We start from the raw sequence: 57,671 nt of genomic DNA on the forward strand, positions 1-57,671 counted from the left end.
ACGTGATATGTTGTCTGAATATGGGGGGACCATCCTCCAAGGCTAAATACTCCTGACTGACCGATAGTGAACCAGTACCGTGAGGGAAAGGCGAAAAGAACCCCTGTGAGGGGAGTGAAATAGAACCTGAAACCGTATACGTACAAGCAGTGGGAGCGGTTCTTGAGACCGTGACTGCGTACCTTTTGTATAATGGGTCAGCGACTTACGTTTTGTAGCGAGGTTAAGCGAATAGCGGAGCCGTAGGGAAACCGAGTGTTAACTGCGCGTTTAGTTGCAAGGCGTAGACCCGAAACCCGGTGATCTAGCCATGGGCAGGTTGAAGGTTGAGTAACATCAACTGGAGGACCGAACCGACTAATGTTGAAAAATTAGCGGATGACTTGTGGCTGGGGGTGAAAGGCCAATCAAACCGGGAGATATCTGGTTCTCCTCGAAAGCTATTTAGGTAGCGCCTCGGACGAACACCTTTGGGGGTAGAGCACTGTTAAGGCTAGGGGGTCATCCCGACTTACCAACCCTTTGCAAACTCCGAATACCAAAGAGTGCTATCCGGGAGACAGACGGCGGGTGCTAACGTCCGTCGTCAAAAGGGAAACAACCCAGACCGTCAGCTAAGGTCCCAAAGTAATTGCTAAGTGGGAAACGATGTGGGAAGGCTTAGACAGCTAGGATGTTGGCTTAGAAGCAGCCATCATTTAAAGAAAGCGTAATAGCTCACTAGTCGAGTCGGCCTGCGCGGAAGATGTAACGGGGCTAAGCAATTCACCGAAGCTACGGGTGTGCACGATAACGTGTACGCGGTAGAGGAGCGTTCTGTAAGCCGTTGAAGGTGAAGGGGTAACCCACACTGGAGGTATCAGAAGTGCGAATGCTGACATGAGTAACGATAAAGGGGGTGAAAAACCCCCTCGCCGAAAGACCAAGGGTTCCTGTCCAACGTTAATCGGGGCAGGGTGAGTCGACCCCTAAGGCGAGGCCGAAAGGCGTAGTCGATGGGAAACGGGTTAATATTCCCGTACTTCTGCTAACTGCGATGGAGAGACGGAGAAGGCTAGGCCAGCACGGCGTTGGTTGTCCGTGTTTAAGGTGGTAGGTAGTGTGCTTAGGCAAATCCGGGCACACATATACCGAGAGCTGATGACGAGTCACTACGGTGACGAAGTGGTTGATGCCATGCTTCCAGGAAAATCTTCTAAGCTTCAGGTTAGCAGGAATCGTACCCCAAACCGACACAGGTGGTCGGGTAGAGAATACCAAGGCGCTTGAGAGAACTCGGCTGAAGGAACTAGGCAAAATGGTACCGTAACTTCGGGAGAAGGTACGCTGCTGTTGGTGACGGGACTTGCTCCCTGAGCTGACGGCAGTCGCAGATACCAGGTGGCTGCAACTGTTTATCAAAAACACAGCACTGTGCAAACTCGCAAGAGGAAGTATACGGTGTGACGCCTGCCCGGTGCCGGAAGGTTAATTGATTGGGTTATCGCAAGAGAAGCTCATGATCGAAGCCCCGGTAAACGGCGGCCGTAACTATAACGGTCCTAAGGTAGCGAAATTCCTTGTCGGGTAAGTTCCGACCTGCACGAATGGCGTAATGATGGCCACGCTGTCTCCAGCCGAGACTCAGTGAAGTTGAAATTGCGGTGAAGATGCCGTATACCCGCGGCTAGACGGAAAGACCCCGTGAACCTTTACTATAGCTTGGCACTGAACATTGACCCTACATGTGTAGGATAGGTGGGAGACTTTGAAGCGGGAACGCCAGTTCTCGTGGAGTCAACCTTGAAATACCACCCTTGTAGTGTTGATGTTCTAACCTCGGTCCATGAATCTGGACTAGGGACAGTGCCTGGTGGGTAGTTTGACTGGGGCGGTCTCCTCCCAAAGAGTAACGGAGGAGCACGAAGGTTGGCTAAACACGGTCGGACATCGTGTGGTTAGTGTAATGGCACAAGCCAGCTTAACTGCGAGACAGACACGTCGAGCAGGTACGAAAGTAGGTCATAGTGATCCGGTGGTTCTGCATGGAAGGGCCATCGCTCAACGGATAAAAGGTACTCCGGGGATAACAGGCTGATACCGCCCAAGAGTTCATATCGACGGCGGTGTTTGGCACCTCGATGTCGGCTCATCACATCCTGGGGCTGAAGTCGGTCCCAAGGGTATGGCTGTTCGCCATTTAAAGTGGTACGCGAGCTGGGTTCAGAACGTCGTGAGACAGTTCGGTCCCTATCTGCCGTGGGCGTTGGAAGATTGAGGGGGGTTGCTCCTAGTACGAGAGGACCGGAGTGAACGAACCGCTGGTGTTCGGGTTGTCATGCCAATGGCATTGCCCGGTAGCTACGTTCGGAATCGATAACCGCTGAAAGCATCTAAGCGGGAAGCGAGCCCCAAGATGAGTCTTCCCTTGGACCTTGAGTCCACTGAAGAGCCGTCCGAGACCAGGACGTTGATAGGCAGGGTGTGTAAGCGTTGTGAGGCGTTGAGCTAACCTGTACTAATGACTCGTGCGGCTTAACCATACAACCCAGATGGGTTTCAGATGGTAGTAGATAGTCTTGAAGAGACCAGACTTGATTGAAGTGATAACTCAAGCTCGATAGAGCATCAGCTTTCTAAATTACCTGGTTCAGAATTGTATCAAGTACATCCATGTACTTGACCCTAACGGGCGCACTGAAGTGCGTGAAATTTTGTTCCGGACAAAATTTTGCTTGGTGACAATAGCGCTCTGGTCCCACCTGATCCCATTCCGAACTCAGTAGTGAAACGGAGCAGCGCCGATGGTAGTGTGGGGTCTCCCCATGTGAGAGTAGGTCATTGCCAAGCGCCTAATAAGACGAAGAGGCCACCCTAACGGGTGGCCTCTTTGCATTTCTATAGTATCGAATTTCCTTCCGGCCTTTCCTGTTTCCACTCTGCTTTACAGTGCCCGCGCATTAAAAACCCGATATACACCCGAGGACTATTGCCATGGCCTTGGCCCTTCCCTACCTTATAGCCAACGTATATCGAAGGAGCAGGCATGAAGCTTGAGATGATTTGCACCGGTGAAGAGGTGCTGGCAGGACAGATAGTGGATACGAACGCTGCCTGGTTTGCCAATCTGATGATGGAAAACGGTATTGAGGTACAGCGCCGGGTCACTGTGGGTGACAGGCTCGAGGACCTTGTGGCAGTGTTTCAGGAGCGCAGTCTCCATGCAGATGTGATCCTGGTCAATGGCGGTCTGGGCCCGACTTCTGATGATATGTCGGCTGAAGCCATGGCCAAAGCCAAGGGAGAATCCCTGGTAGAGAATGCTGAGTGGGCTGAACGTCTACACGATTGGTTTACCCGCCATGGCCGTGAGATGCCAAAGAGCAATATCAAGCAGGCTTGGCTGCCAGAGTCCGCCGTGATGGTGGATAACCCTGTCGGTACCGCTTGTGGCTTCAGGGTTAAGCTTAACCGCGCCTGGCTGTTCTTCACTCCAGGAGTGCCGTTTGAATTCAAGCAAATGGTCGAAGAGCAGTTTCTGCCATTCGTTAAAGCGACCTTCGATGCTGGTAGTCAGGTAGCGCTGCGTAAGTTGCTGACCCTGGGGCGAGGTGAATCCTCATTGGCTGATGAGCTGGAAGCGATGGCGCTGCCTGCAGGCATTACTCTGGGTTACCGCTCCTTTATGCCTTATATCGAAATCAAGGTATTTGCCCGTGGCGTTGAGGCCATTAAGGCACTTGGGGCTGTGACTGATGAAATAGCAGCACGGCTGGGTAATGTGGTTGTTGCACACAACCGTACTTCTTTGGAAGAAGAGATCCACGCCAGATTGAACAACTCAGGTATAAGCCTCAGTGTGGCTGAGTCCTGTACCGGTGGCCTTATTACCAGTCAGTTGGTTGGCTTTCCCGGCAGTTCTTCATACTTGCATCAGGGATTGGTGACTTATAGCAACGAGTCCAAGGTGAGGGTGCTTGGTGTATCACCCCAGACACTGGATGACTACGGCGCTGTGTCTATTCAAACTGTTGAGGAGATGGCTAAGGGGGCTCGTGCTATTTTGGATAGCGACTTTGCGCTGGCTACCAGTGGAATCGCTGGCCCTGATGGTGGTACAGAGGAAAAGCCGGTTGGCACAGTGGCGATAGCGCTTGCCACCAAGGGTGGTGTTTATAGCCAGATGGTGAAATTGCCGCGTCGCTCCCGTGATATGGTGCGTAAGGTGAGTGCTGCGGTAGCCTATGACATGCTGCGCCGTGAGCTTAATGGCGAAGCCGTGATTGTGGACTACAGTTCCATCAGCCGTTATCCCAAGTAATTATTTAGGTGCTCCCATCAGCGGGTGAACTCCAACACCAACTTGCCGGGTTTTACCGTGATCCGCTCGGTCATCTCGGCCAGTTTGGCTTGGGCGCTGTCCTGGGTATCCAGCACGTAAACAGGCTGACTCTCGAGGAAGCTTCTCACAACCCGCATCAGCTCGGGGGCTAAGTCTTGCAGCAGGCGTTTGAGCTCTGCCGGGTTGGCGCTCACATCCACCATTTGTAAGTCCCTCAGGTACACGCCATGGGCTTGTTTATCGTACCATGGCTTGGCTTCAAAGGTGGTGGTAAGGGTTGCACGCAGCGGAATGAGCGGCGTTTTTACCTCGGCGAGACTGGTTGCTGTAACCGCCATGGTATCCGCCTTATGTCCAAGCCTAACCTCAATCTGATTGACCGACACCCGGGCGCCCAGGGGGCCGGAGTTGTCTTTTACCTCAAGGCCAATCTCCTTATTGAGGTAGGACGCCATTTCCCCCTCACTGATGCTGTACTGGCTAACGCAGCCAGACAGCAGCAGTAGTGCAGAAACTGCCAGTAGACGGATCACCCTGTGTTCCTCATGCCAGCGGCAACACCGGCGATGGTGAGCATCAGTGCCAGTTGTACAGACTCCGACGGCGTTTCTTCACGACGGGTACGGCCAAGCAGTTCCGCCTGCAGGAAGTTAAGCGGGTCGATATAGGGGTTTCTCAGTCTCACAGATTCGCGATTCCATGGCGTATGGGCCATCAGGCTGTCTTCTCCCGTGAGAGCCAGCACCGCCTCTACACCAAGCGCCAGGCGTTCACGCAGGGTTACCCCCAGATGATGCAGGGCTTCGGGCACCAGGCACTGCTCGTAGTAGCGGGCCAGATTCGGTTCTGCTTTGCTGTACACCATCTCCAGCATGGAGATGCGGGTGTTGAAGAAGGGCCAGTCCTGTTCCATTTCCCGCAGCAGGCCAAGTTCACCACGATCGGCGGCGGCTTTCAGTGCCTCGCCTGCACCAAGCCAGGCGGGCAGCATTAAGCGGTTCTGAGACCAGGCGAAAATCCAGGGGATGGCACGCAGACTCTCGATGCCTCCATCGACGCGACGCTTGGCAGGACGACTTCCCAGTGGCAGCTTACCCAGTTCTACCTCGGGAGTCGCAGCGCGGAAGTAAGGTACGAAGTCGGGTTCTTGTCGCACTATGCCGCGATACGCCTCTACTGACTCGTCCGCAATGCGTTGCATGGCATTGCGCCATTCCTGTTTGGGCTCCGGTGGGGGCAGCAAGGTCGCCTCCAGCACGGCAGAGGTATAGAGTGCCAGCGATTGTACCGCGAGCTTGGGCAGACCGAACTTAAAGCGGATCATCTCACCCTGTTCGGTTACCCGAATACGGCCATCGACGCTGCCGGGCGGCTGCGACAGAATCGCCTTATGGGCGGGGCCACCGCCGCGACCTATGGTGCCACCACGGCCGTGGAACAGGGTTAGCTTAACGCCAGCCTTGTTGCATACCTTCACCAATTGCTCCTGAGCGCGATATTGCGCCCAGGCGGCCGCCATAACCCCGGCATCTTTGGCGGAGTCGGAGTACCCAATCATCACTTCCTGCATGCCCTTGGTGTAACCCCGGTACCAGTCGATGTCCAACAGCGCGGTAATGCAAGCAGCGGCATTATTCAGGTCATCGAGAGTCTCGAACAGGGGGACCACCCGGATGGGGTAGTTGCAGCCGGACTCTTTGAGCAGCAGCAATACTGCCAGCACATCCGATGGCAGGCTCGCCATAGAGATTACATAGGAGCCTAGCGCCTGCTGGGGCTGAGTGCCCACCAGGCGGCAGGTCGCCAGTACTTCGGCAACTTCGTCAGATGGTTTCCAGTTGCCGGGGATAAGCGGTCTGCGACCACTGAGTTCTTTCAGCAGGAAGGCTTGCTTTTCCGCTTCGCTCCAATGGGCGTAATCGCCAAGACCAAGGTAGCGCGTCAGCTCGGCAATGGCGGCTTCGTGGCGGCCGGCGTCCTGACGAATATCCAGCCTCAGCATATGGATGCCGAAACAGGCCAGACGGCGCAGCATATCCAGCAGACGGCCGTTGGCAATCAGGCGCATGCCCGAGTCACACAGACTTTTGTACAGTAACTTGAGTGGCGTCTCGAGATCCTGCTGTTCCCAGATTATCTCATCACGGGCCACTTCGGGGTTGTGGCCTTCGAGGCGGGCGTTGAGGAAGTCGATGGTGTTGCGCAGTTTACTGCGCAAGCTTCGCAGTACGTCCCGGTATGGCTCGCAAGAGTTATTGCTGTAGGCCATGAGTTCGGCGTTGGCTTCTTCCATCGACAATTCGCCGACCAGCTCAACCACATCTTTCAGATACAGGCGCGCGGCGGTGTGTCGATTGCGATCCAATACTTCGGCGGTGACCCTGGCGGTCACAAAGGGGTTGCCATCACGGTCCCCCCCCATCCAACTTGAGAAGCGCACCGGCGCCATGTCGGTAGGAATTTGGGTGCCGGTGGCTTCTTCTACCTGATCGTTTAACTGCCGCAGAAAGTCAGGCACCGCATGCCACAGGGACGTCTCTATGGTAGACAGGCCCCAGCGGGCTTCGTCGACCGGAGTAGGGCGCTCACGGCGAATTTCATTGGTGTGCCAGATTTGTGCAATCAGTTGGCGCAACCTGAGGGTTTGGCTCTTATGCTCGCGCTCGGTGAGCTGCGGGTTTTCCAAATCATGCAAACAATCGACGATGGCCGAGTATTTTTGAATGAGCGTGCGGCGGCTGATCTCGGTAGGGTGCGCCGTTAATACTAAATCTATGTCCAGCGTCTTGAGGGTGGCCAGCATTTCCTTTTTATCGACCTGGCTGCCAAGCATTCTGCCAAGGAGCTGTTCCACCGGATCCGGCACACACACCAGCTCATCACAATTACGGCTGATGGTGTGGAACTGCTCGGCAATGTTGGCCAGGTTCAGAAACTGGTTAAAGGCTTTGGCGAATGGGACCAGCTCTTCATCTGGCAGTTGTCCGAGCAGGGCCAGCATTTTTGCCCTTGCCTCGTCATCACCGCTGCGGCTGCCCTTGGCGAGCAGGCGGATTTGCTCAACCTTATCCAGAAAGGCTTCACCCAAATGCTCTTTCATGGTGTCGCCCAGGATTTGTCCCATCATACCCACGTTCGCCCTGAGCTGGGCGTACATGTCTGTTACTTTCTCAGTACCCTTTACGTCTGTCATGGTATCTCCACTTGCGGGATTACTATTCTCGGGTTGTCAGCCAAAGCCGTTCAAGCACAATAAACAGCCCTGCGTTCGGGGTCAACCGACCAGGGTCAATTGGTCAGTCCAATTGTGGTATTTTCGATGTCGGTTTATGGTTTATTGAATACAGGCCTTATGGATCAACTGTTTCAATAATTCTACCGTGGGTTTTAACTGGTCCATTGCCATATATTCATCTGGCTGATGGGCCTGGTTGATGCTTCCCGGCCCCAAAACCAGGGTTTGGCAGCCCAGTTTATTGATGTAAGGGGCTTCGGTGGCGTAGTTCACCACTTCAGCCTGTTGACCTGAGAGACTTTCCACCAGTTGGGTCCAGGCACTGTCTTTTACCCCGGCAAAGGCTTCGCTGCCCGGATAGAGGGTGCGGATGTCAACTGAACCGGGATAGTCGCGAGTAATGTCCTGCAGATAGTTGACAAGCATCAGCTCTAAATCCTCCAGCGCCAATCCCGGCAGCGGGCGAATGTCCAAATGCAAATCACAACAGCCGCAAATTCGGTTGGCGGCATCGCCGCCGTGAATATGGCCAAAGTTCATGGTGGGGTACGGCACGCTGAAGGCGTCTTCACGGTAATTGTCGGCCAGGTGTTGTTTGAGCTTCAGCAACTGCCCAATGACCTTGTGCATGATTTCGATGGCATTGAGACCACGGGCGGGATCGGATGAATGGCCGCTGCGGCCCGTAATGCGTATCCCCTGAGCCAGATGGCCTTTGTGCATATACACGGGTTTAAGGCCTGTGGGTTCGCCAATGATGGCGTACTCGGGGCGAATGCCGGTATTGGCCGCAAACGCTTTGGCGCCTTCCATAGTCGTTTCTTCATCGGCGCTGGCAAAGATATAAAGCGGCTTTTGCAGGTTATGCAGGGGTAAATCTTTCGCCGCTTCAAGGATCAGCGCAAAAAAACCTTTCATGTCGCAACTGCCAAGGCCGTACCAACGGTCGTCCTTTTCGGTCAGTACAAAGGGATCCTGGCTCCAGCGGCCTTCGTCAAAAGGCACGGTGTCAGTGTGTCCTGCCAATAGCAGGCCACCTTCACCGCTACCGATTTTAGCCAGCAAATTCCGTTTGTCGCGGGTGCCTGCTACCTTTGTTACTTGACAGTCAAATCCCAGATCCGAAAACCAGTCGTTCAGCAGGGCGATAACTGAATGATTACTCATATCCAGTTGTGGTTCGGTTGCACTGATTGATGGTGCATAAATGAGCGAGGAGAAACGACTCTTGAGATCTGGAATGACTTTCACTGTAAATTTTCCTGAAATAGATATTCATGCATATTGCATAATTAAAGAGTTGTGTTAGTCTAGCAAACAGCCGGGACCAGCACCATAGCCAGGGCCTCGAGATGAATGAGTATATGGTTGAATTAAACATTAACTTCAAGACAGTGTTTGCACATCCTCACTTCCTGCGACGATAGCTGATTGCACAGGGCGTCATGCCGGGCTGCTAACCCTATTTCAGGTAATTCAATCCAACTATCTGTTTGAAAAAATTTTAATGAGTCAGGAAATCATGAAAAAGATCGCCATTATTGGTGCCAGCGGCTACACAGGCGCGCAGCTCACAGCCCTTATTGATGCTGAGCCGCACCTGCAAGTCCAGGGCCTCTATGTGTCTGAAGGCAGTGCCGACAAAGGCAAGCCTCTGTCCTCCTTGTATCCGGTGTACAGCCATCTGAAATATTGCCTGTCGCCCCTGACCGATGAAGCCAAAGACGCCATAGTTGCCGAGGCAGATGCGGTTGCTCTTGCTACTGAACACTCAGTGTCTTTGGAGCTTGCGGCCTATTTCTATGAAAAAGGCCTGGCGGTGTTCGATTTGAGCGGTGCCTATCGCTTTGCTGATACGGCTCAATATCCGAAGTGGTACGGATTTGAGCACAGTCACCCCGAGGTGCTGGCCAAAGCGGTTTATGGCCTCGCCGAGTGGAACGCCGATGCCGTGGCCGCGACCCGTATGATTGCTGTGCCGGGCTGTTATCCCACTGCGTCTCTCACGGCGCTGAAACCCTTGAAAGCTATGCTGACCGAAGCACGCCCCGTGATTAACGCCGTCAGCGGTGTGACAGGTGCTGGCCGCAAGGCGCAGCTGCACACCAGCTTTTGTGAAGTGAGCCTGACGCCCTATGGCGTGCTGGGCCACAGACATCAACCGGAAATTGCCACCCAGCTGGGTCAGGAAGTGATTTTCACACCGCATCTGGGCAATTTTAAGCGCGGCATTCTGGCCACCATCACGGTGCAGTTAAAGCCGGGGACCAGCCGTGAAGACGTTGCCAAGGCCTACAGCGTGTATGACCAGAGTCCCATAGTGACAGTGAAAGAAGGCCAGTTCCCCAAGGTGGACGACGTGGTTTTCACCCCCAATTGTCATCTGGGCTGGAAGTTTGACGAAGACAGCGGCTACCTGGTGGTTGCCAGTGCCATCGACAATTTGATGAAGGGCGCTGCCAGTCAGGCACTTCAATGCATAAAAATTCATTTTGGCGTTTAAGGCGGGAGCATCGGAATGTCAGTAACTAACAAAGTATTGGTTCTCAAAGTGGGCGGCGCCCTGCTGCAGTGCGAAATGGGCATGGCCAGACTGATGGACACAGCCAGACAGCTGCTGGAAAAAGGCGAGCAGGTTGTGCTGGTGCACGGCGGCGGTTGTCTGGTTGACGAGCAGCTCAAAGCCAATGGTATGGAGACGGTTAAGCTCGACGGTCTGCGGGTCACTCCGGCCGAGCAGATGCCCATTATCGCCGGTGCGCTGGCGGGTACGTCCAACAAGTTGCTCCAGGGTGCGGCGGCCAAGGCCGGTGTGGTGAGCATGGGCATGAGCCTGTGTGATGCCAACATGGTGACTGCGGTCATCAAAGACGAGCGCCTGGGCATGGTTGGTGAAGTGAGCCCCAAAGATGCCAAAGCACTGGAATTTATTCTCGCTCAGGGCTGGCTGCCGATTATCAGTTCCATCGCCATGGGCGAAGACGGTGAGCTTTTGAACGTGAATGCCGACCAGGCAGCCTCAGTACTCGCCAAGCTCCTTGGCGGAAAACTGGTGTTGCTGTCTGACGTATCGGGCGTGCTCGACGGTAAAGGCAAGTTAATCCCCAGTTTGAACAGCCAGGAGATAGATGAGCTGGTCAAACTGGGCGTGATAGAAAAAGGCATGAAAGTCAAAGTAGAAGCAGCACTGGAAGTTGCCCAGTGGCTGGGACAACCGGTACAGGTTGCCTCGTGGCGTGACAGCGGCCAAATGGCTGCGTTAATCAAGGGTGAGGCCGTGGGCACACAGATACAACCTCAGGAGTAATATATGAAGCATTTGATATCGATAAAAGAACTGACGCAAAAGCAGATGTTGGATCTGCTGACTCTGGCAAAGGAGATCAAGGCCGACCCGGCCAAATACTCCCGCGCACTGGCGGGCAAGAGTGTGGTAATGCTGTTTGAAAAGCCTTCTCTGCGTACCCGCGTCAGCTTCGATATCGGTATCAACAAGCTCGGTGGTCACTGCCTGTATCTGGACCAGCAAAACGGGGCATTGGGCAAGCGCGAGTCGGTAAAAGACTTTGCCTCTAACCTGTCTTGCTGGGCCGATGCCATTGTGGCCCGTACCTTCGCCCACGAAACTGTGGAAGGTCTTGCCAAGTATGGCCGGGTGCCGGTGATCAATGCGCTGTCGGACCTTTACCATCCCTGTCAGGGATTGGCTGATTTTCTGAGTCTGGCCGAAAAGTTCGACGACCTGTCGAAAGTGCGTTTGGCCTATGTGGGTGATGGCAACAACGTCAGCCATTCGCTGATGTACGGCGCCGCCTTGCTCGGGGCCACCATGACGGTGATCTGTCCTCCAGGACACTTCCCTGATGGCTTTGAGGTGCAGCAGGCGCAGCAAATTGCTGCGGCCCACGGTGGAAAACTGGTGTTAACCTCTGATATCAATGCCATAGAAGGCCACGATGCCGTCTACACTGATACCTGGATCTCCATGGGCGACAACACGGCGCTGACTGACATCAAGGCCAAATTTGCGCCTTACCAGGTGAATAAGGCACTGATGAACAAGGCCGGAGCCAGCTATTTTATGCACTGTCTGCCTGCGCATCGGGGGCTGGAAGTGACCGATGAGGTGATGGACGGTGAAGGTTCCCTCATCCTGGATCAGGCCGAGAACCGCATGCACGCACAAAACGCAGTGTTGGTCACACTGCTGGGATAAATTCAATCTATTGAGTCAACGGCGCCCCACGCGCCTCTTGGGAAACAGTTATGGCAATCGAAAACAGCAAAACCGGCGTCAAGAAAGTAGTACTGGCCTATTCAGGCGGTCTGGACACCTCGGCCATCATTCCGTGGTTGAAGGAAAACTATGATAACTGCGAAATCGTCGCCTTCTGTGCCGACGTGGGCCAGGGTGAAGAAGAGCTGGTGGGCCTGACCGAAAAGGCCCTTGCCTCAGGTGCGAGTGAGTGTCACATCGTTGACCTGAAAGAAGAATTTGTTAAAGACTACATCTACCCCACCATAGCCACTGGTGCCATTTACGAAGGTACTTATCTGCTGGGTACCTCCATGGCCCGTCCTATCATCGCCAAGGCGCAGGTAGAAGTGGCCCGTAAAGTGGGCGCCGATGCCCTGTGCCACGGTTGCACCGGTAAGGGTAATGACCAGGTGCGTTTCGAAGGCTGCTTCGCTGCGCTTGCGCCCGATTTGAAAGTGATTGCCCCATGGCGTGAGTGGGACATGGAAAGCCGTGAAGATCTGCTGGCGTATCTCGCCGAGCGCAACATCAAGACCTCGGCCTCTGCCACCAAGATTTACAGCCGCGATGCCAACGCCTGGCACATCTCCCACGAAGGTGGCGAGCTGGAAGACCCTTGGAACGAGCCATCCAAGCAGGTATGGACCATGACTGTGGACCCGCTGGATGCGCCTGACGAGCCTGAGTACGTGACCCTCAAGATTGAAAATGCCCGGGTGACCGAGGTGAATGGCGAGGCCCTGAGCCCATATCAGGCGCTGATGAAGCTTAACGCCATTGCCGCGCCCCATGGCGTTGGCCGTATCGACATTACCGAAAACCGCCTGGTGGGCATGAAGTCCCGCGGCTGCTACGAAACCCCCGGCGGTACCGTGATGTTTGCTGCCCTGCGTGCGGTGGAAGAGCTGGTGCTGGACAAGAGCAGCCGTGAATGGCGTGAGCAGGTTGCCGCCCGTATGGCGCACCTGGTTTATGACGGCCGTTGGTTCACGCCTCTGTGTGACTCTCTGCTGGCCGCCTCCGAGTCGCTGGCGACCATGGTCAACGGTGAGGTAGTGGTTAAGCTCTATAAGGGGCAGGCCGTTCCTGTGAAGAAGCGTTCACCCAACAGCCTCTACTCAGAAGCCTTTGCCACCTTTGGTCAGGACAGCGTGTACGATCAGAAACACGCCGAAGGCTTTATCCGCCTTTACTCGCTGGCAAGCCGCATCCGCGCTTACAACACCAAGTAAGCCGCCTTGTCAGTCAGGGGGCCAATTTGGCCCCCATTCATTTTTAGTTCCGGGCACGCCCGGGCAGAAGGAGAATTGCTATGGCCTTGTGGGGCGGCAGATTTCAGGGGCAAGCCAGTGCCCTGTTCCAACTCTTTAACGATTCACTGCCGGTAGATTACCGACTGTTCGTCCAGGACGTGGAAGGCTCCATCGCCTGGGCCGATGCCATCGCCAGCGTGGGCATTTTGAATGCCGATGAATGCAGCCGCCTCAAGGCAGCCCTGACGGAGCTGCTTGAGGAAGTGGGCGAGGATGAGTCGGCCATCATCGGCAGCGGCGCCGAAGACATTCACAGCTTTGTGGAAACCAAACTGATTGAAAAAGTGGGCGATCTCGGTAAAAAGCTGCACACCGGCCGTTCCCGTAACGACCAGGTGGCCACCGACCTCAAGCTATGGTGCAAGGCATCGGGCGGCCTGCTGGAAACCAAGCTTACTGCCGTGATTCAGGCACTGCTGGCACTGGCAAGCCGTGAGCTGGATGCCGTGATGCCCGGCTACACCCACCTGCAGCGGGCACAGCCTGTGACCTTTGGTCACTGGTGCCTGGCCTATGTGGAAATGCTGGAGCGTGACCTGTCCCGTCTTGCCGATGCTTTGAAGCGCCTTAACACCTGTCCACTGGGCTCGGGTGCGCTGGCGGGCACTGCCTATGCTATCGACCGCCATGAGTTGGCCGCCGCGCTGGGTTTTGGCGGACCGACCCTCAACAGTCTGGATTCCGTCTCCGACCGTGACCATGTGGTGGAGCTCTGCGCCGCTGCCTCTGTGTCTATGATGCATCTGTCGCGGATGGCGGAAGACCTGATTTTCTTCAACACGGGTGAAGCGGCTTTTGTGGAGCTGGCCGATAACGTGACTTCGGGTTCTTCGCTGATGCCCCAGAAGAAAAACCCCGATGCGCTGGAACTGATCCGCGGTAAAACTGGCCGTGTTTACGGCAATCTCGTGGGCATTCTCACCACCATGAAGGCACTGCCGCTGGCCTACAACAAGGACATGCAGGAAGACAAAGAAGGTCTGTTCGACACCCTCGACAGCTGGGGCATTTGCCTGGATATGGCAGCACTGGTGCTGGAGGGGGTGAAGGTAAACCGTGACAACACCAAGCAGGCGGCCCAGGCGGGTTATGCCAACGCCACCGAGCTTGCCGACTATCTGGTTGCCAAGGGCATGCCGTTCCGGGAAGCACACCATGTGGTGGGTGAAGTGGTGCTGCATGCCATCAGCAAGGGACAGGCGCTGGAAGCCTTGCCGCTGGCCTCGCTGCAATCCTTTGCCGCCGTGATTGGCGACGATGTCTACCCGCACCTCAGCCTGGATGAATGTCTGGCGAAGCGGGATGTGCTGGGCGGCACTGCCATCAAGCAGGTGACAGCTGCACTGGCGGCCAAACAGCAGCAATACTGAGCCTGCTCAGCAGGCAATAAAAAAGCTCGCCATCCGGCGAGCTTTTTCGTTTAAAGAGTGGATTAAATCTCGTCTTCCCACACCACCTTGGCACCACGAACGCCATCTACCTTGGCACTGTATCTGGCTTCCAGCACATGGCGTTTGATTTTCAGCGTTGGGGTGAGCACATCGTTTTCAATGGTCCAGGGGGCGTTGACTACCACCACGGCATCCACGGTTTCGTGGGATTCCAGATGAGGATTCACCGCATCCAGGGTGGCCTTGATGGAAGCGCGAACCTCTTCCCGGGCTTGCAGGGTGGCACCGTCTGACAGTTGCACCAGTGCGATGGGGTGGGGCAGACCCGAGCCAATCACGCAAATCAGCTCCACATGGGGATCCTGAGCCAGCTTGCGCTCGATAGGCACTGGGGCCACGTACTTGCCCTTGGCGGTTTTAAAGTTGTCTTTCACCCGGCCGGTGATGCTGACGCAACCATCTTCATCGATGGCGCAGAGATCGCCGGTGTGGAAAAAGCCATCTTCATCGAAGGCGGCAGCGGAGGCTTCGGGCTGCTGGTAGTAGCCACTCATCAGCCCGGGACTCTTGACCATGAGTTCACCGCTTTCGCTGCGGCGCACCAGGCAGCCTTCCACCGGCTTTCCCACGGTACCGATTTTGCTGGCATCAAAGGGATAATTGATGATGGAGTAGGCACAGTTTTCGGTCATGCCCCAGGCTTCGCAGATATTCAGCCCTATGCTGTGGTACCACTGAATGAGTGATGGCGGGATAGGCGCAGAACCTGAGCCCAGCAAGCGGCACTTATCCAGGCCAAGTCCCTTGTGAATTTTGCGTTTTACCAGATAGCTGATGAGGGGCAGCTTGAGCAGGAAGTTGAGCTTGTCGAAACCCACCTTGTCGATAATGTTTTTCTGGAACAGGGTCCAAAGACGTGGCACCGAGAAGAATACGGTTGGTCGCATGCGCTGCACGTCGGCGACGAAGGTATCCAGACTCTCGACAAAGGCCACCGCGCTGCCGGAATAGAAGGATGACCCTTCAATGGCGACCCGCTCGGTGATATGGGCCAGTGGCAGGTACGACAGCAATCTATCGTCACCGTCGGTTTTGAGATCGCGCACCACGGCAGTACAGGTCCAGCAATAGCTGCCAAAGGTTTGAATTGCACCCTTCGGGCTGCCAGTGGAGCCCGAGGTGTAAATCAGCGTCATGGTATCTTCCATGGCAGGCAGCGGTGCGTCTGTCAGCGGTTGTCCCATGGTCATCAACTGGTCCCAGCCGTATTGGGTCGGCATGGTGTCGTAGGGGAAGGACATGCGCAAAATACTGCCGCCAACACCGGCTTCCTGCTCGGCCCAGTGGTCCAGCTTGCCGATAAAAATGGCCTTGGCACCACTGTGCTCCAGCACGTAGCGGATGGTATCGGCATTGGCGGTAGGATAAATGGGTACGCTGATATAACCGCCGTGCATTAACGCCAGGTCGGTAATAAACCACTCGGCGCAGTTCTTGGACAGCACGGCGACCTTGTCTCCGGGCACAAGACCAAGATGCCTGAGCGAGCCGGCAATTTGCTCCATCTGGCGTTTCACATCCCGCCAGCTGAAATCACGGTATTGGCCGTTTACCGGCTGGCGCAAGTAAACCTTGTCACCCTGGTTTTGTACCCAATGGTCGAGCATCTCTACAGGAGTCTTGATAGTGGCTTGCATCGCTACTTCCATCTTGTTTGTTATCTTTATCGGCGTTAAATCGGTGTTAAACGCGCGTTTAACTTCCAGTATGTCTATTTTTCTCCAGCCTCGCAAATGGTTTCACGCTGCCCGGATGTGGGGACAGAGAGTGCTGCCGCCTTCGCGAATCACTAAATGAGCATGCCTTTAAAATCATTCTGTTAGCATGATGAAAGTGTTGCGTTAACTCAAGAGACAGCGGTTGCCTCTTTCGCCTTACGTCAACCTTTGTCTGGCGTAAGGCGAGTTAATGAAGACTGACCGGCCGGTGAATCATCAAGCCCAGAGGCCGCTGGCCAGAAGCCCACAGGCTGCGGCCATCACCACACAAAAACGCGGACAACAGCCTGATTCTCCCGGATTATAGGCGCTTCAGCCTGATGCAAAGCTGAATTACATGCGGCGCTGGCGGCCGCGTTCGGGACGCGGGGAGTCGGGGTCGGCTTCGCGCATCTTTTGCCACCAATCGGGCGGCGCGATGATTTGGCCGGTTTCATCAATAGCGGGGTAGACCAGTCCCTTGCGACGACAGGCCTTGGCATAGATGGGATGGCCTTGCTCGAACAGCAGCTTCTGACAATAGTCTTCGGGAAGTTTTCGGTTGCCATACATGCCTGTAGCCCGGCGCTGGCGCTCGGCCTCAAACAGTACCAGGGCACCGGCCACTGACACATTCAACGATTGCACCATGCCCACCATGGGAATAATCACTTCGGCATCGGCAAGGCGCACGGCTTCATCACTGACACCGTTTTTCTCGTGCCCGAGTACGATGGCGGTGGGTTTAGTGTAATCAATCTCGCGAAAGTCTTTGGCATTGGGGGAGAAATTGGTCACCACCACCTGCATACCATCTGCTTTGAGGGCGGTGATGGCATCGGTCACCGTTTGATGGCGCAGGGTTTTAACCCATTGCTGGCTGCCCGAGGCGGTATTGCCGGATACCCGCATGGCGCTTTCTGGCCACACCGCATGCAGCTGGTGGACACCCACGGCATCGGCACTGCGCAGCACTGCTGCAATGTTGTTGGTCTTGTGGACCTGGTCGAGTAAGACGGTCAGATCCGGTTGACGGTTGTCCAGCATCTCATTGATGCGGGCAAAGCGTTCCGGGCTCATGGAATCATTCCTGTGTAAATCGTGAAAAAACAAAAGGGCGCCGAGGCGCCCTGAAGATGTGGAAGCAATTACAGCTCCATCACCCCATCCATTTCTACCTGTGAGCCACGTGGCAGCTCTTTTACGCCGATGGCGGCGCGGGCAGGGTAGGGCTCGTTGAAATAACGGCCCATGATCTCATTCACCTTGGCGAAGTTCGACAGGTCAGTGAGGAAGATATTCAGCTTGGCGATGTCGGCAAAGCTGCCGCCGGCGGCTTCACATACGGCCTTGAGGTTTTCAAATACCTGCACTGTTTGGGCTTCAAAGTCGTCGCCGACCAGGGTCATGGTGGCGGGATCCAGAGGGATCTGACCAGACAGATACACGGTAGAGCCGACCTTTACGGCCTGGGAATAGGTACCGATAGCCGCAGGAGCCTTGTCGGTGGCGATAATGGTTTTTTCAGCCATAGGGTTCTCTCTTATAGGAAAATGACTAACGATTGCGGGAGGTTCTCAGCACCTCGGGCAGAACCCGGATACGGCGCATCACGTTGGCAAGGTGAATACGATCCCGCACAGAAATCCGCAGGTTAATCAAATACACCCTACCATCACGCTCTTCGGTGCTGAGGTTATGAATGTTGGACCCTTCGCTGGCGATAATGGAAGTGATCTTGGCCAGCGCACCCTGATGGTTAACGATTTCTACCCTCAGGTTGGCCTGGTATTCCACGCCGTCAACCTTATCCCAATGCACAGGGATGTACTTGTCAGGCTCGCCCTGATAGCCGCGAATGTTGGCACAGTTTTCCATGTGTACCACCAGACCCTTGCCGGGGCTCACGTGGGCAATTACCGCATCGCCCGGGATGGGGTGGCAGCACTTGGCGAAGGACACCAGCATGCCTTCGGCGCCGCGGATTGGCATCAGATGGGTTTCGCTTTGCTTTTCTGGCACGGCGCCACCGGTCAGACGCTGGGCGATGACTATGCTCATGGCATTGCCCAAACCTATGTCGGCCAGCAGGCTGTTCAAATCCTTGTGCTTGGTTTCCTGAATAACTTTATCGAGCAGCTCCGGCGCCACGCTGTCGAGTTTGTTTTCACCCAGGGCGTGGTTAAGCAAGCGGCGGCCCAGTGCAATGGCTTCATCCTGCTTGAGGTTTTTCAGTACCTGACGAATTTTGGCGCGCGCCTTTCCTGTCACCACAAAGTTGAGCCAGGCGGCATTGGGCTTGGCGCCTTTTGCCGTAATAATTTCAACGGTTTGGCCAGAGATTAGTGGTTGGCTGAGCGGATATGCCTGGCGGTTTACCCGGGCACCCACGCAGGTATTACCCACGTCTGTGTGAACCTCGTAGGCAAAGTCCACCGCGGTGGCACCCACCGGCAGCTCGAGGATGCGGCCTTCGGGGGTAAACACATAAATTTCGTCGGGGAAGAGCTCGGTTTTAACGTTTTCCACAAACTCGAAGGAGGAGCTGGCGCTTTGCTGAAGTTCCAGCAGGCTCTGCATCCATTTGCGGGCCCTCACCTGAGTGGTGGTGCTGCCGTTTTCGTTACCGTTTTTGTATACCCAGTGGGCCGCAACCCCTTTGTCGGCCATTTGATCCATGTCATCGGTACGGATTTGAATTTCCACCGGTACACCGTGGGGACCAAACAGAGACGTGTGCAGCGACTGATAGCCGTTGGCCTTGGGAATGGCAATATAGTCTTTGAAGCGACCGGGACGCGGCTTGTACAGGCCATGCATGGCCCCCAGCACCCGATAGCAGGTATCGATGGAATCTACTATGACCCGGAAGGCATAGATATCCATGACTTCCTGAAACTGTAACTCTTTACCGCGCATCTTGTTGTAGATGGAGTAAAGGTTTTTCTCCCGGCCTTTGACCTTGGCATGAATACCTGCATCTTCCAGTCGTGCCTGGATGCCGGTTTTAATGTTTTGAATAAGCTCTTTGCGGTTACCGCGGGCAGCCTTGACCACTTCTTTGAGCACCCGGTAGCGCATGGGGTAATACGCCTGAAAGCCCAAATCCTCCAGCTCTGTCTTGATATTGTGAATACCGAGGCGGTTGGCAATGGGGGCGTAAATTTCCAGGGTTTCCCGGGCGATGCGGCGGCGTTTGTCCGGACGCAAAGCGCCGAGTGTGCGCATGTTATGGGTGCGGTCAGCCAGCTTGATGAGGATAACCCGGATATCCTGGGTCATGGCCATCATCATCTTGCGGAAGTTTTCCGCCTGGGCTTCTTTTTTATCGCGGAATTTGAGCTTATCGAGCTTCGACACCCCTTCAACCAGATCGGCCACCGCATCGCCAAACAGCTCTGCGAGATCTTCCTTGGTGACGTGGGTATCTTCAATGGTGTCGTGCAGCAGGGCTGCCATCAGCGTCTCGTGGTCGAGGCGCATGTCGGACAGAATCTTGGCTACAGCAACCGGGTGGGTGATGTAAGGTTCGCCGCTGGTGCGCATCTGCCCTTCATGGGCATCGCGGGCGACCTGATAAGCCTGTTTGAGTAATGCCACTTGGCCGCTGTCGAGGTAAGCGGAAGCCGATTCCTTTAAACCTTCAAACAGATACAAGTGGCATACCTCCGGGGGCTTGGATTAGAGAGAACGACCTTCTGCAATCGCGGCAACGGCAGCGATTTCAGCCGCTTCGCGCTCGCGCACGCTCTGACGCTCATCGGCGTCCAGAGTGCCGGCGTTAACCAGGCCTTTTTCGATTTCGCGCAGGGCGATAACCGTTGGTTTGTCGTTCTGCTCTTCCACCATGGGGTCTTTGCCCTGAACGGCGATTTGACGGGCACGACGCGCCGCAACCAGGATCATGTCAAAACGGTTGCCGATTTGCTTAACGGCGTCTTCTACAGTTACGCGAGCCATGTAGTGGAACTCCCAAATTTAGCCGGTAAATGCACCGGTCCAGTAAAAAAATGACGCAAAAGTGTACACTAAGGCAGTCAGTCTGCCAACAGACCCTTAAGCATATCACCGTGGGTGCGGGCTTGACCAGCGCAGGTTAAGCGCCCCGCACGGATGATAGCCTGCAAATCGGCCAGGGCCTCATCAAAGTTATCGTTAACGATAACATACTCATATTCAGTGTAATGGGACATTTCAGACACGGCCTGTGCCATGCGTGAAGCAATCACTTCATCACTGTCCTGGCCGCGGCCAATAAGGCGGCGCTCCAGCTCTTCACGGCTCGGTGGCAGAATAAAAATCCCCATGGCCTCTGGCATGAGTTTTTTCACCTGCTGGGCGCCTTGCCAGTCGATATCCAAAAACACATCGATGCCGCGCTCCAGAGTTGCCTGCACCGTAAGGCGTGAGGTGCCATAAAAGTTGCCAAAGACTTCGGCCCACTCAAAAAAAGCATCCTGCGCGATCAGCGCTTTAAATTCATCCACGCTGACAAAGTGATAATGCACGCCGTTTTCTTCGCCCGGACGCGGTTTGCGGGTAGTGTGAGACACAGAAACCTGCTTGTCGGCGGGTTTATCTTTCAGCAGGGCTGATATCAGCGAAGACTTTCCGGCACCGCTGGGGGCCGATACGATAAAAAGATTTCCACGAGTGCTCATCAGTTGGCTTTTCCGCTCTGGCTGGTCGCCGGGCCCGGATGTTGGCCCGTCAAAATACAAGAATAAGCCGACTATTATATTCCCGCTGCTGCCTTCTGCGCCAGCCACACAGGACAGACGCTGACATTTCACTGAAAATTGGCTAGTCTGCCCAAGATTATATGGCCATGTTTTCTGAGGTGATGCTTTGCAGCCAGGCAGTTTGTTTACCACGGTGGGTTGTGACAATGGTCGCCGTACCGGCGCCATTGGCTTGGTGACCTACACCCTTCCCGGGATTCTGGTGTTGCTGTTTGGTAGCGGCCATTGGTTGTGGCTGCCCGGAATGCTGCTTGCAGCGCTGTTTGGCCTGTCGCTGATGCGTCGCTGCCGCGACGCCCACAGGCCCCGTGGCTATCTGGTGGCGGCTTTGGTGCCTTTGCCTCTCTGGCTGTTAGTGCTGAGTATGGCGGGTAATGCCGCCCTGGGACTGATTTTGTTTGCCCTGGGGCTTGGTATCACCCTCTTGGTCAGCGTCTTGCCATCACGCCCCGTGAAAGATTATGTCGATGGGTATTGGTCGGCAGACATGCCCGCGCCCGAACCTCTGACCCCGAGGCGTGAGCCGACTCTCGGTGGTGAAGCGCCCGATGACGCCTTTGATTCAGCCTGGGATGATTCCGACGAAGAAGAAACCGAGGCGCTCGGCCCATGGCACACCGCCAGCTCTGCAGACCATGACACCGCCAGGGCTCACGGCCAACCAATAAAGCCGCAGCCACATGCGCGGTTTCGGCAAGACACTGTTCAGGATTATTCCGCCACTGAGCAGGACAAGACCGCTGCGTTGGCCGTGTTTGGCATGTCAGCAACCCGTGAGCAACACCTTGTCATCGAAGCCAATCACGGCATCAATGTCGCCAGCAGGCACTCCCATGACGAGCCGGACCAGACAATCGATGCGCGCCACTCCCGGGATGCAGACCCTCACCATCAGGATACCCCCATCTGGCAGCAATTTACCCAGCGCAGGGCTGTCACCGGCATGGGGGATGACGATATCGCCGACGATACGCCTCCTTCGGGCAATGAAACCTATGACTCCGAGCCAGAACCCCGGCCGCTGAGAAGTTGGAGCGATGCCTTCAATGGCGATGGTTCGCTCGAGGTGCTGATGGAGGCCATCTACCTGCACCTTAAAAATTGGTGGCGCTTCTATTTATCCGGCGCGGCGGCTGTGCTGTTTGGGGTGGCGGTTGTCGCCATGGGTATGCGTTTGAGCAGTGCCCCCGAGGAGATAGGCAGCAGTGCAACCGGCAGCCAAGGCGACGCTTTGCAGGCCTCCACCCGACTCGAGTCCGGCCTGGAGCTGGCATTGGATAACGAGGCCCTCATTCTCAGCTGGCATGCCAACAGCCGCAGTAACGGCATTATCTGGTCACTCGCTACGGCAGAAGGCGAGCGCCACTGTGCCAGTCTGCTGTTTAACAACGGCAACCGATATCGCCCAATGCAGGTGGCCGATGAGCAAGGAATGCGCCGTGCGCGCTTTTCACCGCTGGATACCCAGTCTATTGTGCGGGACCTGGCCCTTCGGGGGAACGTGCAGCTCTGTGGTCAGGGTTTCAGTCTCAAAGGCAGTCAGGCGGCCATTGAAGGGCATCAGGACTTCGCGGTGTTCCTGGCCCCCTGATATTCTGCTGGCGCCCGTAAAAGGCCATGCATTACACTTCCGGGCCTATTGTGATGTTCGCAGTTTTTTGGGGATTTAAGAGGTAATGGTGCAACTGACATTGGTGATACTTGCCGCAGGGCTTGGTAGCCGTTTTGGCGGTGATAAGCAGCTGGCCCGGCTTGGCCCCAGGGGCGAAACCATGTTGGAGTTGTCCATTCAAAGCGCCGTGAAGGCTGGCTTCACCCGTGCCGTACTGGTGATACGCCCGGAGCTGGAGTCACAGCTTGCGGCGCAGTTGACCTCTCAGGTACCCACCGACTTTGAGATCCAGTTTTGTATTCAGGCCGCTGATGACCTGCCACTGCCCAAAGGGGAGGTCGCTGCGTTGCTTGAGTCGCGCACCAAACCCTGGGGCACAGCCCACGCCCTTTACTGCGCCCGGCATCAACTCACGGGCCCTTTTGCGGTGATCACCGCCGATGATTTCTATGGCGATAACGCTTTTGCCTGCATGGCCGAAGGCCTTAAGCGTGGCGGCTGGCTGATGGTGGCGTACCCTTTGGAGGCCACCTTGTCGGAACACGGCGGGGTAAACCGGGGGATATGTCAGGTAACCGATGGCTACCTCACCCGCGTAGAGGAATACAAAGAGATAGTTGCCATTCAGGGTGGCCTAGAAGGGCGCTTTAAGGGCCAGCTCAGGCCTCTGGCGCCCGACGTGCCGGTATCCATGACTCTGTGGGGATTTGATGACAGCGTTGTCAGTTGGTTGAGGGACGCGTTAATATCCTTTCTTTTGGCATCGCCATCGCCTGGGGAGGAATGTTATCTTCCCGATGTTGTGCAAGCCGGTATCGACCAGGGACTCAAGGTTCGGGTAGAAACCGCCCAGGGGGAATGGCTCGGGGTTACCTACGCAGATGATGTGCCCCGGGTAAGATCAAGATTGATGGAGTTATTGAGTGATTGAAGTTATCCGGCAGCGGGTTCTGCCTCACTATGGATTGGAAGGCAATGCTGCAAAGGTTTCACCCCTGGGCAATGGGCACATCAATGATACGTTTTTGGTGACCTGGGATGAGGGCAGCATGGTGCTGCAGCGTCTCAATACCAGCGTGTTTCAGGCCCCCTGGACCCTGGTGGAAAACGCCGAGCTTATCAGCCGCCACCTGGGCGAGAAAGAAGGGAAAGACTACGAGCTGAAAGTGGTCAGCCCCAAAACTACCGCCGAAGGCGATTTGGGCATTGATCTGGGTGAGGCTGGTTTCTGGCGTGCCATTCGTTATCTCAAGCATTCCAACAGCATAGATGTGGTTGGCAGCGAAGCTCAGGCAGAGCAGGCGGCCCGTGCCTTTGGGCATTTTGCCCGCGCCCTGTGCGATTTCGATGCCACCCGGATTGGCGATGTGATCCCCAAGTTTCACTTCCTTCCGGGCCGCCTGGCGGCGTTGGAGCAGGCGGCGGCCGACAACAAGGCGGGTCGCCTTGATACTTGTCGTGAGTGGGTCGACTTTGCCCTCTGCCAGCGCGGCTTACTGGACGAACTGGCAGCACTTGAGCCAAAACTGCCGCTGCGAGTTTGTCATAACGACACCAAAATCAATAACATGCTTTTTGATAAGCGTGACGACTCTGCCATGGCCATCATCGACCTGGATACCTGCATGAAGGGCCATCTGATGTATGACTTTGGCGACATGGTACGCACCTTCACGTCACCCGAAGCGGAAGACAGCACGGCGCTGGACAAGGTGCGGGTGCGGCCGGAGATCTTTGCCGCCATTTGTCGCGGTTATCTGGCTGAGCTGGGGGATGTACTGGAAGCGGCAGAGCGTGAAAGCCTGTGGCTGGGTGCCCGCATTATGTGCCTGATGATTGGCGTCCGTTTTTTAACGGATTATCTGAACGGCGACCTCTATTTTCATGTGCACCGCGAGGGTCATAACCTCGACCGCGCAGCCAATCAGTTCACCCTGTATCAAAGCTTACTGACTCAGGCAGACCGTCTTAAACCCTGCATTTTTTGAGTGACAGCACCGCCCATTTGCTAACACAAAGGGCGGTGTTTTCCTGTCTGGATAGCGGACTTATCACAAGAGAGCCAAGCCTATGACCTGGAATATCGACCCCATACTGTTTCAATTTGGCGGCATCAGTCTGCACTGGTACGGGCTGCTGTTTGCCTGTGGTATCTGGGGCGGTGCAGCCCTGCTCAAGCAGATGCTGAAAGAATCCGGGCAAAACGCAGGCCTGGTGGATGAGCTCTTTTTCCCGGTGTTTATTGGCATCATAGTGGGTGCCCGACTGATGCACTGCCTGGCCTATGAGCCCGACTTCTATCTCGCCCATCCCATGGAAATTCTCTATATCTGGAAGGGCGGCCTCGCCAGCCACGGCGGCGGTCTGGGTGCCATTTTGGGTGTGCTCTGGGTCGCCAGACGCAACAAGCTTAGCCTGATGTACTTGCTGGATTATCTGGCGCTGCCGACACTGGTGTTTGCCGTGTGTGTACGTCTGGCCAACCTGATGAATTCTGAGATTTACGGCAAGGTAACCGACGGCCCCTGGGGGGTGATTTTTGCCCGGGTCGACATGCTGCCAAGACATCCGGCGCAGCTGTATGAGGCCATAGGCTATCTGCTGCTGGGGCTGCTGCTGTGGCAACTGCGCCGCAGTATGCTGGCTATGCAAGGGCGTTTGTTTGGCGCATTTCTGATAGGTGTGTTCGTTATCCGCATGCTGGTGGAATGGGTTAAACCCGAGCAGGCAAGCTACATTCCCTCGCTGCCCTTAACCGTTGGTCAGCTGCTCAGTGTGCCCTTTATTCTGGTGGGTATCTGGTTGTGGCTGCGCTCCCGTGCTGCGAAGAGCCGCTGAAAATCAGCCTGAAATAGACCGCCAGTGACCCAGGGCGGCGGGCGTTAAAGTGGTTTTTCCTGATTGGCCAATTGCTCTTGCCGATGCAGTTGGCCATAATTTCCGCATTCTTATCGTCCAATCGAGCCTGCGTTGAGCCCATGTCTTTGCCCATTCCTGCCGAAGAGACTTCATCTAACGACGGACGCCGCACAGCCCGTTGTCGCTGGCTCAGAGACACCTTAAAGCGCTCGCAGCAGGAGGCCGTCGCCTCATCGGCCATGACGGCCACATCAGATAACTTCTTTAACGCCTTCGCCATCTTTATGGGGGCGACGCTTGGGCAAATGGCCTGGGTCAGTGGCCTGCCTCAGTTATTTGGTGCTCTGTCTCAGCTGTTGTCGGTGTGGCTTGCCAGCCACTTTGCCCGCAAGGGATTTATCGCGTTTTGTGCGGCGCTGCAGGCGCTGGTGGTGCTGTCCATGGGGGCGCTGGCGGCGTTTCGGCCCGAACATGGGGTGTGGCTTTTTATTGCCCTTGCGGCGCTTTATCACGGGTTTATTAATCTTATCCAACCCCACTGGCGTGCCTGGATGGGTGCTGTGGTGCCACCAAGGCGCAGGGGCGCATTCTTTGCCGCCCGCACCCGGCTGACCATGGGGGCATCGCTCACGGTGTTTTTCCTGGGGGGCGGTATTCTGAGCCTCTGTGACAGTGCCGGTATGGCCTGGCTGGGGTTCAGTCTGCTGTTTTCCATCGCCGCCATGGGGCGCTGGGTGTCGGCCTGGCTTTTGTGGCAAATGCACGACCCTGAACCCAGGACAGTGCGCACTCCGGGAGTGTTTGTGCGCACCCTGAAGAATTTTCGCGAAGCCTGGAAAGACGCCACATTTCGCCAATACAGCCTGTTCGTGGCCGGTATGCAGGCCATGGTGGCCATCTCGGCCCCTTTCTTTGCGGTGTACATGTTGGAAGGGCTGCACTTCAGCTATCTGGAGTTTGTGCTCGCCAGCGTGGCCTCCGTCATAACCCAATTTGTGACCTTAAGATTTTGGGGGCGTTTCAGCGATCTCTATGGTAACCGGCTGGTGATGCTGATTACCTCAAGCCTTATCCCCAGCCTGCCGCTGCTGTGGCTGTTTTCAGATAACTATGGGTACATCTTGGCGATTCAGGCTTTTTCCGGTTTTGCCTGGAGTGGCTTTACCCTGAGCACGGCCAATTACCTGTACGACATCCGCCCGTTTCGCTCCGACTTTGCCACCTACGCCGCGGTGCAGTCGGCGTTGAGTGCGGCGTTGGTGTTTGTGGGCGCCATGGTGGGCGGCTTTATTGCCAGCCATGCAGCGGATTTCCTGAGTTTCACCGGCTGGGAGCTGGCCAGCCCCATCTTTGTGGTGTTTTTGGTGTCTACTTTCTTGCGCACTTTGGTGACGCTCTGGTTTATCCCCCGGGCGGTTGAACCCAAAGTGCGCCCAAGACCTGACTTGCTGAGGCTGGTGTTTCGCATCCGTGGCTTTAACGCCATCAGCGGTGTGGCGCTGGACTTCCTCACCGTGGTTAAACGTCGCAAAGACTGATGGCCGGAAGATGAAAAACGCCCGGCGTTCACCGGGCGTTGTTGAGTGGTGTTGCACAGTCGGGTGTTCAGCCTATTGGGCCAGTCTCAGCCATTTGTCGCTCCAGACCTCGCCGACACTGCCATCCATGGGAGCCCAGTCGCTTTCTTCATTGAAGCCCTTGATGGAGACATAGTCGCCATACTTACCGATAAGACTGAGGTAAGCACGCAATCCAACCCCACCATTGCCATCGCCGGCTTCAACCACTATCTCGCCGAAGCCGTTAATGCTCCAGTTGAAGTTTGTCGTTTCGGCTGGGCTGACCATATAGTCGGTGAAGTAGCCACCGTTTGCGTTAAAAACGATCAGGGTTTCGAGGCTGCCCTCGGCGTCAAACTCTTTGAACTGGTAACCTGCCAACATCTCGGCAGTAAATGCCATGGCGCCTGCCTCACCACGGCAGCTGCTTACCAACTCGCGGTATTGTGTCAGTGATTTGAGGGTGTCGCTGACGGGCCCGCCACTGTTGTCATCCCATTGGGTATTGCCATTTTCGCAGACAAAATCCGCCGGAGGTAAACCACCGTTGAAGAGCGTCAGGTCAAGTTTGGTGAGAATGTCGTTCTTCGCGGTCAGATTGAAAATCACTTCATCATCGTCGCCGGTGCCGGCGGGAATAAATTCGCCCCGACGTACTGCGCCCTGATGGACTGCCAGCAGTAATTCGCCGTCATCCTCATGTTCGCCAAAGTCCTTCACATCGTCAGGCAGCGCCATCAGGATTAAGGTTTGTCCCGATTGCGTTATTTGACGCCACTCGCCGGTTGTAAAGAGCATCGACATCCGCTGGGACTCGCCGGTGCTGTTCTGGCCCCAATACACCTTGTGATACTTTGCCATGCCGCCTTCAATCAACTCGGCAAGAATTTGCATGTCGCCATGCCACGCGATAAAGGGGCCAACCAGATTAGCGAGGGTACCGTCTGATGCGGTGGCCGAGATAAGGGCACTTAAGCTGGTGGCAGGGCCTTCGCTGCCGCCGGCCATCCGTGACCAGACGCTGTTGCAATACCCCCCCACCATATCGCCTTCGTTGCAGCCGTCCCAGTAGTAAAGCCGGTACTGATCGCTGGCCGTTTTGGCTTTAATGGCAAAGGCCTTGGCGCCTTCACTGAAACTGACATCGGCAGGCATCACCTTATGCCAGGGCCAGGTGTTGTCCTGCTTAGCCAGCAGTACCCTGATATTCAGACCGCTGAGGGCATACTCTTTGGCGCTTATGGTCTCAGCAAGTTGGGGAAAGTCAGGGTGGCTCAGGGTGATGGTGCCGTCATCATTGAGCGCTGTGATCACAACCTCTTCTGTGGTGGCTTGCCAACCCGTATCGGTCAAAATGAAGTCGTCGGTGCCGAACTCGTTACTGCCTTGGGCCACAAACGCACCGTTTACCAACTCGTAATGTACCTCTACGGTCTTTTGGTTGCTGATGTCGTATTTTACATGGCCGTATTCGAGCCATAACTCGTCGGAATCGTAGTCACCTTCAAACCAGAAAATGCCGTCGCCACTGACCTCAGTAACCAGATTGGCTGTCGCAGCGCTGGCTTCGGCATGGAGTACTGCAATTTGCTCTTCAAGATTGTCATCAGACACGGACGTCTCGTTCTCGACTTCCTCGGACCCGGCAATGGCGTCGGGATCGAAATCACCCCCGGCGTCTCTGGCTGCCTCGACCTGGGCCACTATGGTGTCCAGGGCATTTACCACAGTGTCCACAATCAAAGAAATCAGATCGTCCGCCGAAATGCCCCCCGCATCGGCCGCCGCCTGTATTTGAGCCAGGTTGTTGGCTATCACTCTGGCGGTGACCTGCGCGACCTGATGCAGTTGCAGGTACTCTGCCTTTTGCTCGTCGCTGAGGCTGTCGTCATTCTGTGCCGCCACATAATCCTGTGTCAGGGCTAGGGTGGTGCCAAGCAATGCCTTGATGGCTGCCTCGGCATCTTCTTCACTGCTGCCCTGTTCCACTTCGCCCTGCACCATGGTGGTCAGCGGGCTGACAAACTCATATCCGGCAGGGGCGCTGAGGGTATAGCCTTTGGTGATGGCCTCACCCGTGTCTTCATCGACCGTCCCTACAGTAACTTCCACAACCAGAGGATAGGTATCCAGCTGCTGTTGAGTTGCATCTGTGATGGAGAAGTTACCGCCTGCGCCTGTGGTTGCGCTGGGTTCTCCATCATCACATACCTTGTTTTCGTTCAGATCCACACACACTCTGGCACCGACCAGATAACCATCGGCGACCTTACCATCCAGGGTTATGGTGGCGGGTGGGGGAGGAGGCGTAGGGGGAATAGGTGAGTCATTGTTGTCGCTGCCGCCGCAAGCGGTCAGTACCGAGCCTAGGGTGGCGGCAATCAGTAGTTTGTTGAGTTCCATATGTTTGCTCCGCTGATGTTCGCTGTCTTTCCGTTTTATAAAAGCGTGTGCCTGGTGGCACTCATCCGGCTTCGCTGGCCTGCCCGGGGAGCTTGTCTCCCTCGGAGTGATAGAGATGTTGAGAGCATTAGAAAGTGTAGAACTTACACCGAAAGTAGTAGATAAAATCAGTGACGACTGAGCAGCTAAAGTGCAAATCAACCTTTACGGTTGACGGCATAGTCGAAAAAGGCGCGTCGCTGAGGGCCCGACAGCTCGGCGGGGATTTTGTTGGGGTGTTTGAACTCATCAAAACCGGCCACCCGGCCCGCCTGATTCAGGTGCGGAAAAGGGGCGTCTTCGGCGACGTCGGCAAGACCTAAAAATCGGTGCAGCGCCGCCAGAGCCCCCGAGGCTGAGGGGTCAAGGCAAAGCAAGTCGTCGCGGCCACAGAAATAATCATCTACCCCTTGCCTGTGGCGGGTAAAACATTGCTCCAGGTGCGCGGGGCTCATCATATCCACTGTGCCTGCCAGAGCCTTATTCAGCTTAAATACTTCATTAAAACTGCGCCGCAGCTGCGGGTGAAAACCACCTTTGGCGTTAGGGTCGAGCTTTGGCAACATGCGCTCGAGCAGCCTTTGCATCGACGGCAACCAGCTGTCGATTGTGCGGTCAAGATAAACAAACTTACTGCCGGGGTAGAGTTTGTCCAGTTTTTGGTAGTCACTGAACACAGGGGCGTCGGCTATGGCATCGGCGGCCTCAAAGCTCGCCTTGGTAAAGGCCATGTGCGCCACCTTAAGTGGTGCCAGCCCCGCCCTTGGCGCTGCCTCAAGCAGGGCCACACACACACTGGTGGTGCCGGTTCGGGGCAGGCTGATAATAAAAGTCTTGTTCACAGGCAGGCTCATTGGGGGCTGTCAGTTGTGCTTGTCAGCACGGATTGGATCAGGCTGCGAATAGTATCAAATCGGGCGGGCAGTTGCCGCTGGCGTTTATGGATGAGATACAGTGGCTCGAATACCCGCTCCAGCCCAACACACACCCTGAGTTTGTCCCGCTCGCTGAATTGCTCGACCACCGACAGTGGCAGCACGGTAAAGCCCAGTCCCATGGATACAGGCAACAGGATTTGCCCCAACTGATTAATGTAACTGCTGATGGGAAAGTCTTCGGCGAAGGCATTTTGGTAGCCGGGGCTGCCACTGTGGGCAAAAAACAGCGACAGATAATGGGCGGCATCCGGGTGGCTTATCAGCCCAAGGACTTTGAGTTCGTTTATTGAAGGGAGACTGGCGTCATCTGTGGTGGCTTCGCTGCTTGCCGGTAACACCAAACACAGCGCCTGGGTGCCTATGTCAGTGTCACTGAACAGCCCCCTCGGCGGCGGCGCCGTGATAATGCCAAGGTCCTTATCGCCTTGCTGCACCTCGTTGATGATGCGGGCATTGGGCGCGGCCTCCATATGCACCTTAAGCCCCGGATGCGCTGCTTGCAGCGCCAACAGCTTGGGGTAGAGCAGCTGCGCCAGCGAGCCGGAGCAGGCGAGACGACAGCTGCCGCTGAAAGGATTGTCCTCATCCAGGCTATCCAGCAGCGCCGCCTCGGCCCGGGCCTGAGAGAGCGCATACTGATACAGTCGCTCGCCCGCTTCGGTCAATTCGATGCCACTGCGGCTGCGGATAAGCAGCTGGTGGCCACAGGCCTGCTCCAGCTTATTCAGGTGTTGGCTTACCCCGGGCTGGGTCATAAACAGCTTGCTTGCCGTTTGGGTAAAGTGGCCGGTTTCCACCAGGGTGATAAAGGTTTTTAGCCAGAGGGGATTGAGCATGGGCCTGTGGACTCCTGATTACTGACACTGTGCCGAGCGGCCTGTCTGCATAGTTGCCTATCTGCATAGTGGCAAACCCGCGTTGCTATCTGTTCGCGTCGGTACCGGGGCAGGTCAATCAAGCAGTATCGGTACCTGACATTTTGCATCACAAAAAATTATCAAAATAAGAATATATGATAATTTTTCATTCGGATATCGACGGCGTAATCTTTCTCGCATCGGGCAAGGCCCCTGCGTCAGCGCAACGGACCAAGAGTGCGCAAGCAAGACCAGGCGAGCTCAGCCCTTCATTGCAAAGCATACGAGGTTAGCCATGAACACATATCCACGCAGTTTTTCTCACATCGGTATTTCTGTGCCCGATCTTGAGGCCGCAGTGAAGTTTTACACCGAGGTACTCGGTTGGTATCTCATCATGCCGCCCACCGAGATTGTGGAAGACGACTCCGCCATCGGCGAAATGTGTACCGATGTGTTTGGTGCTGGCTGGGAGCGTTTTCGCATCGCCCACCTGTCCACCGGTGACCGTATCGGGGTTGAGCTGTTCGAGTTTAAAAACCAAGAGAACCCGGAAGACAACTTCGAATACTGGAAAACCGGTATCTTCCATTTCTGCGTGCAGGACCCGGATGTGGAAGGCCTGGCCGAGAAAATCGTTGCCGCCGGTGGTAAAAAGCGCATGAAGGCCCCGCGCTACTATTACCCGGGTGAAAAGCCTTACCGCATGATTTATATGGAAGATCCCTTTGGAAATATCCTTGAGATTTACAGCCACAGTTATGAGCTGCACTATTCGAGTGGTGCTTATACCGGCTAAGCGTTTTCAGGCTGCCGCCTTTGGTTGATTTGATTCAGCCGTTACCATTGAGCCCCCAGTTTTCTGGTCCCAGAGCCGAGACTGCGGGCTTTTTTGTGTCTGCTCAAACGTGCAGTTGTTGTATCGCAGCGATTGCCGCGATGGCGTCACTTTCGGCTTCGTTGGTTGACCAGGCTAAGCCTTCGTCCCAAATGTCACTTTCACAAACGCCATCGTTCCCGATGCCAGCGCATTTGACTATCGACCAGATGAGTCCCACTCGGTAGCTGTCCCTGTGGGACTGGCCGCTTGCAGCGGCCGGAAAGTCGTGGGTCTTCAACCCACACCCGAGGAAAGGGGGCCGTTTCGGCTGGCCCCCTTGTCCAATCCCCCAGCGACCCGCTACGAAGCGGACAACTCTTTCGGGCTTATGCTGAAAATTGGCTAACGCGCCAGACGCTCTTCCCTGATTCGACTGGCGCTGCATCGGCATCCTTGCCTCGCTACGCCATTTGCAGCAACACCCTCAGCCGCTTCAAGCGGGATTTGTGTACGGTGTCATCTGTGAGTGAAGTGTTATGGCTACTACTCTTTATAGCCAAGCCTGGACGATGGGCTTTTTTACATCTCACTGCGCTGTATAGATGTCATGGCCTTTATAGCGGCGGATTCTGCCTCTTCAGTCGTCCAGGCTAAGCCGTCGTCCCAAATGCCAGCGTCTTTGACTATGGACCAGATGAATCCCCCACAATACCTGTCCGGATTAGGTTCTATGTAGATGCGCGAATCGCCCTGCGCGATGTCATTTTCAAGAACGATTTCAATTTCCACGGCAGCCCCTGTTTGTTCTCAAACGTTGGTTGATGAGTTCAGGGTATGGGGAGTGAGGAAGAAAAGCCACGGACTATGAGTCACATTGGGTCTCTGGTGTCATATAAAGTTGTGCCTGTGGCATGGGGGACTGTTGTCGCTTGCAAAGCGACTGAAAATCGAAGGCTTCCAGCCTTCACCCGGGCAAGAGGGAATCAGCAGCAATTCCCTCTTGCATCTCCCTTGCCGCCCCGACGAAGCCGAAATCCCCTCGGTCTCTTGGACGAAATTGGCTAACGCTTCAGACGCTCATCCCTGATTCGACTGAAGCTGGCTCGGCGTCCTGCCTCGCACACGCCATTTCGTCCAACGCCCTTCGGCGGCTTCGATGGGGAATAAGCGTGTCGTCCGACAGTGAGATGAACAGTTTCATCTCGCTAGCGTTTCTCGCAAATAACTGTCGGGAACAGTTATTAACAGCAACAGCTGGCCCGGATGGTGACTTGCAGGGATCAAGGTATAAGGCCTCTGGCTGCCACGCGGAGAATTTAGGTGCGGAGCTATCTGCGAGTGAAGTGTTTAGCAATGGCTGTCTCGACTCTTCTCACTGACTCTTATACGTGTCCTGACTTTTCTATTAAAACTCGATACTGCAATTTGTGTTAAATTGTACGCTTTTCCACAAAAAGTCTTTACTCATACTTTTGGATGATTGCAGGCTTTTTTGAACTTAGGTGAAATGTTTTAATTTTGCTGTGGTAACCAGACTATGTGAGATTTGTTGGGGCCTCCATGGTTGTCCGGAGTTTATCTTTGGCTAAGTTATCTTCAGGGCTTTATGTATAAATATGCCTTATGTACTACCAAGGATGAGGTACAGAGAAGTAAAAAATGAGAGTATTAAATAAAGGCTCAAAAGGGAGTTTCAGTCGGCTGCTTAAACTGGCTGTAATGACTGGTGTTGAAAGTGCAGTGAAAGCACAGCTGGATAACATCAGTGCTTTGAATGCACAGGATCAAAATGGCGCTACTCTTCTCATTCTTGCCGTACAAAAAGGACACGAAAATATCTGTCGCTTGCTTCTTCAAGAAGGAGCGGATCCGGAGATAGAGGACAAGACTGGGAAAAAGGCTAAAAATTATGCCGAAGAGAATGGTGATGACAGAATTGTCCACTTGCTGAATGAACGATCATTTTTCGTACCGGCCTTAAGGTCTCAAAATGAATATCATACAAAGGATGAAAGGCTCAGCAAACCGGTTGCCTGTCCCGGTGAAATTTATAAGGCTGATAAGAGTGAGTCTGATTCTGAGATAAATATTGTTACTAATGTTGGTGATGCTAAAAACGATATTGTGGTTACTTGCCTTAGAAGCGAAATCGTGGGGACTAGCTTAACTGAACCAGCCGGCTCATCTGAAGAAAGCGTTCCTTCATCCGCAATACTTCCGGTAGCCGTTAATGCTGCCAAGCCCCCCGTCCTAAATGTTGAGCAAAGCAAAATCTTTGGGTCAGTTGAGAATATAAGTGCGGATGGCAAAAATGAGGGCTCGACATGGGAACTCGATGGGAGTTGTCCAGCGTTATCTGCTTTGGATGACGCTCAGACAGAAAAGTTAGAACTCACAATGCCTCTGCCATTAGGGAAAAAAATTGCCGAGCGAGAAAAAAGCTTGCAGACTGTTATACAGGCCCAATCTAAAGTTGATGATTTACCTTGTTTGATCCTTAGCCAGCAGCAACTGAAAAACGATAAAGAAGAGCTGTATGGATGGGAACTTGCCTGCGAAGATATGCCTCCCGAGGAAAACCTTGAAAGTAAGGTTCAAGCTTCTGCAATACAGTTACAAATCACCAGTCACATCCCGATCGATTCTGGGGAAGGTTGGTCGGACATAGCTATAGATCTACCTGAGTTTTTGGATCATCCAGATCTAGAACTTTTCAGGAAAAAGTGGGTTTTTGAGGGGTTCAGTAAACTTTTCGAGTCATGCGCCCACGTAGGTACTTTGTCGGAAACCTTTCTGAACGACTATGTGGCTGAACTGTACACAGACCAAATATTAAAGAGTTCCCATGCATATCAAGTATCTAGGCCGACGGATTTTTCTAAAGTCCTGCAGAATGATGCTTTTTATGAGCAGTTATACACCCAACTGGCAGAGAAGGTTTTTTATATCCGTCAAGTGCTGGAAGTGCATGGCTGCGTGATCGACGATCATACGTTTGAAGGGGAGTCTCTTGCTGATAGCGTCTATGAAGACCATGATGCAGCCTCCATTGATGATGCGATGCTGCTACTTGATGATCTTCTTTATGCCAGAGATGAGCCCATGGGCTACTACTTCGCAAGTCTTCCCGGTAAAGAACTGTTGACCAGGGAGCAGGAAGTGGATAACGGCATGCGCAGAGAAGCAGCCAGATTAGCCATTATGGAGGCATTGTCTGAAGTGCCTTTTATTTGCGAGCTTTTGGCACATCTCTGCCAAGAAGCTCTCAGAGAACATAATCCTGAACAGTCACTTCAAAAAGTTGTTGCTGAGCTGAACACCCTCCCAAGTGAGGATTTCGTCGAGATAAAGAGGGCTGTCTCCTTGTTTATGGATGAACAAGAAGATGGCGATGAACCCGATGATTTTGTTGATACATATCCCTATGAGGCAATTGTTGGAGCCCTTAAAACTTTCCTCAATGTATCTGGTGAGTCCGAACACCCGGGAGTACAGGATACGTTCAGGAGCATTGTCCTCACCGAGGATGCCCTGAATATATTGATTAAAGCGTTGTACGAGTCAATTGATAAGGTTAGCGACATAAAAACAGAACTGGTCAATCTTTACACCCGCGAAATCAAGCTTCCACGTAAGACAGCAGAGAGTGTTGCAGAGCAAAAAATGGGTCGAGAACTGATATCTCAACTTAAAACAGAATATCCTCTTTGCGAAGACAAACTTGAACGGCATGCCGGTGCAATTAATCGTTTGCAGGCTCAGATGCAGAATATTAACCAAAAGACAGGTATTGATTTATATAGTCTTCAGGATATCGGTTCCAAGATAAAAAAATTGCAGCGAGATATAAGTGCTGCTAGGGATGAGATGATTACCTTCAACCTAAGATTGGTGCTTTCGGTTGCCAATAAATACCTAGGTAGGGGACTTGAACTTGCAGATCTGGTGCAGGAAGGAAACATTGGTTTGATGAAGGCTGTTGAAAAATTTGACCACAGGAAAGGTTTTAAATTCTCAACCTATGCCACTTGGTGGATACGGCAGGCTATTACAAGGGCTATTGCTGATCAAGCACGAATTATACGCATACCTGTTCATGTCAATGAGAGCCTCAATAAGCTGATATCTGCAAGCAAAGTATTGACTCACAAGTTTGGAAGGGGGCCAAAGATATCTGAATTGTCATTGATACTCAGCATGCCTGAAACCAAAGTAGAAAACTTGAAACAGATTTTAGTCATGGAGCCCGTAGCTGAGGCCGATCACAACACGAACGGTTATGTAGATTGGGCTGCAATGTCTCCTGAAGAAGAAATTATTGATGATGATCGAGACACTAATATAAAAGATCTGCTGAAGGGGCTGACAGATAAAGAGAAAAAGGTGCTGGAACTTCGTTTTGGAATTAATGCTGCTACTGAGCTCACTCTAGAAGAAGTCGGCCAGCAGTTTGATGTTACTCGTGAACGCATCAGGCAGATTGAAGCGAAAAGTTTGAAGAAGCTCGCTCATACATCTCGTTCAAGCCACCTTGCAATATTTTTTGGAAAAGAACCGGTGGCAGATTAAATGGCCCTGCTAGGAGAGCAACGGAGTTGATTAGAAGACACGCGCCACCAAAGGCTAGTGCAATGATCGAAGCATTGCGTGGTCTTGGCTATACGACAGCATCTGCGTTAGCGGACATTATTGACAACAGTATTGCAGCTAAAGCCAGTCGCGTTGATCTCAATTTTACTTGGCAGAACGAGAAGAGTCGTATTGAGATACTGGATAATGGTAGCGGAATGGATGCACAAGGTCTCGATACGGCAATGAGGCTAGGTGAGCTGAACCCTCTTGATGAACGTGATGAGTCAGATCTTGGTCGTTTTGGTATGGGGCTGAAGACTGCTTCCTTTTCTCAATGTCGCAGCCTGACAGTTGCCACAATGCAGAATAATCAGTTTAACTGCTTGCGTTGGGATCTTGATGTACTGGTTGAAAGCTCCGGTGATGGCTGGTTTATGCTGGAAGGGGCGTCAGAGACAGGGCTGCCCTTAGTTGAATCCTTCAAAAAAATCGGTCATGGAACACTGGTTCTTTGGGAGAAGTTAGATCGCATTCTAACAGATGGTTTTACTTCAAATGATTTTCTGGATTTGATTGATCAGGTTGAACGACATCTGGCGATGGTTTTTCATCGATATCTTGAAGACCAAAGTCAGCGCTTTGAAATTTACATAAATGACAACAAGGTAAAACCTTGGGATCCGTTTATGACTGGCCATCCGGCTAAATCTTGGAATTCACCGCTAGCATCACAGTTGACTCTGGGGGGAAGCGTCAACGTGGAATGCCATGTTTTACCTCACAAAGATAGGTTAACAGATAAAGAGTTTGAGGCAGCTGCTGGACCTGATGGCTGGACTGCTCAACAAGGATTTTATGTTTATAGAAACAGAAGAATGTTATTGGCGGGCAGCTGGCTCGGCCTTGGCAAAGCCCGATCTTGGACTAAAGAAGAAGCCCATAGACTTGCGCGTATTCGGCTGGATATCCCCAATACAGTAGATTCAGACTGGAAAATCGATATTCGCAAGGCAACTGCGCGTCCTCCGGTAAAAATGAGAAAGTGGTTAATGCACTTGGCTGAAGATACAAGAGCTAGAGCTAGGAAAACTTTTGCGTCAAGAGGTCGGTCTGCAAGAACTGGAAACGGCGAGACAGTGGTTCAGGCATGGCGTGCTGACCAAACATCAACAGGTTTACGTTACAAAGTGGATGATTCGCACCCTGCAATTAGAGCCGTGTTGGATGACGCTGGTTCTCTGTTACCGCAGATTAAAGCCATGCTGAGGATACTGGAAGAAACCATTCCAGTTCAAAGGATATGGCTGGATACAGCAGAAAATAAAGAAACACCACGTACCAATTTCGATGGCGAAGCTCCGTCAGAGGTGATTGAGGTCTTGACCATCATGTATCAAAACCTCACAAGCAAAAAAGGCTTCAGTGCTGAAGAGGCAAAAAGAAAACTTCTTCAGACAGAACCGTTTCATGACTACCCTCAGTTGGTTGCATCCCTGACAGACTCGACCTGATTAGGAAACAAAAATGGCATTAAATCCCACGGAACAGAAAGTCTTAATTTTTGTACAGAATATGCTTGAGGCAGGAAGCCAGGTGACTCCAGCTATTATTCAGGAGCAGATAAATCTTGTTCTGAATATGAAAAAAGAGTGGAGAGCTGACACTGATGAGAGCGCAGTCATTGATGAGCTTATCCGCAGAGCGAGCACATGGGTTGGTGATGATGCATTGCTGACCAACGACGAAGGCCATATTGCTTGGCTGAACCAAGATCGTAAGCAAGGATGGCGTTACTGGCAGCGCTACCGTGAGTACCAGGAGAAAAAACTATCTTGGAATATTGTTGAAGGACTGGATAAGTCAACAGATCTGATTCTTGGCAATCTTGAAGATCCAAAACGTCAGGGACCGTGGGATCGAAGAGGACTGGTAGTTGGACACGTGCAGTCTGGTAAAACTGGCAACTATACCGGTCTGATCTGCAAGGCGGCTGATGCGGGTTACAAAATAATTATTGTGCTTGCTGGCATGCACAATAACCTTCGTTCCCAGACTCAGATACGACTGGACGAGGGTTTTCTTGGCTTTACGACGAGTGTCATTCAAGATGAGATGCACATTGTTGGTGTGGGCGAGATTGACAGAGACCCGGCTATACGACCAAATTTTGCGACCAACCGTTCGGAAAAAGGTGACTTTAATACCAAGGCAGCAAAACATCTTGGTATATCCCCAGAAGAGCGCCCTTGGTTGTTTGTTGTGAAAAAGAACAAATCGGTTTTGGAAAGGCTGTTAAAGTGGATTCAGGATCATGTTGCCAATATTCAGGATCCTGAGACAGGCAGGAAACTGGTTACCCATCTTCCTCTTTTGATCATAGATGATGAGGCGGACAATGCATCGGTTGATACAGGCGACCAGGCTTATGATGAGTTCGGTAAGCCTGATCTAGAGCATGAGCCTACCGCCATAAACCGGTTGACTCGAAGAATACTTCATAGCTTTACCCGCAAAGCTTATGTTGGTTATACGGCGACACCATTCGCAAATATTTTCATTCACAATCGAAGCGAGACTGAGAAAGAGGGGCCAGATCTCTTTCCTTCAGCATTTATTGCAAATCTTTCAGCTTCATCCAGTTACATCGGCCCTGCTAAAGTATTTGGTCGCTCGAGCGAAAATGGCAGGGAAGGAGGTCTTCCTCTTGTTAAAGTAGTCAATGACCATTGCTCTGAAGATGAAAAATCAGGCTGGATGCCAACCAAACATAGAAATGGTTATTACCCGTCAAGTGACCAGCAGCATGGTATTCCTGAGTCCCTAAGAGAGTCGGTCGATGCATTTGTGCTTGCCTGTGCAGCGCGAAGGCTGAGGGGGCAGAAAGATGAGCACTGCTCCATGCTGATACATGTCACTCGATTCACATCCGTTCAGGGACATGTTAAAGAGCAGGTTGCGGCTTATGTTGATTGGCTAAAGAGGCGCTTGGTGCGACGGATTGATCATTATGACGTGATTAATCAACTCAAGCAGCTCTGGGAAAGTGACTTTCTGGCTACAACTGAAACCATTCACTCTATGCACCCTGATATGGTGGATGAGAATACGTTGACTTGGTCGCAAGTAGAAGCAGAACTTTCGGATGCTATCTCAGAGATTGAAGTAAGAGCTATCAACGGTTTTGCGAAAGAAGCGCTTGATTATGCGGACAGTGCCGTAGGGCTTAAAGTCATTGCTGTCGGCGGAGATAAACTTGCCCGAGGACTGACACTTGAAGGACTGTGTGTCAGTTATTTTCTTCGTGCATCCAGAATGTACGATACATTGATGCAAATGGGACGCTGGTTTGGTTATCGCCCGGGATACCTTGACCTGTGTAGGCTGTATACAACCATTGATCTTGTGGAGTGGTTTGAACATATTGCTGATGCATCAGAAGAGCTGCGTGAAGAGTTCGATCTGATGACTGCCAGCGGTGCAACTCCAAAGGAGTATGGTCTGAAGGTAGCTTCGCATCCTGTGCTGATGGTTACTTCTAGACTAAAAATGCGGAACGCTCAAAGCCTTTACCTTTCCTTCAGCGGTCAGTCTGTTGAAACTGTTTCTCTTTTGAAGGATTTAGATTCTCTGAAGTCTAACCTGCAAGCCTTTGATCGCTTAACATTACGCTTGGGTGAACCTAAGCCGATTCCTGATAGAAATCGGAATGGCAGCAAGAAGTCTGGTAATGGCGTTCAGTGGACTAATGTGCCAGCTGAAGTGATCGTGCAGTTTTTAAGTGAATACAAAACTCATCCGGCTGCGATGAAGGTTAACAGTAGGTTACTTTCTGACTTCATTCAGAATATGAATAAAGAACATGAGCTTACATCATGGACTGTGGCAATAATTAACGGTGGCCAAGAGCGAACATACTCAATTTATGGTTCCAGCAGTGTTACAGTTAAATTGGTAAAACGTACCCCGAAAACGATTACTGAGGATCGGTACTCAATTGGAAGGCTTCTATCGCCAGCCGATGAAGCTCTTGACCTTGATGATGATGCTTGGGATGCAGCGTTGAATGAAACCAGAAACAACTGGAAGAATGACCCAGCTCGGTCAGAAAAATATAATGGAGAGCCGCCAAAGGAGCCGAATGGCCCGGCTCTACGAAAGGTGAGAGGGTTTGGTGCAGGCCACATAGCCGGCCATCCTGAGCGGGGGCTTTTGCTTATCTACTTGCTGAGCCCTGAGGGAGTTGATGACAGTTATGATGAGAGTACTGCACCAATTGTGTCTTTTGGTATCAGCTTCCCGGGAAGTGACAGCGGTACAAAGGTTAAGTATGAAGTGAACAATGTACTCTGGGAGCAGGAATATGACCCTTCTGTTTATTGAGGATGAGATCCTTGCTTCTTGGAAGGCATTAAATAATTCGGGTTCCGGTATTGGTTGGCAGGCTGTACCGGTAACCTCTCCGGGAGACTGTCGTATTGTGGCCGCGCGACACTTTCCGGAAAATGAAGAAGCATTGTTGGTGGGCTTTAACTTGGAAGTTCTGCCAATTAACACTCAGCTTCCTGAGGGAAAGGGTTTTCGGGTAGAAATAATTCGTGATGTGAGGTTGGGTCCAGATCACACGTGGATCGGCCTTATTAGGCAGGATTCAGGAAGCCTTGAAATTTTTCTTACCATGGTCAGAGATATTTTGATCATGGTAAGTAAGAAATCGGATATGTCTCCGGTAGCCTTGTTTAGTGCATTTATTGGGCGAATCAGAGCATGGCAGGACTTTATGAGCAAGCCTAGGGCTGTGCTTGGAGCTGAAGCCGAGGCAGGTCTTTTTGGAGAGCTGACTTTCCTGGGCCTATTAATCGACTCTGGGCTTAGCATATCTAATGCTGTTGAGTCTTGGTATGGACCACTGGGTGGATTGCAGGATTTTATGCTGGGTCATGGAGCTATTGAAATAAAAACGACTTTAGCGGAGAAAGGGTTTCCCGCTAAAGTTCATTCTCTGGAACAGCTGGATGATTCTATCGTTCGACCTATTTTTTTGGGGGCTGTTCGTTTGAGTCAAAATATCACTGGGTGCACACTTTCGAAACTAATTGATGATATTCGAGCAATGTTGTCACTGGACAGACAGGCCTTATCAGAGTTTGATAACCGCCTGTTGAGAGTTGGCTACTTGGACTCTGAAAGTGAGCATTATACAAGAAGCTTTTTAGCTATTGAGATTCGAAATTTTTTGGTAGATGAAAGGTTTCCAAGAATGATTCCAGGGACAGTTCCTTTCGGAGTTAAATCTGCAAAATATGAGATTGATATTGATCAGGTTGAAGCTATTGAAGTGCCTCTGATAGAGGTATATCGAGAATTAGGTATTGATTGAAATGGAATTAGTAGATTTTTTAAGACAGACGCAGGCTGAAGTAAAGGAATTGCTTAATGATAGGATGGAGATGCCTGGTGAGCCGTATCCCTATCCAGAGTCTGTATTTACCGAAGTCATGATGCAGCATATGGCTGATGTCGGAATGACGTTTGAGCCTGAGGTGTGCCATTTTGATGCTAAAGTAGGCAACGCAAAAGTACGTCTTAGTGGTTTCGCCTATACTGATGATATGGATCAGCTTGATATGTTCGCAAGTTTGTATTCGGATGCGACTGATATTCAACAAGTAGCCGTTTCTGACGTGACAAAAGTTGCCGAGCATTGTTTACGTTTTCTGAGTTTGTGTGCAGAAAAAAAATTGCTCAGCAAAATGGACCAAGCCAGTGAAGCTCATCCCTTGGCTCAGATTATTGAAGAAAAATACAGAGACTTTAACCAAATCCGTATATATGTTTTAACAGACCAAGTGCTTAATGCAAAGTCTAAACAGTTTCAGTCCAGAGAAATTCAGGGCAAGACTATTAAGCTTGAGGTGATGGATATTGAGCGCTTGTTTCGTCATACGTCGGCGGGCAAGCCCCGCGATGAACTTGTTGTTAATTTTGAAGAGGTTTCGGGAGGTCCTTTACCCTGTGTATGGGTGCCGGGACAAGTCTGTGAGTACGACTATGCTATGACTGTCATCCCGGGAGAGGCTCTCAGGTTTGTATATGACAAATACGGCCCCCGTATTCTAGAGGCCAATGTTCGCTCCTTTTTGAGTGCTTTAGGTAAAGTAAACAAGGGTATTAGAGAGACTTTGAGAACTGACCCAGAGCGATTCATGGCATATAACAATGGTCTAGTTATTGTTGCCGATGAAGTACACATTGGAAAGTCTGGGGACGGAACGCCGGGCATTACATGGTTGAAAGGTATGCAAATCGTTAATGGTGGGCAAACGACGGCATCTCTTTATTTTACAAAAAAGAAGTACCCTGAAATAGATTTAACAAAAGTGAGAGTTCCAGCCAAATTGATTGTTCTCCGTAAACAGGATTCCAGCAATGAGGATGAACTTATATCTGATATATCTCGATATGCAAACAGTCAAAATGCTGTTAGACAGTCAGATCTAGCTGCTAACCATCCCCTCCATGTTCTATTGGATAACTTTTCTCAGACAACGTACTGCCCTGATGGCGAAGGGCGTTGGTTCTATGAGCGTGCTGCTGGAAGCTATAAAGTGTTGTTTGAGCGTGAAGGAACTACTCCTGCCAAGCTTAAAAGACTGAAAACATCTATTCCACCAGCAAGAAAGATTACTAAGCCTGATATGGCTAAATATCTTTATATATGGGATCAGAAACCAGAGATTGTTTCGCTGGGAGCGCAGAAGAACTTCTTGGCGTTTATGGATAATCTTTCAGATTTTAAATGGGAATCTGGTGAAGAGCAGCCCACTCTCGATGACTTTAAAAAGCTGATTGCAAAGGCAATTTTGTTTAAAGCTGCTACAAGGTTGATTAGGCCAAAGTTCCAAGCATTTCAGGGTAATATAACGATCTACACACTGTCGCTATTGGCACTAAAGCTTGGTAGCCGGATTGATTTAGAAATGATTTGGAAGAACCAAGAAATATCTAACTCTCTGAAACAACAAATTTTAATTTGGGCTTCGGAGGTTCAGAAGCAGTTGCATAGTTCTTCATCAGGGAGAATGATCTCAGAGTGGGCCAAAAAAACCGAATGTTGGCAGCAGTTGCAAACCAAATCATTCTCAGAGCCTCTTAAATCGATTCCTGAGTGTAAGATGTAGAATTAACCTCATTTAGATGTAGGTCTTTCCCGTTTTGGTTGATCATGGGTACGGAACCCGTCGAAAACTACAAATTTGATGTTCTTTCAGGGTAGAATCCCGAAGTTCAATTTAATATAGAGAGTTTCGATGTATCCAGAATCAATTCAAGTTGTTGATTTATTTGCTGGTCCTGGTGGTCTTGGGGAGGGCTTCTCCTCTGTTGACAGGACTTTTCAGATTCTGGTCTCGGCTGAAATGGACCCTTTCGCTCATCAAACTCTCCGTTTGAGAGCGTTTTATCGCTTAATTTCTAACCATGCACCCAACGAATTGGATGATTACTTTGCGTTCTGTAATGGTGTTTCTGACAAACCTTATAGCTCGGAAACTGAATCATTATGGGAAGACGCTGGCGAAGAAGCGTTGCAAATTGTGTTGGGTTCTGAGGACGGGAATGCTCGTCTGGACAGCGCAATTAAGAAAGGTCTTAATAAAGATGCCCCATGGGTGTTGATTGGCGGGCCACCCTGTCAGGCATACTCCATGGTTGGTCGTGCCCGAAATAAAGGGAAGAAAGATTACAGACCTGAAGAAGATAATCGTCACTTCTTGTACAAAGAGTACCTGCGGATTATTCAGCAAAATAAGCCTACGGTCTTCGTCATGGAAAACGTTAAAGGAATTCTTTCTTCTACCGTAGGTGGAAAGCGAGTTTTTCATGAAATTCTTGATGACTTGTCGAATCCAGACGCGGCTTTAGGTGTTTCCGGCAGCGGTGAACGTTATGTAATTTGCTCTCTCGTTACAGATGCGCAGTACCATCATGGCGATGACGCTTCTAAGTTTGATGCTGGCCAATTTGTTATTCGTGCTGAAGACTATGGCATTCCCCAAGCCCGGCATCGTGTGATTTTGTTGGGTATCAAGCAATCTCATTTTGAGACCGTTATTGCCAGGGGACCATTGCCACTTCTTGAAAAAGCACCTGTGGTTTCCGTCAGAGATGTGATTGGTGATCTTCCAAAGCTTCGCAGTACTTTGTCCCGTGGTGGAGAAGCGGCGAAAGATTGGGATTCTGTTATTAAGCGTTATCTTCAAGGGCTGCTGTCAGAATCCCGAGGGCGGGGTGATGAGGACCTGGAGCATGAGTTTCAAAACACCTTAAATGCTGTTCGTCGGGATTTATCTAAAGGCTCTTTGCGCTACAAATGGAATCTTAGTGAGCAAAAGACTGGCACCTTGGATTGGTGGTATGGAAAAAACGCAGAAATGCTGAGCGTTGTTTTAAACCATGAGGCCAGAGGACACATGGATTCTGATTTAAAACGATACATGTATGCAGCTTGTTTTGCGAAGGCCCGCGGGGTATCACCGAAGGGCCATAAAGAGTTTAATTATGCTGGGCTGGCACCTGCCCATGAAAATTGGGAGAGCGGTAAATTTGCAGACCGATTCAGGGTTCAGGTTTATGACAAACCATCCACTACTGTGGTGAGTCACATATCCAAGGACGGCCACTATTTTATTCACCCAGACCCGGTCCAGTGTCGAAGTTTAACCGTGCGGGAAGCTGCCAGATTGCAGACATTCCCGGATAACTACTTTTTCCAGGGCAACAGGACACAACAATTCCATCAGGTTGGTAATGCTGTTCCTCCTCTGTTGGCGTACAAGATAGCCAGGATTGTGAAGGAAATTATTGAAGGATAAGCGCAGCTACAACATGTCCCGCATTCGGGGTGAGGATACCCGCCCCGAGATGTGGCTGAGGAAACGGATCCATGCGTTGGGGTTTCGTTATCGGCTGCACGACAAACGTTTGCCGGGAAAACCTGATCTGGTTTTCCCTAAATACCGTGCCGTAATCTTTGTAAACGGCTGCTTCTGGCACATGCATCACTGCCGCTTCTTTCAATTTCCTGCGTCTTCCTCCACCAAAGGGCGTGGGCCACAGTGGTGGCGGGAGAAGCTCATCGGTAATCGGCAGCGTGATCTTGAGAACATTGAAAAGTGTCGTGAGCTTAGATGGCGGGTATTGGTTTTGTGGGAGTGTGCGCTTAAGGGAACAGAAAAATTGCCTGAGCCGCAGGTTCTGCAGCAAATCACCCAGTGGCTTGAGTCCGGTTGCCATTATCTGGAAATCCCGGCGCCGGATGCCATTGGGCCCCGGTGTTCCACAAACTGATTCAGGCTAACCCTGCCGCATACCTTTACGCCGCTTGTAACCTTCTTCCCATCATCACATTGGATGCGATGGCAAACAGGCAGTAGCCGGTGAAGTACCAAAAGCCGGGCTCGAACTGGGCGTGCATGATGATAAGTTCACCCATCTGGCCCTTGGCGTTGCCGGCAAGGTAGCTGACGATAATCGCTACCACAAACACGTCGGCCATGCTCCACTTGCCGATGGCATCGATAAAGCTTTTAAGGCCCCGGGCGAGGGTGCCTGAGGCAAACAGCAGCAGTGCCTGGGACAAGAGTTTCAGGGTCGGGATAACCACCGAGAAGGTGCCTATGAGTATGCCAACCAGCAGGTTGCCGCTGTCGAACAGGTCTGTGATGGTGCCGATAATGCTGCGACTTTTCTGGTAAATCTCTACCTGACCTTCCAGTTGATTAAAGCCCAGAAAGGCGGATACCGAACCCAGAATACCGCGCACTTCGCCATCGTCGGTCATGAGCTCTATGGTGGTTTTGGCAAACTGGGATTTATCGGCCTGGCCATCGAGGCTTAGCATAGGCAGGCTGAGGCCGGGGATAAGCAGGGCCAGCGCTATCAAAATCAGCAGCAGTTGCGGCCATTTGCTTGTTGAGGTCATACGCACTCCAAATAGTCACTTCAAATCGTCATTGGAATAGGCCGCCGTAAAGTGGGGTTCGGCGGCAACGCAAAGAAAGCTGTTTTACAGTATCAGGGCTGAAGGCTGGCTGAATGCTGTCAGCCCTTTATTTTTTCTCTGGGCATAATCCGTATTCCGTATTCCGTATTCCGTATTCCGTATTCCGTATTCCGTATTCCGTATTCCGTATTCCCCATTCCTCAATCCCTTTCTATCCACGGCGTAGGCTGATAAGTTAGCGGGATGCCAGTTAACATAATGTCAACAAGATGACCGCCGACACTTCCTTTGATTTTGCCGCTGCCGCCGCCCGCTTTGCCGCCTTTGCCTGGGGGCCACACATGCTGGTTCTGCTGGTGGGTGGCGGGCTGTTTTTCCTTATTTACTCTGGGCTTGCGCCATTTCGTTATTTAAAGCATGCCATCGACATAGTGCGAGGCAAGTACCCCGAAGCCGATGCCGCAGGCAATATCAGTCATGCCGGGGCGCTGTCCAGCGCGATGGCGGGCACTGTGGGCATGGGCAATATTGGTGGGGTAGCGCTGGCGATAGTCGCCGGTGGCCCCGGCGCTATTTTTTGGATGTGGGTCAGCGCGCTGGTTGGCATGGCCACCAAGTTTTTTACCTGCTCACTGGCGATTATGTATCGCGGCACCGATGAAACAGGGCGGGTGCGCGGTGGCCCCATGTACATCATTACCCACGGGCTTGGACAAAAATGGAAGCCGCTGGCGGTGTTCTTTTGTCTGGTGGGGCTGGTGGGTAATTTCCCGCTGTTCAACACCAATCAGCTGGTGCAAATCCTCAAGGAATACCTGTTTTTATCCCCCGGCGACACGGGCGTTGCCGTGGGCAGTGGCGAGCATTTTGCCCTGGAGCTGGGCCTGGGGCTCGCCATCATGAGTCTGGTGGCGCTGGTGATCCTGGGCGGGATTAAGCGGATAGCGGCGGTGGCCATCAGAGTGGTGCCTACCATGATTCTGCTGTACGTGGGCTGCGCGCTTTATGTGATTTTAAGCCACCTTGGCGATGTGCCCATGCACCTGTGGCGCATAGTGGAAGATGCCTTTTCGGTGCAGTCGGTGGCTGGGGGCATTTTGGGCACCATGCTCACCGGGGTGAAGCGGGCCGCTTTTTCCAACGAGGCGGGCATAGGCACTGAGGTGATGGTACACGGCAACGCCAAAACCTCTGAGCCGGTGAAAGAAGGTCTGGTGGCCATGCTCGGCCCCGCCATCGACACCCTCTTGGTGTGCACGGCCACGGCGCTGATTATTCTTATCTCCGGCGTGTGGGAGCAGGGCGGTGCCAATGGCATCAGCCTGTCCAGTGCGGCCTTTGCCGCCACCATGCCGGGCATTGGCCCCTATCTTTTACTGGTGTGTGTTAGCTTTTTTGCCATAACCACCATCTTCACCCAGGCCTTTTATGGCAGCCAATGCTTTGCGTTTTTGTTTGGCGCAAGGCGCGAGCGCTGGTACTTGTACCTGTATTTGCTGGCGATTTTATTTGCCGCCACCAACAGCCTCACCGACATAGTCAACATCATCGACGGCGCCTACGGCCTGATGGCCATCCCCACCATGACAGCAGCCTTACTGCTGGCGCCTCGGGTGCGCGCAGCGGCAAAGGATTACTTTCGCAGGTTGCGCTCCCAAGGGGGCGAGTTGGTTGGCCGTGATGACCCTGTGGAGCGGCGCTGATAATAGTCAGCACAACTTTTGCCACAGCCGCTTTGGGCGTACAATCGGCGGCCCTGATGCCGTAATTAACAGGAAGTGATATGTCCAACTGCTCGCCGCTCAGCTTTGACTGGGTGTTATTTGATGCCGATGAAACCCTGTTTCATTTCGATGCCTTTGCCGGACTCAAGCGCTTGTTCGCGCGCTTTGAGGTGGACTTCGGTGAGGCGCAATTCCACGAATACCAGCAGGTGAACAAGCCCTTGTGGCTTGAGTATCAGGATGGTCGCATCAGTGCCAAAACCCTTCAGGAACAGCGGTTTGCCCTTTGGGGTGAGCGTCTTGGGGTTGCTCCCGGTGAACTGAACTCCGGCTTTTTGCAGGCCATGGCCGACATCTGTGCGCCGCTGCCCCAGGTGCCCGAACTGCTTGAGAGCCTTAAAGGCCGCTACCGCCTCGGCATCATCACCAACGGCTTTACCGAGCTGCAGCGCATTCGCCTCGAACGCACCGGCTTTGCCGATCACTTTGAACTCTTGGTGATTTCTGAAGAAGTGGGCCTGGCCAAGCCCGATAAGGCCATTTTTGACCATGCCCTGGATGCCATGGGCAACCCGGCCCGTGAGCGGGTGCTGATGGTGGGCGATACCCTGTCCAGTGACATTCAGGGCGGCCTCAATGCCGGGCTGCACACCTGCTGGTATAACCCCAACGCCAAGGTTAACGAAGCGGGCATTTTGCCGCATCTGGAGATTAGCTGTCACAGTGAGCTGGCTCGCTTATTGGCCTGAACGCCTTCCTTCGACTCCCGCCACGCCGCAGTGCTTTATCGCCTGCGGCGTTGTTTTTACGATGTTTTTCCCCCTTTCCCTGATGTTGCTTTGTGTTCAGCATGTTAACCAGATGTTGTGAATACGTATGCATAAGATTGAGCTGATAATTTGACCAAGCTTAGTATGGGGTCAACATGATCCAATGCTCCTTGGTGTCTGCGGTACAGGCGGGTGTTGGCAACAACAAGTGTCGCAAGACCAGGGAGAAAAACGCATGTTCAAGCTCAAACCCAGTGTCCTGACTCTGGCGTTGGCGGCTGCCGGATTGCCGCTGGCAATGGTGCATTCGGCGGCCTTTGCCGCCGAGCCGCAGCAAAGCGAGCCTCAGCAGACCTCAGACCCAACCGAGAAAGAGACCGACAATCAAGGCAAGCTTAATCCGGAAGATGTGGAACGCATCGAAGTCACGGGTTATCGCCGCAGTCTTATCGACTCACTCAATGCCAAGCGCTTTGGCGATACCGTTTCCGAGCAACTGTCTGCCGACGATTTGGGCGCCTTGCCCGATGTGTCCATGGCCGATGCGCTCACGCGCCTGCCGGGTATCTCGGCGGTGCGTACCGGCGGCCAGGCAGCAGAAATCAATATCCGCGGTATGTCCGGCGGTTTTGTGTTTTCTACCCTCAATGGCCGGGAGCAGGTGTCCACCAGTGGTTCCCGCAGTATCGAATTCGACCAGTACCCCTCAGAGCTCATCAACTCGGCAGCCGTGTACAAGTCGCCCAAGGCATCCCTGATTGAAGGCGGTCTGGCGGGCACGGTGGAGCTGGCCACGGCAAGTCCCCTGGCGGCGGATAAGGAACATAATGTCACCCTCAATGCCCGTGGCATGTACAACGACAGAGCCAGCGAAGTGTATGGCGCCGAGGAGTTTGGCCACAGGCTGAGTTTTTCCTATCAGGGCAAGTTCCTCGATGAAACCCTGGGCGTGGCGCTGGGTTATGCCCGGCTCGAGCAGCCCAGTGTAGCCACCCAGTTTATTGGTCTGGCCTACAGCGACAACAAGGATGTAGACGGCCTCGCCGACGACACCAATGGCCCTGAGGCCAATCCCGCCAACGAATACATCAGCGAAGGTTTTGAGATGCAGCACCTTGGCGGCGTTGAGGTGCGTAACGGCTATATGGGCGCCATCGAGTGGGCGCCGGTGAGCAACTTTAAGCTCAAGGCCGATGCCTTCCTGTCGCGCTTCGACAGCGAAGCCTTTGCCCGTGGCTTCCGGGTTAAACTCGGCGGTCCCACCACGGCCGTCGCCAATCCGGTGCTGGATGGTAACTCAGTGATAGGCGGCACCTTTAACCGCACGACCCAAAGTTACACCCGGGTGGAGCTGGTCAACGATGACAACCAGGATTTCGACCAGGTAAACAGCTTTGGGGTGAATGCCGACTGGCAGATAACCGACCGCCTGAATGTGGCGGCCGACGTGTCTTATTCCTCCGCCAAGAGCGATTTCCGTAACGGGCTTTTGTGGTCAAACGTGGCTGTGGATGCCAATGCCGATAAGCCTATTTTCGATGAAAACGTGTCCATCAGCTATTTGCTGAACGGGCTGGATCTGCCGGATCTGGGCTTCAATCAGGCCGACGCCTTCTCGGATATCAACCGGGTGATGGTCAGTAAATACGGCATCTATCCCTATGAAAACGAAGATGAAGTAACAGCCTATCGCCTGGACTTCAAATACGATCTCGACAGTGATTGGCTGTCTTCGGTGGAGTTTGGCGTGCGTTGGTCCGACAGGACCTACAGCAACGACCGCTCGGTGTTTGAGTATGGCAACGACGGCGGCTTCTCCAGCACCCAGCCGCCACTGCGACTGACCCAGGATATGGTGACAGTGGTGGATTGGAGCGGCGACTTCAGCTACTTCCCCTCCTATCTGGCTATCGATCTCGACAAGGCGCTCAATGCCTGGTTCCCCGAGGGTATCCCCCAGCCGGTGCAAACCTGGGGTAATGCCGATGGGGTGCTTGACCCCATGGGTTACACCACCAACTATTCCTGGTCTGTGCTGCAAAGCGGCGAAGTGTATGAGAAGGTGCTGGCCAGCTACCTGATGTTTAACATCGACACCGAAATCGGTGGCTTGCCGCTGACCGGTAACATAGGCCTGCGCGTGGTGGATACGGATCAGTCGGCCACTATGCTGCAAAACGTGGGCGGCGATCCGGCTCAGGGTGCCCAGTATATTGTGGATGAGAATGGCATAGTCAATGACCTCTATGCCCCGACAGTCGTGGGCACGACCTACACCGACTATCTGCCATCCATGAACCTGAGCCTCAAGCTCACCGACGACAGCCAGCTGCGTTTTGCTGCGGCCAAGGTGATGGCGCGGCCACCCATCAACCGTCTGGCGGGGGATGTCAGTGCCTCGGTTAACGATGACGGCGAGATTAACGGCTCCAGTACCAATAACCCCTTCCTGATGCCCTTCTACGCCACCCAGTATGACCTGTCTTACGAGTACTACTTCGAAGAGGGCGCGCTGGTGGCGGCGCTGTTCTACAAGGACATCGACTCCTTTATCGACACAGTCGCCATCGACGACTTTGACTTCCGCGGCCACGGCTTCAACGTGCCCGATTACATAGTAGATCCCGTCAGCGGTGAGCAGATAGAAACCACCAACGGCACCTACACCACGGCGGTCAACAATACCGAAGGCGGCTATATCCGCGGTCTGGAACTGGCCTACACCCAGGTGTTTGCGTCACTGCCCAGCCCCTTCGATGGTTTGGGGGTAAACACCAGCTACTCCTACACCGACAGTGAGGTGCAGAAGCTCACCAGTCTGGGGGGCGACAGTGTGCCGCAAACCCTGGAAGGTCTGTCGAAGCATGTTGCCAACCTGACCCTGTTCTATGGCTACGAGGGTTTCGAAACCCGTATCAGCGCCCGCTACCGTTCGTCCTTCGTGTCTGAGCAGGTGGCCATCAACAGTCAGGTGGTGAATTACGATGCCGAAACCGTGATTGACTATCAGGCGTCCTATCAGATTAACGACAATCTCGGGGTGCTGTTCCAGGTCAACAACCTCACCGACGAGCCCACCAAGAGCTACTTCGGCACCGAGGCCAAGACAGGCACCCTGCAGTATTTCGGTCGCCAATTCTTCCTGGGGGTGACCTATGCCATGTAACCCCACAGCGGTGCGAAAAGGTCATCAATTCACTTTTACCGAGGGAAGACTCATGCTGAGTATTTCTAAACTTGCCCAACTGTTTGCGCTGGCCCTTGCTGCCAGTGTGCTGTGGGGCTGTGGCAGCGATTCATCTGAGCCCGGCGAGGTGCTGCTGACCTGCAATGTGCCCATGGTGCCCGATGCCACCGGCACCCAGTGTGTGGCGCCGCCACCCATTCAGTGCCCGCCACCCACAGTGCCCGACGCCAAAAACGAGCAGTGTGTTGTGGGTGCCGACCCCACCCTGCCTGACCCTGTGTATTTTCCCAAGGCCAACGAGGCGGTTATCTATTACAACCGCCCCAAGGATGCCGACAACAGCCCGAACGACCCTGTTTACGACGGCTATAGGTTGCACACCTGGAACAACGACACCTGTGACGCCTATGCGCCGCCATTCGACAGCAGCGACTGGGCCAATGGCCATGAGTTTGATGGCATAGACCCCAACTACGGCGCCTACTGGATCCTTAACCTCAAGGAAGGCTACGGTGAGTGCGGTAACTTCATCATCCACGTGGGCACCGAGGGCAGCGGTAAGGCGCTGGGTGACGGCGACTTCAAGATGCCCCTCAAGCAGGATGATGAAAAGTTCGTGCGGATGAACTTTACCCTCCATGGCACGCCGTCAGTATTTGAGTATCCCATCCTCAATCTGGGCCCTCAGCCTGCGGTGTTCAGCAACATGAGTGCCCACTGGCTCGACCGTCAGACCCTGTTGTGGGATCAAACCGAGGAAGGCGTGGCCGAGGTTAGGCTGCACTATTCGGCCAATGCCGACCTGACCATCGACGACAGCGGCATCAGTGGCGGCAGCCATGTACTGACTGCCACCGAACTGACCGAGGCCCAGCAGACGAGGGCGCCTGAGCTGGCCTCCTGGCAGGCCTATCATTTGGATGTGAGCGCCGAGGAAGCCAAATCTTTGGCCAAGGCGCAGCTGGCGATGGCCGCCTTCGATGCCGACGGCAAGCCACTTTACGCCACCTTTGTACAACAGGCGCGGGCACTGGATGACCTCTACACCTCCGGCGATGCCGATGCCAATGAGGCAAACCTTGGGATAAGCTACGATGGCGATGCCGTTACCGCGAGGCTGTGGGCGCCCACGGCTCAGCGCGTGACCCTCAAGGTGTATGACGACAGCAAAAACTTAACCCGTAGTGAGGCCATGACTGAAGATGCGGCCACCGGCATCTGGTCGTTCACCGGCACCGGGCTTGACCGCCGCTATTACCGCTTTGAACTCACCCTGTACCATCCGGTGAGCAAAAAGCTGGAAACCGTAGAAACCACAGATCCCTACTCGGTCAACGTGTCTGCCAACGGCCGTTTCAGCCAGTTTGTTAACTTAAGCGACACCGACACCATGCCCGAAGGCTGGGATGGCCATACTGTGCCCGAGGTGGCAGACCCGGAAGACATAGTGGTGTACGAGGGCCATGTCCGCGACTTCAGTATCCGTGACGAGAGCACCAGCGCCGCCAACCGCGGCAAGTATCTGGCCTTTACCGAAGAAGGCTCGGCACCGGTGGAGCATCTGCGTGCGCTGGCGCAAAAGGGCCTGACTCACTTCCATGTGCTGCCAGTGACCGACATGGCCACGGTAAACGAGCTGGAGGATGAGCGGGTAGAGCTGACCGATACCCTTGGCACCCTGTGCAGCAAGATTAACGACAGCGCCGATGCCTGTAAGACCAAGGACAAGGGCGCCACTATCCAGAGCCTGCTGGAAGACAGCCTGCCCGGCTCTGCCGATGCCCAGGCACTGGTGAACGCCATGCGCGGTCTGGATGGCTTCAACTGGGGCTACGATCCACAGCATTTCCTTGCGCCCGAGGGTAGCTATGCCTCCACTCCGGATGGTGTAGCCAGGGTTAAAGAGCTCAGAGCCATGAACATGGCGCTGCACGGCATAGGTCTTCGCACCGTGCTCGACGTGGTGTACAACCACACCAGCTCTTCGGGGCTGTATGACAACTCAGTGCTCGATAAGGTGGTGCCCGGCTACTACCATCGCTACGACCCGGTTTCCGGTGCCATGCAGCGTTCTACCTGCTGCGAAAACACCGCCACCGAAAACGCCATGATGGCCAAGCTGATGAACGACACCCTGGTGTCGCTGGCGCTGGACTTCGGCTTTGACGGTTTCCGTTTCGATATCATGGGCCATATTCCCAAGGCGGCCATGCTGGCAGCGCGTGATGCGGTGCGCGCCGTGGACCCTGACACCTACTTCTACGGTGAGGGCTGGAACTTCGGTGAGGTTGCCGACAACCGTCTGTTCGAGCAGGCCACACAGGCCAATCTGGCCGGCACCGAGGTGGGCAGCTTTAACGACCGTATTCGTGAGGCCATCCGTGGTGGCAGCCTGTTCCAGAGCGAGCTAAAGGATGAAGTGCTGCGGGATCAGGACACCCTGCGCCTGTCCATGGCAGGTAACCTCAAGGACTATGTCCTCAAGGACTTTAACGGCAATTCGGCCAAGGGCAGCAGCTTCAGCTGGAACTCCCAGCCCACGGCCTATGCCGCCGATCCGGCCGACAGCATCAACTATGTGTCCAAGCACGATAACGAGACCCTGTGGGACAAGCTGCAATACAGCCTCCCCGTGGGCATGAGCCTCGAAGACAGGGTTCGGACCCAAAATATCGCTGCTACTGTGCCGCTTCTGAGCCAGGGTATTCCCTTCCTGCAGCTGGGCGGCGACATGCTGCGCTCCAAGTCCATGGACCGCAACAGCTATGACTCAGGTGACTGGTTCAACTATGTCGACTTTACCCAGTCCGGCAACAACTGGAACGTGGGTCTGCCGTTGGCACAGGATAACCAGGGCAACTGGAATACCATCACCGGCATTTCGGCCAACCCCAATACCGCGGCTTCGGCCAGCGAGATTGGCTTTGCCGCCGAGGTGTTTGGCGAGTTTCTGCAAATCCGCCATCAGAGCAAGCTGTTCCGTCTGACCACCGCCGAGGACATCATTGCCCGGGTGGGCTTCCACAACGTGGGCAAGCGCCAGACTCAGGGTGTGATAGTCATGAGCCTGGACGACGGTACAGGTCTTACGGATCTTGACCCTGCGGTTGACGCCATCGTAGTCATGGTCAATGGCACGGCAAGCAGTCAGTCCCATACCGTACCGACGGCTGCGGGCTTCAGCCTGCATCCACTCCTGGCATCCTCCATTGATGCCAGGGTGCGCGGCGCCAGTTTCAGCGCCGGCGATAACGAGGGCACCTTTACCGTGCCAGCCTACACCACGGCCGTGTTTGTTAAGGCTCAGGGTTCGGCCCAGGGCGAAGGTCTGTCGGCCAATGCCACTGTGGGCGCCCCCGATGTGGTGCCCTATGGCAGCACCACAGTGTATGTCCGTGGCAGCCTGAACGGCTGGGGCACAGGCAATCCACTGCAATACGTGGGCAACGGCGAATACCGGGTGGCAATCACCCTGGCCCCCGGCGACTATGAGTTCAAGCTGGCGTCGGAAGACTGGAGCACGGTGGACTTTGGTGGAGTGTCGGCAGGCGATGCCGATGTGGAAGAGGGCGTGGTTGAGCAATTGGCGGCCAAGGGTGCCAACCTTAAGTTCAGCGCAGCTCTGGCGGCCACCTATGTGTTCTCCCTCGATGCCAGTGACAAGGATAATCCGCAGCTGACCGTGTACAACGAGGAGCCGTTCCCCGGCACCCAGGTGTACCTGCGCGGTGATATGAACGGCTGGGGCACCGACAACGCCATGACCTATCTGGGTGGCGGCGTTTATCGGGTTGATGTGCAGCTGACTGCGGGCAGCAAGGGCTTTAAGCTCGCCTCCAGTGACTGGAGTACGGTGGATTTCGGCAGCGGTGAGGCCGATGGCACTGTGACCCTGGGCGTGGAGAAATTCCTCGCCGTGAAGGGGGGTAACCTCAGCATGAACTTTGATGAGGACACCAGCTACAGCTTCATCTTTGACCTGTCGAACCGCAGTGAGCCACTGCTTACCGTGTACAAGACAGACATTTTTGCCGGCACTGAGGTGTACCTGCGCGGCGGCATGAATGGCTGGGGCACAGACAACCCCCTGATGCATCAGGGTGGGGGTGTCTACAGCACAGAAGTGAGCCTTGGTGCCGGTACGGTTGAGTTCAAGGTGGCAAGTTCAGATTGGAGCACCGTGGATTTCGGTGCCCTGTCCGGCGATGTTGCCGATGTGGCGCTGGATCTGGCCGAGCCGCTGGCGGCCAAGGGCGCCAACCTCAAGCTCAATGTGCTTGATGCCGGTACCTACCGCTTCACGGTGGAAGGTCCGGACCCCAAGGCACCCAGTCTGACAGTGACGAGAGTGAATTAAGCTGACAATAAAAAAGCCGCCCTCGGGCGGCTTTTTTGTCTTTATATGGGGCTACTTCACCTTGAGCACGCCGCCCTTGATGATGTCCTCATGGGTCACAAAGGGTTTGTCGATGCTGCGGCCGTTTAGTGTGAAGGCTTCGGGCTTATCCGAGTCAAGGTCACCGACAGGGTTTTCAATCACAAACTGCTTACCGGGATAGTATTCGGCGCTGAGGTGAATCTTCACCTTGCTGAAGCTTGGGCGGAACAGGGCGTAGTCCATCATGCCGGGGCTCACCGGGTAAATGCCCAACATGGAAAACGCGAGCCAGGTGGACATGGTGCCCGTGTCGTCGTTGCCGGGCAGGCCGCCGGGATGATTGCCAAAGTGTGCCGCAATCAGCTCCCTGACACGCCGGGAGGTGCGCCAGCTCTGACCTTCCAGGTAGTTGTACAGGAAGGGATAAGTGATATCGGGCTCGTTGCCCATATCGAAGTTACCGGTGTCGAAGGTGGCGTCCAGTTGGCGTAAAAAGGCTTCCGGCCCGCCGAGCAGCTGTATCAGCCCGGGGGTATCGTGGGGCACATAAAAGCGATAATTCCAGGCATTGCCTTCGATATAGCCGGGGGCGGGCTCGAAGTTACGGCCAAGCTCGGGGTCGAAGGGTGTCAGCCATTCGCCTTTTCTATTTTTCGGCCTGAGCATGCCGGTGTCGGCATCAAACAATGTGCGGTAGTTCAGTGCCCGGGCCAGGTACTTATCGTGGTCCTCCTGCTTACCCAGCGCCAATGCCAGTTGTGCCAGGTTGAAGTCGGCCAGGTAGTATTCCAGGCTGGTGGCCACGCTGCCATCGTAGGGGCCTTCATCGTCCACTGGCACATAGCCGAGCGTCAGATAATCCGGGTTTTCCGGCCGCAGCAGGTTGTGCTCGCGCTGCTCTGCTGCCCGCACCATGGCCCCATAGGCGGCATTGAC

Annotated in this window: 38 protein-coding genes and 2 rRNA genes (2 of these 40 only partly in view); 25 read left to right on the forward strand and 15 right to left on the reverse strand. The window is 53.6% G+C overall.

Features of this window, described 5'->3' with window-relative positions:
* From SAMA_RS01355 to SAMA_RS01365, 3 genes are all read left to right on the forward strand, one after another.
* Window positions 1-2,522 (forward strand): 23S ribosomal RNA (locus SAMA_RS01355); it begins 372 nt to the left of the window's first position.
* Window positions 2,523-2,713: 191 nt separating this feature from the next.
* Window positions 2,714-2,829: ribosomal RNA gene (gene rrf / locus SAMA_RS01360) — 5S ribosomal RNA — on the forward strand.
* Between the two features lie 196 nt (window positions 2,830-3,025).
* Window positions 3,026-4,300 (forward strand): CinA family nicotinamide mononucleotide deamidase-related protein, encoded by a 1,275-nt coding sequence (locus tag SAMA_RS01365; RefSeq protein ID WP_011758373.1) that lies wholly within the window; start codon window positions 3,026-3,028, stop codon window positions 4,298-4,300.
* A gap of 17 nt (window positions 4,301-4,317) precedes the next feature.
* On the opposite strand, the gene SAMA_RS01370 is transcribed toward SAMA_RS01365, so the two are convergent.
* From SAMA_RS01370 to argE, 3 genes are all read right to left on the reverse strand, one after another.
* Window positions 4,318-4,854, reverse strand: coding sequence for a DUF1439 domain-containing protein (locus SAMA_RS01370; protein WP_011758374.1), 537 nt, complete (start codon window positions 4,852-4,854; stop codon window positions 4,318-4,320).
* Window positions 4,851-7,514 (reverse strand): phosphoenolpyruvate carboxylase, encoded by a 2,664-nt coding sequence (gene ppc, locus SAMA_RS01375; protein WP_011758375.1) that lies wholly within the window; start codon window positions 7,512-7,514, stop codon window positions 4,851-4,853. Before ppc ends, SAMA_RS01370 begins: the two co-directional genes overlap by 4 nt.
* Window positions 7,515-7,655: 141 nt before the next feature.
* Window positions 7,656-8,807: an acetylornithine deacetylase gene (gene argE / locus SAMA_RS01380; RefSeq protein WP_011758376.1), complete on the reverse strand. Its 1,152-nt coding sequence runs from the start codon at window positions 8,805-8,807 to the stop codon at window positions 7,656-7,658.
* Between the two features lie 271 nt (window positions 8,808-9,078).
* Here argE and argC point away from each other — a divergent pair, with 271 nt between their 5' ends.
* The 5 genes from argC to argH all read left to right on the forward strand — a co-directional run bounded on the left by argC (window position 9,079) and on the right by argH (window position 14,497).
* Complete coding sequence (gene argC / locus SAMA_RS01385; protein ID WP_041409622.1) at window positions 9,079-10,059, forward strand: N-acetyl-gamma-glutamyl-phosphate reductase; 981 nt, start codon at window positions 9,079-9,081, stop codon at window positions 10,057-10,059.
* Between the two features lie 15 nt (window positions 10,060-10,074).
* Window positions 10,075-10,863 carry an acetylglutamate kinase gene (gene argB, locus SAMA_RS01390; RefSeq protein ID WP_011758378.1) on the forward strand — a complete coding sequence of 263 codons (789 nt, stop codon included), beginning with the start codon at window positions 10,075-10,077 and terminating at the stop codon, window positions 10,861-10,863.
* A gap of 3 nt (window positions 10,864-10,866) precedes the next feature.
* Entirely contained in the window at window positions 10,867-11,772 is a 906-nt protein-coding gene (locus SAMA_RS01395; protein ID WP_011758379.1) for an ornithine carbamoyltransferase, read from the forward strand.
* Window positions 11,773-11,822: 50 nt separating this feature from the next.
* Window positions 11,823-13,046 (forward strand): argininosuccinate synthase, encoded by a 1,224-nt coding sequence (locus SAMA_RS01400; protein ID WP_011758380.1) that lies wholly within the window; start codon window positions 11,823-11,825, stop codon window positions 13,044-13,046.
* A gap of 80 nt (window positions 13,047-13,126) precedes the next feature.
* Window positions 13,127-14,497, forward strand: coding sequence for an argininosuccinate lyase (gene argH / locus SAMA_RS01405; protein ID WP_011758381.1), 1,371 nt, complete (start codon window positions 13,127-13,129; stop codon window positions 14,495-14,497).
* A 62-nt stretch (window positions 14,498-14,559) separates the two neighbouring features.
* Here argH and SAMA_RS01410 read toward each other — a convergent pair whose 3' ends face one another.
* The 6 genes from SAMA_RS01410 to gmk all read right to left on the reverse strand — a co-directional run bounded on the left by SAMA_RS01410 (window position 14,560) and on the right by gmk (window position 20,936).
* Window positions 14,560-16,215, reverse strand: coding sequence for an AMP-binding protein (locus SAMA_RS01410; protein WP_011758382.1), 1,656 nt, complete (start codon window positions 16,213-16,215; stop codon window positions 14,560-14,562).
* 414 nt (window positions 16,216-16,629) lie between these two features.
* Window positions 16,630-17,355 (reverse strand): tRNA (guanosine(18)-2'-O)-methyltransferase TrmH, encoded by a 726-nt coding sequence (gene trmH, locus SAMA_RS01415; RefSeq protein WP_011758383.1) that lies wholly within the window; start codon window positions 17,353-17,355, stop codon window positions 16,630-16,632.
* 68 nt (window positions 17,356-17,423) lie between these two features.
* Window positions 17,424-17,807, reverse strand: coding sequence for a RidA family protein (locus SAMA_RS01420; protein ID WP_011758384.1), 384 nt, complete (start codon window positions 17,805-17,807; stop codon window positions 17,424-17,426).
* Window positions 17,808-17,832: 25 nt separating this feature from the next.
* Window positions 17,833-19,932 carry a bifunctional GTP diphosphokinase/guanosine-3',5'-bis pyrophosphate 3'-pyrophosphohydrolase gene (gene spoT, locus SAMA_RS01425; RefSeq protein ID WP_011758385.1) on the reverse strand — a complete coding sequence of 700 codons (2,100 nt, stop codon included), beginning with the start codon at window positions 19,930-19,932 and terminating at the stop codon, window positions 17,833-17,835.
* Window positions 19,933-19,956: 24 nt separating this feature from the next.
* On the reverse strand, window positions 19,957-20,235 hold the full coding sequence (gene rpoZ, locus SAMA_RS01430; protein WP_011758386.1) for a DNA-directed RNA polymerase subunit omega: 279 nt from the start codon (window positions 20,233-20,235) through the stop codon (window positions 19,957-19,959).
* Window positions 20,236-20,312: 77 nt separating this feature from the next.
* Complete coding sequence (gene gmk / locus SAMA_RS01435) at window positions 20,313-20,936, reverse strand: guanylate kinase (protein ID WP_011758387.1); 624 nt, start codon at window positions 20,934-20,936, stop codon at window positions 20,313-20,315.
* Window positions 20,937-21,123: 187 nt separating this feature from the next.
* On the opposite strand from gmk, the gene SAMA_RS01440 reads away from it, so the two are divergent.
* The 5 genes from SAMA_RS01440 to SAMA_RS01460 all read left to right on the forward strand — a co-directional run bounded on the left by SAMA_RS01440 (window position 21,124) and on the right by SAMA_RS01460 (window position 27,026).
* The gene (locus SAMA_RS01440) at window positions 21,124-22,608 is read left to right on the forward strand and encodes a hypothetical protein (RefSeq protein WP_011758388.1); all 1,485 of its coding nucleotides are present in this window, start codon (window positions 21,124-21,126) and stop codon (window positions 22,606-22,608) included.
* Window positions 22,609-22,693: 85 nt separating this feature from the next.
* The gene (locus SAMA_RS01445; RefSeq protein WP_011758389.1) at window positions 22,694-23,560 is read left to right on the forward strand and encodes an NTP transferase domain-containing protein; all 867 of its coding nucleotides are present in this window, start codon (window positions 22,694-22,696) and stop codon (window positions 23,558-23,560) included.
* Window positions 23,553-24,617 carry a phosphotransferase enzyme family protein gene (locus SAMA_RS01450; RefSeq protein ID WP_011758390.1) on the forward strand — a complete coding sequence of 355 codons (1,065 nt, stop codon included), beginning with the start codon at window positions 23,553-23,555 and terminating at the stop codon, window positions 24,615-24,617. The genes SAMA_RS01445 and SAMA_RS01450 overlap by 8 nt, the downstream gene beginning before the upstream one ends.
* Window positions 24,618-24,699: 82 nt before the next feature.
* Window positions 24,700-25,467, forward strand: a complete 768-nt coding sequence (gene lgt, locus SAMA_RS01455; protein WP_011758391.1) for a prolipoprotein diacylglyceryl transferase — start codon at window positions 24,700-24,702, stop codon at window positions 25,465-25,467.
* Between the two features lie 140 nt (window positions 25,468-25,607).
* Window positions 25,608-27,026 (forward strand): MFS transporter, encoded by a 1,419-nt coding sequence (locus tag SAMA_RS01460; RefSeq protein ID WP_049757741.1) that lies wholly within the window; start codon window positions 25,608-25,610, stop codon window positions 27,024-27,026.
* Between the two features lie 72 nt (window positions 27,027-27,098).
* Here SAMA_RS01460 and SAMA_RS01465 read toward each other — a convergent pair whose 3' ends face one another.
* From SAMA_RS01465 to SAMA_RS01475, 3 genes are all read right to left on the reverse strand, one after another.
* Window positions 27,099-29,450, reverse strand: coding sequence for a hypothetical protein (locus SAMA_RS01465; protein ID WP_011758393.1), 2,352 nt, complete (start codon window positions 29,448-29,450; stop codon window positions 27,099-27,101).
* 197 nt (window positions 29,451-29,647) lie between these two features.
* The gene (locus SAMA_RS01470) at window positions 29,648-30,331 is read right to left on the reverse strand and encodes a sulfotransferase (RefSeq protein ID WP_232280508.1); all 684 of its coding nucleotides are present in this window, start codon (window positions 30,329-30,331) and stop codon (window positions 29,648-29,650) included.
* 8 nt (window positions 30,332-30,339) lie between these two features.
* Window positions 30,340-31,263: a LysR family transcriptional regulator gene (locus SAMA_RS01475; protein ID WP_011758395.1), complete on the reverse strand. Its 924-nt coding sequence runs from the start codon at window positions 31,261-31,263 to the stop codon at window positions 30,340-30,342.
* 316 nt (window positions 31,264-31,579) lie between these two features.
* Between SAMA_RS01475 and SAMA_RS01480 the strand changes: the two genes are divergently transcribed.
* Window positions 31,580-32,083, forward strand: a complete 504-nt coding sequence (locus tag SAMA_RS01480; protein ID WP_011758396.1) for a lactoylglutathione lyase family protein — start codon at window positions 31,580-31,582, stop codon at window positions 32,081-32,083.
* Between the two features lie 600 nt (window positions 32,084-32,683).
* On the opposite strand, the gene SAMA_RS01490 is transcribed toward SAMA_RS01480, so the two are convergent.
* A complete protein-coding gene (locus SAMA_RS01490) occupies window positions 32,684-32,893 on the reverse strand; it encodes a hypothetical protein (RefSeq protein WP_041409632.1) in 210 nt (69 codons plus the stop codon).
* A gap of 870 nt (window positions 32,894-33,763) precedes the next feature.
* Between SAMA_RS01490 and SAMA_RS19040 the strand changes: the two genes are divergently transcribed.
* From SAMA_RS19040 to SAMA_RS19295, 7 genes are all read left to right on the forward strand, one after another.
* On the forward strand, window positions 33,764-36,673 hold the full coding sequence (locus tag SAMA_RS19040) for a sigma-70 family RNA polymerase sigma factor (RefSeq protein ID WP_011758397.1): 2,910 nt from the start codon (window positions 33,764-33,766) through the stop codon (window positions 36,671-36,673).
* Window positions 36,674-36,735: 62 nt separating this feature from the next.
* Entirely contained in the window at window positions 36,736-38,187 is a 1,452-nt protein-coding gene (locus SAMA_RS01500; RefSeq protein WP_011758398.1) for an ATP-binding protein, read from the forward strand.
* A gap of 13 nt (window positions 38,188-38,200) precedes the next feature.
* A complete protein-coding gene (locus SAMA_RS01505) occupies window positions 38,201-41,056 on the forward strand; it encodes a Z1 domain-containing protein (protein ID WP_011758399.1) in 2,856 nt (951 codons plus the stop codon).
* Window positions 41,037-42,053: a PD-(D/E)XK motif protein gene (locus tag SAMA_RS01510; protein ID WP_011758400.1), complete on the forward strand. Its 1,017-nt coding sequence runs from the start codon at window positions 41,037-41,039 to the stop codon at window positions 42,051-42,053. Before SAMA_RS01505 ends, SAMA_RS01510 begins: the two co-directional genes overlap by 20 nt.
* 1 nt (window position 42,054) lies before the next feature.
* Window positions 42,055-43,854 (forward strand): AIPR family protein, encoded by a 1,800-nt coding sequence (locus tag SAMA_RS01515; RefSeq protein ID WP_041409635.1) that lies wholly within the window; start codon window positions 42,055-42,057, stop codon window positions 43,852-43,854.
* A gap of 129 nt (window positions 43,855-43,983) precedes the next feature.
* A complete protein-coding gene (locus SAMA_RS01520) occupies window positions 43,984-45,546 on the forward strand; it encodes a DNA cytosine methyltransferase (protein WP_011758402.1) in 1,563 nt (520 codons plus the stop codon).
* Window positions 45,547-45,595: 49 nt separating this feature from the next.
* Entirely contained in the window at window positions 45,596-46,021 is a 426-nt protein-coding gene (locus SAMA_RS19295) for a very short patch repair endonuclease (protein ID WP_232280533.1), read from the forward strand.
* A 25-nt stretch (window positions 46,022-46,046) separates the two neighbouring features.
* Here SAMA_RS19295 and SAMA_RS01530 read toward each other — a convergent pair whose 3' ends face one another.
* Window positions 46,047-46,655: a paraquat-inducible protein A gene (locus SAMA_RS01530; RefSeq protein ID WP_011758404.1), complete on the reverse strand. Its 609-nt coding sequence runs from the start codon at window positions 46,653-46,655 to the stop codon at window positions 46,047-46,049.
* Between the two features lie 290 nt (window positions 46,656-46,945).
* On the opposite strand from SAMA_RS01530, the gene SAMA_RS01535 reads away from it, so the two are divergent.
* From SAMA_RS01535 to pulA, 4 genes are all read left to right on the forward strand, one after another.
* Window positions 46,946-48,379, forward strand: a complete 1,434-nt coding sequence (locus SAMA_RS01535) for an alanine/glycine:cation symporter family protein (protein WP_011758405.1) — start codon at window positions 46,946-46,948, stop codon at window positions 48,377-48,379.
* Between the two features lie 80 nt (window positions 48,380-48,459).
* Window positions 48,460-49,149 (forward strand): pyrimidine 5'-nucleotidase, encoded by a 690-nt coding sequence (gene yjjG, locus SAMA_RS01540; RefSeq protein WP_011758406.1) that lies wholly within the window; start codon window positions 48,460-48,462, stop codon window positions 49,147-49,149.
* A 256-nt stretch (window positions 49,150-49,405) separates the two neighbouring features.
* Window positions 49,406-52,336, forward strand: a complete 2,931-nt coding sequence (locus SAMA_RS01545; RefSeq protein ID WP_011758407.1) for a TonB-dependent receptor — start codon at window positions 49,406-49,408, stop codon at window positions 52,334-52,336.
* Between the two features lie 52 nt (window positions 52,337-52,388).
* Window positions 52,389-56,714, forward strand: coding sequence for a pullulanase-type alpha-1,6-glucosidase (gene pulA / locus SAMA_RS01550; RefSeq protein ID WP_011758408.1), 4,326 nt, complete (start codon window positions 52,389-52,391; stop codon window positions 56,712-56,714).
* 51 nt (window positions 56,715-56,765) lie between these two features.
* On the opposite strand, the gene SAMA_RS01555 is transcribed toward pulA, so the two are convergent.
* Window positions 56,766-57,671, reverse strand: the 3' end of a protein-coding gene (locus SAMA_RS01555) for a GH92 family glycosyl hydrolase (protein WP_011758409.1). 1,317 nt of this gene lie beyond the right edge of the window; the window shows 906 of its 2,223 coding nt (coding positions 1,318-2,223); its start codon lies beyond the right edge, outside the window; its stop codon occupies window positions 56,766-56,768.

The sequence above is a fragment of the Shewanella amazonensis SB2B genome (assembly GCF_000015245.1).
GTDB classification, from domain to species: Bacteria; Pseudomonadota; Gammaproteobacteria; order Enterobacterales; family Shewanellaceae; genus Shewanella; species Shewanella amazonensis.

Coding starts and splice junctions, on each gene's coding strand:
- SAMA_RS01365 (WP_011758373.1), top strand. CDS start 3,026: ATGAAGCTTGAGATGATTTGCACCGGTGAAGAGGTGCTGGCAGGACAG.
- ppc (WP_011758375.1), bottom strand. CDS start 7,514: ATGACAGACGTAAAGGGTACTGAGAAAGTAACAGACATGTACGCCCAG.
- argC (WP_041409622.1), top strand. CDS start 9,079: ATGAAAAAGATCGCCATTATTGGTGCCAGCGGCTACACAGGCGCGCAG.
- argB (WP_011758378.1), top strand. CDS start 10,075: ATGTCAGTAACTAACAAAGTATTGGTTCTCAAAGTGGGCGGCGCCCTG.
- SAMA_RS01395 (WP_011758379.1), top strand. CDS start 10,867: ATGAAGCATTTGATATCGATAAAAGAACTGACGCAAAAGCAGATGTTG.
- SAMA_RS01400 (WP_011758380.1), top strand. CDS start 11,823: ATGGCAATCGAAAACAGCAAAACCGGCGTCAAGAAAGTAGTACTGGCC.
- argH (WP_011758381.1), top strand. CDS start 13,127: ATGGCCTTGTGGGGCGGCAGATTTCAGGGGCAAGCCAGTGCCCTGTTC.
- SAMA_RS01410 (WP_011758382.1), bottom strand. CDS start 16,215: ATGCAAGCCACTATCAAGACTCCTGTAGAGATGCTCGACCATTGGGTA.
- trmH (WP_011758383.1), bottom strand. CDS start 17,355: ATGAGCCCGGAACGCTTTGCCCGCATCAATGAGATGCTGGACAACCGT.
- SAMA_RS01420 (WP_011758384.1), bottom strand. CDS start 17,807: ATGGCTGAAAAAACCATTATCGCCACCGACAAGGCTCCTGCGGCTATC.
- rpoZ (WP_011758386.1), bottom strand. CDS start 20,235: ATGGCTCGCGTAACTGTAGAAGACGCCGTTAAGCAAATCGGCAACCGT.
- gmk (WP_011758387.1), bottom strand. CDS start 20,936: ATGAGCACTCGTGGAAATCTTTTTATCGTATCGGCCCCCAGCGGTGCC.
- SAMA_RS01445 (WP_011758389.1), top strand. CDS start 22,694: ATGGTGCAACTGACATTGGTGATACTTGCCGCAGGGCTTGGTAGCCGT.
- lgt (WP_011758391.1), top strand. CDS start 24,700: ATGACCTGGAATATCGACCCCATACTGTTTCAATTTGGCGGCATCAGT.
- SAMA_RS01460 (WP_049757741.1), top strand. CDS start 25,608: ATGTCTTTGCCCATTCCTGCCGAAGAGACTTCATCTAACGACGGACGC.
- SAMA_RS01465 (WP_011758393.1), bottom strand. CDS start 29,450: ATGGAACTCAACAAACTACTGATTGCCGCCACCCTAGGCTCGGTACTG.
- SAMA_RS01475 (WP_011758395.1), bottom strand. CDS start 31,263: ATGCTCAATCCCCTCTGGCTAAAAACCTTTATCACCCTGGTGGAAACC.
- SAMA_RS01480 (WP_011758396.1), top strand. CDS start 31,580: ATGAACACATATCCACGCAGTTTTTCTCACATCGGTATTTCTGTGCCC.
- SAMA_RS19040 (WP_011758397.1), top strand. CDS start 33,764: ATGAGAGTATTAAATAAAGGCTCAAAAGGGAGTTTCAGTCGGCTGCTT.
- SAMA_RS01500 (WP_011758398.1), top strand. CDS start 36,736: ATGATCGAAGCATTGCGTGGTCTTGGCTATACGACAGCATCTGCGTTA.
- SAMA_RS01505 (WP_011758399.1), top strand. CDS start 38,201: ATGGCATTAAATCCCACGGAACAGAAAGTCTTAATTTTTGTACAGAAT.
- SAMA_RS01510 (WP_011758400.1), top strand. CDS start 41,037: ATGACCCTTCTGTTTATTGAGGATGAGATCCTTGCTTCTTGGAAGGCA.
- SAMA_RS01515 (WP_041409635.1), top strand. CDS start 42,055: ATGGAATTAGTAGATTTTTTAAGACAGACGCAGGCTGAAGTAAAGGAA.
- SAMA_RS01520 (WP_011758402.1), top strand. CDS start 43,984: ATGTATCCAGAATCAATTCAAGTTGTTGATTTATTTGCTGGTCCTGGT.
- SAMA_RS19295 (WP_232280533.1), top strand. CDS start 45,596: ATGTGGCTGAGGAAACGGATCCATGCGTTGGGGTTTCGTTATCGGCTG.
- SAMA_RS01530 (WP_011758404.1), bottom strand. CDS start 46,655: ATGACCTCAACAAGCAAATGGCCGCAACTGCTGCTGATTTTGATAGCG.
- SAMA_RS01535 (WP_011758405.1), top strand. CDS start 46,946: ATGACCGCCGACACTTCCTTTGATTTTGCCGCTGCCGCCGCCCGCTTT.
- yjjG (WP_011758406.1), top strand. CDS start 48,460: ATGTCCAACTGCTCGCCGCTCAGCTTTGACTGGGTGTTATTTGATGCC.
- SAMA_RS01545 (WP_011758407.1), top strand. CDS start 49,406: ATGTTCAAGCTCAAACCCAGTGTCCTGACTCTGGCGTTGGCGGCTGCC.
- pulA (WP_011758408.1), top strand. CDS start 52,389: ATGCTGAGTATTTCTAAACTTGCCCAACTGTTTGCGCTGGCCCTTGCT.